Genomic DNA, 54,896 nt, shown 5'->3' on the forward strand with positions numbered 1-54,896 from the left:
ACCCCAGCGACCTCGCCAGCTACGTCATGCACGCGACATCCCAGGCCGCCGAGCACGACACGCCCCACTAATTCATCGACAGGCCCGCGCGTGTTACCAGGAGGTCAACGGGTCGGACGCGACAACAGCTTGGGAAGTTTCTGTTATCGGTTGCCCGCCCGGCTCGTCTCCGGTGGTGTGCGCAGCCTCACCCATACAACAGCAGCGGCCGCCGGCGCCCTCGCGGCGGTGGCCGCCCTCACCGTCACCGCTCCTCCGGCGGCAGCCGCCGGCCCCCGGGACGTCACGGCCGACGTGCTCGCGGACCGGGACGTGACGCTCAGGGGCGACACCGTGGTCACCGTGCCGTCGGGGACGACGACGTACGACGGCACCTTCCGCGGCGAGGGCACGCTCACCGTGCGCGGCACCGGGACGCTGGTCCTGACCAGGGACAGCGACTTCACGCTGCCGAAGTCCCGGCAGCGGCAGGTGGTGCGGACGCAGGGCGGTAACCATCCGTACGTCACCACGGCCGCCCCCGACCCGCCCGCGGTCACGGTCGAGCGCGGGGCGACCCTCCAGTACGGCAACGGAGGCACGACCGGGCTGATCGGCCACTTCCCGTACAACACCCCGGCGTTCCGGCTCAACCAGGACAACATCCGGGTGGACGGCACCCTGCGGCTGTCCCTGAAGAGCGCCTACAACCTGGGGACGGTCAGCGGTTCCGGGCTCATCACCCAGCCGAGGTTCCTGTGGGGCACCTGGGACCTGTCGGGCACGCACTCCTTCTCCGGGGTGATCGACAACGGGACGCAGGTCAACGCCGGACGGCCGGAGTACGCCACGTCCCTGCCCCGCGTGCGCAAGGTCCTCAACCAGGGCACCTGGACCGTGGACACCCCGCTGGGCAGGACCGTCCACATGGGCATGGACTTCTACCAGCGCGAGTACGGCAGCGACATCAACGTCCAGTCCCGGCCCGGCGGCAAGGTGATCCTCACCGGCCAGTACAGCTGGTCCAACCAGGGTGGCGACACCGACCCGTCGCTCAGCGACCCCGCCCTCAACTGGACGCCCGCGCGCAAGAACATCAACAAGCGCGGCACCAACATCAAGGGCGCCGACGTGCAGTGGGGCGACGGGACGACCGACAAGATCTTCATGCCCGGCACTGCGGAAACCGTATACATCAATCTGCTGGCGGCCCGCTCCCGTTCCCGGCTCACCTTCGACTACTACGGCCCCGTGACGCTCGGCGCCCCCATCGGCGGCGGCAGGTTCCACGACACGCTGGCCGCGCCAGGCGCCGGGGACGTCGTCATCGCGGGCACGCGCGGAAACGACGTCACCTTCGCGGCCGTCCAGTACTACAACGGCTCGACGACCGTGGAGAAGGGCGCTGTGCTGCGGCTGGGCAGCGGACGGCCGGGCGGCGACGGCGGGCTGTACACCAAGGGCGACCTCTGTCGGATCGTCAACGACGGCTCGCTCGTCCTGCGCAACCCGAGCAAGCCCCTCACCCTGTCCCGGATCAGCGGCGGCGGCTCGCTCACCCAGTCCGGTGCCGCCACCACGACCCTGACGGGCCGCGCGGTGACGTACACCGGGGCGACCACCGTCAGCAAGGGCACCCTCAGGCTGCGGGACGGGGCGAGTCTCGCCCGCAGCAGGGCGATCCGGCTCACCTCGCCGGGAGCCCGGCTGGACGCGGGCCCGGCAGGGCTGCGGGTCACGACCACCCTCACCGGCAAGGGCACGGTCTCGGGCGCGGTGACGAACGCGGGCGTCGTCGCGGGCGGCCTCACCGTGCGCGGCGACTACACGCAGGGCCGCGACGGGAACCTGATCCTGCGGGACAGGCCGCTGACGGTGACGGGTGCGGTGCGGCTGGCCGGGGACCTCGACATCACGGCCGCCGCCGGCCGGACCGGGCCCGCACGCGAGATCACCGTGCTCGACCACGTGGGCCGCGCACGGACCACCGGCGCGTTCACCGGCCTGAAGGAGGGTGCGCGGCTGAAGCTCGGCGACGCCACGTACCGGATCAGCTACCGCGGCGGCGACGGCAACGACGTCGTTCTGACCGCTGCCACCGCCTCCGCCCGCCCCTCCTCCGCCGCCGCCCGCGACGCGTCCCCGTCCCCCGACGCCGTCACGACCCGCAGCGCGGGCGCCTCGGGCCCCGGCTTCGGCTGGTGGCCGTACGCCCTCGGCGCCGGGCTGCTCGGCGGGATGCTGGTGCCGATGACCCGCCGCCGGCGCGGCGGCCGACGGCGCGGGCGGCACGCCGCGCACGGGTAGGCACACACAGCTGCCGGGGTGCCGGTGGCCGCCGGCCGCGGGGGTACGGGCGGCCGCCGGCGTCCGGGCGCCAACGCCCGGCGGCGCGACGGGCCTGCGGACGCCGCCCGTCGGCGCGGCGGGCCTACGGACGCAGGCGCACCGCCAGTGAGTACAGCCGGGTGATCTGTTCGCCGCTGCCGTTGTCGTCGGAGATCAGGTACAGCGGGTGCCATCCCCGGTTGGGGCCGGAGGTCCACGGCTTGCCGAGGGCCATGCCCTCCACGTTGTCGAGCAGCGGGTTGATCTGCGCCGACCCGGGAGTGGCGACCGCACCGGGGCCGCCCGCCGGGCAGTCGGCCAGGGTGAGGACCTGCTCCTCACGGGCGAAGACGTCCGCGGACCGGCCGTAGAGGGAGTCGTCGTCGGTCACATCCCGTGCCTTGTCGAGGGAGAGCTGCACGACGCGTACGGAAGTCCCGAGACCGGCCGTGTAGTTGCGTTCCAGGGCGAGGAGTCCGCCCTTGTCGTCGAGGGCGACCAGCTCCACCAGGTTCATTCCGTCACCGGACAGGTAGGCGTACTGCCCGTCGGGGGTGTAGGAGCCGCCCGGCGTGCCCGTGTAGCGCTGGATGCGGATGATGCCCCGGCCGCGTTTGTCGCCGTCCTTGGCCAGGGGTGCCTCCCAGCCCGCGTAGAGGTGGCGGCCGCCCGGGGAGACGGCGAGGGACTCGATGCTGCGCCCTATCTGGGCGCCGCCCCGCGGCCAGTACCGCAGGTCCTCGGGGATCGGGAAGTCCTGGCCGACCTGCCGGCCGGTCGAGATGTCGAAGCGGCGGATGGCCGGGCCGGTCTCGGAGCCGATCAGCATCGTCCGGCCGCCCTTCTCGACGACCAGGGCCTCCCCGTCGTACCACTCGGGGTACTCGCCGCCGTTCGCCCGGCGCAAGGTGTCCGCCGTGTCGGCCTTCGGCCGCAGGTCCGTCGGAGTGCCGAGGGTGAGCGGGAAGACTCGTCCCGGGGAGTTGTCGGCGAGGGCGAGGGCTTTGACGACCGGTCCCTCGGAGACCAGGGCGAGGGAGGAAATGCCCTCGACGGGCTCGTAGTCGACCTGTTTCTTGTCCAGGTCGTCGGAGTGGTCGAGCAGGATCGCCCGGGGCTGCGCGTCGTCGTCGGACGCCCCGCAGCTGCCGGTCGCGGGAGCGGGGTGCCGGTCGTGCCACCAGTCGACGGCCGGCGGCACGCCCAGCCCGAGGGCGAGGCCGGCCGTCCCGGCCGCCAGCGACCACACGAGGGTGCGGATCCGGCGCGGTGGGGCGGCGGACGGCGCGTCCGGCGGGGCCAGCGGCGGGAGGACGGCCACGTTGCGGACGAACTCCAGCAGGCCGACCCCGTTGCGGTCCTCGTCCTGGGGCTCCTGCGGCACCTCGGGCTGCATGCCCGCCATGCGCTCCTTGACCGCAAGGAACAGGGTGTGCAGGCCCAGCATCGGCGGCCCGTCCGGCAGCCCCTCGCGCATGACGTCCACGAGGGCGCCGGTGAAGACGCTGCACCGCCGCGGATCCCGGGTCATGGACTTCCGGTCCCGCGGAGCGGAGGTCATGACGTACGAGCCGTTGACGTCGCGCAGCGTCTCCACGGCGGCCTCGCTGCCCCGCCTGCCGGCGTCGGCGCCGGCCATGTCGGTCAGCGCTCCGCCGCTGTAGCAGCAGTCGAGGATCAGGACCCGGCGGAGCGCGGCGCCCGTGTCCCGGATGGCGCGGCGTACGTCGTGGGCGCGGACGCAGGTGTCCGGCTGGTCGTCGACCGAGCCGGGCAGGGTGAGCATGAGCTGTTCGTCGGGGCCGTCGAGGATTCCGTGACCCGCGTAGTAGACGATCAGGGTGTCCTCGGCGCGCTCGCCGGCCTCCCGGATCGGTCCGACCAGGGCGGCCGGGGCCGTCGGGTTGGCGACGACGGTGATCCGGTCCTCGGGGATCCCCCAGATCTCCTCGTCCGTCAGCACGGCCCGCAGTGCGGTGAGATTGCGGCGGACGCTGGGCAGCGAGTCGCGGTACGCGTAGTCGTCCACGCCGATCAGGACGCAGGCGGAACGCCGGGGATCCATGCGGGACGCGCCGCCGTCGGGTTGCGTGCCCGTGGTGCCGGTGGTGGCGGTCACCGCCCGCCCTCCCCCGGGGCGTCCTCGCCGGAGCCGTCGCCCGGGGCGTTCTCGCCGGAGTCGTCGCCCGGGGCGTTCTCGCCGGAGTCGTCGCCCGTGTCCGCCCGGAGCCTGCGCAGGAGGTCCTCCGCCTCGGCCGGGTCCGCGCCGATGACCTGGATCGTGAGCGGGCCCCTGGACCGGCGGCTCTCGCGCCAGGCCAGGTACGACAGCGGGAGCTGGGCCAGGGCGGCGGCGGTGGACAGCACCGTCAGCACCGCCTGGAGGTCGGTCCCCATGCTTCCCGGAGAGTCGGCGGCGACCCGCTCCACGCGGACGTGGCCGCGCAACGCCCGGTCGCCCGACAACCACCTGTACAGAGAACCGAGTTGAGCCTCACGGTCTTGCCCGGTCGCCTCGAACCTGATCTCCATTCACCCGCTCCTCAGTGGCCCGGTCCGACGCTGCGCTCGCTCCCGTACGTTTGGTACCCACACCCTCGGATCGCACACAACTGTCGTGCGCTGCCCATGAGTTCGAAAAGGATCCGGAACACGGCGGGCCGGACGCCCCGTGCGGCCGGAATCGTGTGCGACCGCCCCGCGGTGCACCGCGGTCAGCGTGCGCTCGGTGCCTGCGGGAAGCCCAGGAGGGGGGCCAGGGTGCGGGCCTCGGCGGCCCAGTCGGCCAGGAAGGCGAGGGTCAGGCCGCGTTCGTGGTAGCGGCGTTCGGCGGAGACCGTGCGCCCGCCGCCGTAGTCGAGCTGCTCCTCACCCGCGCGGGCCAGCATGAGCGGGGTGAGCCAGTCGTACTTCACCGCCGAGGCGCACACCGCGAGCCGTACCAGCCGCTCCTCGCCCCGCCAGCCGCCCGCGCGCAGGCCCTGCACATAGGCGTCGTAGGCGGCCTTGGCCAGTTCGGGCAGGCGGGCGGCCGGGACGAACAGGTCGAAGACGGAGTCGGGCAGGTAGTTGCCCAGGTCCTCGCCGAGCGCGCCGTCCCCGGCGAACGCCCAGTCGAACAGGACGCTGCCCGAGACGCCGTCGGAGCGGAGGTTGGCCGGCCAGTGGTCGAGGTGGCACATCGCGCGCGGCAGACTCTCCATCACGGTGAGGAACCACGCGCGGTCGTGCTGGAGGCGGACCATGTCCTCGCGCAGCCCGGGCGGGAAGTGGTCGCGGACCAGGGGCTGTTCCCAGGCCCCGTCCTCGTCCAGGAGGTCCCGGCCGGTGGTGTTGCCGCCGGTGTAGTCGCGCAGGAACCGCCGCGACAGCCACGGCCGTCCCTCCCCCGCGCCCACGGCGCCCTGGGCCACGCCGAGTCGGCGGGCGTGCTCGATGTGCCGGGCGAGCGGCCAGGACGTCGCCGGTTCGCCCCGCACGTCCTCCAGCCACAACGCCACGTCACCGTCGGCGCGTTCGACGCGGGTGAGCAGCCGGGGCGCGCGGATGCCGTACGGCTCCCAGGCCTGGGCGAGCCCGGAGTCGTACACGTAGGCCTCGCGGCGCCAGAAGTTCCAGTGCGCCGGGTCGTTGGAGGCGGACCACTTGACGCTGGTCTCCTTCGTCCGCGTCAGCACCTTCACCACGGCCGAGCGGCCGCCGTCCCGCACGCGCCACACCCCGGCGGTGACGCCGTTGAGCGGGTTGTGCGTGAGCGGCTCGCAGACCGCCTGTCCGGGCGGCACGCCCAGGACGTCGCGGATCTCGTGGTGCGGAACGTGCGGCTCGTACGGGACGTGCGGGACGTGCGGGACGTGCGGGACGTGCGGGACGTGCGGGACGTGCGGGACGTGCGGGACGTGCGGGACGTGCGGGACGTGCGGGAGAACGGTGTCGGGCATCCCCCGATGCTATGCGGGCGCCCCTTGCTCTGCGGGCGCCCCTTCGGTGTCCTTGCGTCCGCGCAGCCACACGTACACCGGGATCCCCGCGAACAGGAACAGCACGCCCTGGTAGACGGCCGCATACCCGGCGCCCGCGATCAGCCAGAACGAGAAGGCGAACGCGAGGACGGCGACGGTCAGGTCGCGTACCAGGCCCGCGGGGCGCACACGCGCGCGGGTGCCCCTGGCCAGCCAGTACAGCTGCGCCGCGGCGGACAGCAGGTACGGCACGCAGCCGGTGAAGGTGGTGATCAGCACGAGGACGCGGAAGGTGGTGTCCGGGCCCGCCGTGTAGTTGAGAGCGATGAGGACCGTGCCGAGGACCACACAGGCCAGCACGCCGAAGCCGGGGACGCCGCCCTTGCCGGTCCGGGCGAACGGCGCCGGGAAGAGGCCGTCGCGTGCGGCGGCGTACGGCATCTGCGCGGCCAGCAGGATCCAGCCGTTGAGGCAGCCGGTGATCGAGACGACGGCGACCAGCGCGATCGCGGTGCCGCCCCAGGAGCCGCCGGTGATCGCGTTCACGGCGGCGGCGAACGGGGCGCCGGAGTCGACGAGTTGCCCGTGCGGGACGAGCCCGAACACGGCGATGGTGCCGAGGACGTAGACGAGGGCCGAGCCGAGGGTGCCGAGGACGCTGGCGCGGCCGACCGTGCGCTCGGGGTCGCGGACCTCGCCCGCGCTGACCGCGGCCGACTCCACGCCGAGGAAGCTGTACAGCAGCAGCGCGGCGGAGGCGGCCAGCGCCCCGGGCACGCTGTCGCCGGAGGCGTTGAACGGGCCGAAGTTGTCCGTGTCGACGAAGAACAGGCCGACGGTGGCGAGCAGGAGGAGCGGGACGAACTTCAGTACGGTGCTGACGATCTGCACCGTCCCGACCCACCGGGTACCGGCGAAGTTCGCGGCGGCCGGCAGCCAGAGGGCGGCCAGCGCGACGACCGCCTCCAGGGTGTGGTTGCCGTGCAGAGGTATCAGGACATCGACGTACCCGACGACCGCGACGGCCAGCGCGGCGATGCTGACCCAGCACATCGTCCAGTACGACCACGCCGACAGGAATCCCGCGAACTCGCCGAACGCGTCGCGCGGGTAGACGTACAGCCCGCCGGTGACGGGGCTGCGCCGGGCCAGCCTGCCGAAGAGCAGCGCGAGGACGACGGCGCCCACCGACAGCACGAGGAAGGCGAGCAGGCTCACCGTGCCGTACGGGGCGACGGTGGCGGGCAGCGCGAAGATGCCGCCGCCGATGATGTTGCCCATGACGAGGGCGGTGGCGGTGGTGAGGCCGAAGGTGCGGCGGGGCGTCCTGGCCGGGGGCGCGGCCGGCTCGGGCTCGGTGGCGTCGGTGGTGCTGGGGGCAGTCATGGCACTTCCGGGTTCTGGATGTCCGCGAGGGTGTTTGGCTTTCCGCTGGGAGCGGCGGAAGGGGTGGGGACGGGGAGGAGCGTGATCGTAACCCGGAGTCCCACATGCTGGGCACCCCGTTCATGTAATGGACACATACGTGGGTCGCGGCCGGTCTCGACTAGCGTCGGGGGCATGACCAGCGACACCCCCGAGACCCGTCCCGCCCTCGCCGACGCCCTCGCCGCGCGCACCGTCGTCCTCGACGGCGGCATGTCCAACCAGCTGGAGTCGGCCGGGCACGACCTGAGTGACGAGCTGTGGTCGGCGCGGCTGCTCGCCGAGCGGCCCGAGGCAGTCACCGAGGCGCACCTCGCCTACTACGAGGCGGGCGCGGACGTGGCGATCACCGCCAGCTACCAGGCCACCTTCGAGGGCTTCGCCCGGCGCGGGATCGACCGCGAGAAGGCGGCCGAACTCCTCACCCTGAGCGTGCGGTCGGCCCGGGATGCGGCCCGCCGGGCGGAGCGGGTGCGTCCGCTGTGGGTGGCGGCCTCGGTCGGGCCGTACGGGGCGATGCTCGCGGACGGCTCCGAGTACCGCGGCCGGTACGGGCTCACGGTCGGCGAGCTGGAGCGGTTCCACCGGCCGCGCATGGAGGTGCTGGCCGCGGCCGGGCCGGACGTGCTCGCGCTGGAGACGGTGCCCGACGCGGACGAGGGCGCGGCGCTGCTGCGGGCGGTGCGCGGGCTCGGGGTGCCGGCCTGGCTGTCGTACACCGTCGACGGCGAACACACCCGGGCCGGGCAGCCGCTGGAGGAGGCCTTCGCGCCGGCCGCCGAGGTGGACGAGGTGATCGCGGTCGGCGTCAACTGCTGTGCCCCGCACGACGTGGAGGCCGCGATCGAGACCGCGGCGCGTGTCACGGGCAAGCCGGTCGTCGTGTATCCCAACAGCGGTGAGTCCTGGGACGCCGGGGCCCGGACCTGGAGCGGCCGGTCCACCTTCACCGCCGAGCAGGTCAAGGCGTGGCGGGACGCGGGGGCGCGGCTGATCGGTGGCTGCTGCCGGGTGGGGCCGGACGCGATCGCGGGCATCGCGCGGACCCTGGCGACGGTGTAGCCCGCCCGCCGTCCGGGACTCGGGTACGCTCTGCGCGGCCAAGCCACTCGTGCCGCCCCTCCCCTGCTGCTAGCCTCCGCATCGGGAACCGGTTGTCACTGGCGTTGCCACCGGTCCCCGCGGGGGTGGGCAAGTGTGCCCGGGAGAGGGGCGAGGCAGGAATGACCAGGAAGAGCGAGGAAGCGAGCCGCAGCACTATCCGGGACGTGGCGGCCCGCGCGGGGGTGTCGGCGTCAACGGTGTCGCGGGTGCTCGGGGGCGTGTATCCGGTGAGCGCGGCGACACGCGCGCGCGTGATGCGGGCGGTGCGCGACCTCGACTACGTGGCTGACGCGCGCGCGAAGGCGGTCGCCGGAGTCGGCACGCCGACGCTGGCGTTCGTGCTGGAGGACATCACGGGACCGTCGTTCGCGCACATGGCGTACGGCGTGGAACGGGAGGCGACGCGGCTCGGGCACCTGTGCCTGGTGTGCGGCACCGAGGGGGACATCCAGCACGAACTGGACTTCGTGGAGATGATGCGCGCCCAGCGCGCCGCCGCCGTGATCCTGGTCGGCGGCACCGCCGACACGCCCGAGTACCGCGAGCGGACCCGCCGCATCGCCGACTCGCTCGCCTCGGCAGGTTCCCGGCTCGTGCTGTGCGGGCGCCCGCCGCTGGGCCCCGGGGCGCCGGTGACGGTCATCGAGTACGACAACGAGGGCGGCGCCTACACCCTCGTCGCCCACGTCCTCGCCCAGGGCCACCGGCGGGTGCTGTTCCTCGGCGGCAAGCCGGACCACACCACGGCGCAGGACCGCGAGCGCGGCTATCTCGCCGCCCACCGCGCGCGGGGCCTGGACCCCGACCCGGCCCTGCTGCTGCACGGCGACTTCACCCGCGACTCCGGCCACCGCCTGATGCGCCGGGCGCTCAAGGAGGGCCTGGAGTTCACGGCCGTGGTCGCCGCCACCGACATGGTCGCCGCGGGCGCGCTCACCGCGCTGCACGAGGCGGGCCTGGACGTGCCGGGCGACGTGTCGCTGGCCGGTTACGACGACATCCCGTTCGCCCGCGACCTGCACCCCGCGCTGACCACGGTCCACGTCCCCTATGAGGAGCTGGGCCGCCTCGCCGTGCGCACCGCCCTCGAACGCACCCCCGGCGCGCAGGACGAGCACCTGCTGCTGGGCACGCACGTGGTGGTTCGGGACTCGGTCGCCGCCGTGAAACAGGCGGCCGGCGTGTAGCCGGCCTCTTGTCGCGTAACCGGTTGCTTTTCTGTGCGTGCTTTTCTGTGCCCACGACGTCGGCAACCGGTTTCTACCGTTTCTGCCGCCCGCCTGGAATCAGTGCCGGCGGAGGGCGCCGGAGCGACGGAGCAGCCGTACGGCCGACCGCGGTTCCGTACCGCGTGCGGGGGAACCGTCGTCGGCAGGAGCCGATACGGGTGTGGATTCCGCGGTGGTGATGCCGGCGGTCCACAGGGCGAATTCGGGGTCCCGTGGGCCGTACGCGGTGTACGGGGCTGCCACGGCGTCCGGATCGTCCGCGCCGTCCGGCCGGCCGTCGGCCTCCGGCTGGTCGTGGTCGCGGTCGCCGAAGATCCGCACCGGGTGCCTGGCGTCCCATGCCTCCCACCCGGGGTCCCCCGCCACGGCGAACCGCACCCACGACCCGTGCATCGCGTCGGCCAGTTCCTGCGGCGCGCCCTCGCCCGCCAGCCTGGCCGACTCGGGCACGTCGCCGGTGTCGAAGACGAAGCCGAGCTCCAGGGCGTGGCAGGAGCCGAGGCCGGGCAGGTTCGACGGCCAGGCGAACTCGTACACGTGCGACGATCCCGGGCGGGCGTCGGCCAGCCGCTGCAGGGGCATGCGCAGCAGGTGGTCGGTGACGAGCTGGCCGACGGTCTCGGCGGTGCCGGCCTCGGGGTGCAGGGCGCGGTAGCCGCGCGGGACCTCGCTGCCGCAGTGGCAGCGGGCCATGGCGCCGGCCACGGCGACCGGGCCGAGCCGGTCGATGCGTTCCAGGAGCCCGCCGGGGACCAGCCACAGCCGGTACTCGTCGCGGGTCCAGCCCATCATCAGGTCGACGCCGGCAGCCGCGTCCCCTTCGGTGAGCGCTTCCAGCGGATCGCGCGGGACGAGGTCGCCGTCGACGACGATGCCGAAGGCGGGGCCGCCGAGGACGGGGCTGCTGAGCCGGCCGACGTCGGCCTGGGTGCGCAGCAGCAGGTCACGGTCGACGGCGGCGAAGGCCTCGGCGGTGGCGGGGATCCTCAGCCGGGTCGCCATGCGGCGCACCATCCGCCGTACCTTGTCCCGGTCAGCGGCCTCGGGCGGTCCGCTCTGCAGGATCGCGCGCCGGACGAGACCCTGGGCCTGCGGGGCGGCGAGCAGGGCGCCGATGCTGATGGCTCCGGCGGACTGGCCGAAGAGGGTGATCCGGGACGGGTCTCCGCCGAAGGCCCCGATCGCCTCGTGCACCCAGGCGAGGGCGGCGAGCTGGTCGCGCAGGCCCGGGTTGGGGGGCGAGTCCGGGAACAGGCCGTAGCCCTCCACGCCCAGCCGGTAGTTGACGGAGACGCACACGACACCGTCGCGGGCGAAGGTGCGTCCGTCGTACACGGGCACGGCGGAGGAGCCCCGGGTCAGGGCGCCGCCGTGCAGCCACACCATGACCGGCAGCCGGGCCCCGCGGCCCGGCTCCGGCGTCCACACGTTCAGGTTGAGGCAGTCGTCGCCGGGCACGACCGGGTCGGACAGGTACTGCGCGAAGGCCTCGGAGTAGGGCGGTTTCGGCGGTGTCGGCCCGAAGGCGTACGTGTCGCGGCCCCCGTCCCAGGGTTGGGGCGGCACGGGCGGCCGGAACCGCCGGGGGCCGAAGGGGGGTGCGGCGTACGGGATGCCCCGGAACACGGCGACACCGTGTTCGTACCTGCCGCGTACGACCCCGTGTGGCGTGGTGACCACGGGGTTCGTCTGGTCTGCCGTCATGCGCCCACCAGCCCTTCGCCGCGCTCCTGCACCGTTCACGACTGCTCACATCAGAGCAGCACATCGCGCGGATGTATTCCGGTACAGGGCGCGGCAGGACGGTTACACTAAGTTACGTGCGCGGTTACTTCGCGTACATCAACGTGCCGAAGCCGAGCTGGTCGAAGCCGCTGCTGCCGGAGCCGTAGTCACCTCCTCCGCCCTCGGGCGCTATCGAGAAGCACATGTCGGCGATGTACTTGTCGTCGAGGTGCAGGCGCCGGTTGTAGTGGTAGTGGAGCATCGCCCAGACGGGGCGGACCTCGCCGCGGCTGCTGGGGCTGATCACCGTATGTGACCGCTGCGCACAGTTCTGGCCGGTGCCCCACGTGTAAGTGGTGAAGGGCACATTCATGTTCAGGTTGTACTTGGCGACGTACTGGGCGGCCTTCATGAAGCGGCGGCCGTCGTAGGAGTACAGGTCGTCGCCCTGGTTCCAGGCCATCTCGCACAAGGCGCCCATCTGACCCATCCCCATGACGGAGTGAGCCTGGTCGCGGCCGGACTCCTGCCACTGGCCGAGGTCGTGGCCCTCCACGTTGCTGTAGAGGAAGGGCACGGCGCGCCGGATGGCGCCGTTGCCCCCGCCGTTCTTGAAGTAGTCGACGGCCTGGTCGTACTTGGCGCCGTCGTCGCACAGGATCCCGATGGCCATGATCGAGGCCATGTCGCACAGGTCCCAGTTGGCCCAGTAGTTGGTGATGCAGGCGTCGTTGTGCTTGCGGAGGAAGCCGTCGTTGAGCGGGTAGAAGACGTTGAGCATCATCGTCTTGAACCGGTTCAGGTCGAATCCGGCGTAGCCGCGCATGAGCTCGGCGGCGTTCGCGAACTGCCAGCCGGACAGGCCGGCGGCCAGGTACCGCTCGGCGTTTCCGGTGACCTCGGTGAGGGTGGACGACCAGGCGTTGAGGATGCGCACGGCGCAGTCGCCGTTCGCGGCGGAGCCGCCCACGTGCCAGCGCAGGGCGTTCTGGTAGGCGGCGGCGATGTCGCTGTAGAGGATCCCGTAGTTGTCCCCCGTGCCGCCGCGGAGGACCGTGGCCTGGGGGCGGGGCGTCCAGGTGGAGTGGGAGCGGCCGTTGGCGGTCAGCCGCCGCCAGCCGGACGCCCAGGGGTCGTTGCCCGCGGCGACCCTGGCCTTGGCGCGGTTGATGTCGCCCCAGTTGTGCAGCATGCCGGGGTGAGTGAAGGTGGCCGGCGCCGCCTCGGCCGCGCCCGTGAGGGCGGTCGCCGAGGCGCCGACGGCGAGTGCGGCGGTGAGCCCGCCGGCGGTCTTCAGCAGACCGCGGCGGCTCACGTCGGGTGTCTGGAGGTGCGTGTGGGGGGAAGTGCGGCTCATACGGTGCATCTCCGATCCGTGAAGGATTACATGGGGTTGATGCTCACCTCGTCGAACTCGGTGGTGCTGCGGACCAGGGGGCTGCGGGAGCAGACCACGAGGCCCACGTAGTAGGGGGCGTCGCCGAAGCCGGGGATCTCTCCCTCGGCGAGGGGGGTCCAGCTGACGCCGTCATCGGTGGAGGCGTACGCGGTGAAGCGCGTCCCGGTGCGCTTCAGCCGCAGCAGGCAGGGCGCGGTGACCGGCGCGTTGCCCGTGAAGGTGGAGCGTCCGGCCACGGCGGTGCGCAGCATGAGCTGTGCGCTGGTGCCGCCGCTGACGATCGCGCCGGCCGCCTGGTCGAACGGCGACAGGGACTTGGCCATGAGCAGGCCCACCCGGTCGCCGCTCGCGCCGGTACGGGAGACCAGCCGGGCGGTGACCTGGCAGTCCCCGGTGACGGACCGCCGTACGAACTGGCCGGTCATTCCCTGGTTGTTGACGGTGAGGTCGGTCCCGGCGCCCCGTACCACGAAGGTCCCGTCCTCGTGGGAGGTGCTGCCGGGGGTGCGGACGACGGCCACGCCGAAGGTGGCGAAGGCGCGGTCGTCGAGGACCACGTCACCGAGGTCGCCGTACGTCCAGGGCTCGGGCGGCGGAGTGCCGACCGTGAGGGCGAGGGTGCCGGTGGCGGCCCCGGCGGAGTTGCCCGCGGTGGTCGTGACGGTGAACTCGCCGGTCTCGGTGGGCGTTCCGGAGATCAGGCCGGTGCGCGGGTCGACGCGCAGGCCGTCGGGCAGTCCCTTGGCGGTGAACCGGACGGGCTCGTGCACGGCCCGCAGCAGGTGCCGGAACTCGGCGCCCTTGTTCGCGAACGCCGTGGTCACGGAGGTGAGTTCGGGTACGGAGGGCTTCGGCATGGCGGCCGAGGCGGGTGCCGAGCGCGGGCCCTTGCCGCCCGCGTTCGTCTTGACGACGGCGTAGTGGTACGTCGTGCCGGGCGTGCCGGTGGCGTCGGTGTACCGGATGCGGGTGCCGAAGCCGACCGGGCCGACGTCCATGGCGAGGGGGCGGAATGGCCCGTCCGCGCTCTCCGCGCGCAGCACCGTGTAGCGGGCGGCCGGGTCCGGGTCGGTCCAGGCCAGTTCGACCGCGTCCGCGCCGGTGGCCGCGCTCAGCCCGGCCGCGGTGTGGGCGGGGCGGGGCACGGACCAGACCTCGCCGGTCGTGGAGGTCACGGTGACGTTGTCGAAGGCGCCGGTGCCGGTCTCGGCGTACACCTCGTCCACACCGAGGCAGGAGGTGAGGACGAGACCCGCGTATGCGGTGTTCGGCAGACCGCCGACCTCGGTGCGACCGACCTCTGTCCACCGTGTGCCGTCCGGCGAGATCTCCCCGGTACACCACCGACCCTTGCGGGTCACTCGCACCCAGTACGGCTCGCGCAGCCGGTAGCCGTCGCCCGCGCCCTCGACGTACGGCGCCTGAAGCGGGGTGGCCGACTCGGGCAGGGTGCCGAGGTCGGAGATCGGGAAGGACGCCCTGGCGGTGATCATCTCCTGCTGGGACGGCGGCACCGGGGTGCTGCCGGTGGCCGAGACCTGCGCCCCGGCCTTCGGGCGTACGGTCCACACGCCGCTCCAGGTGTGCAGCGGCAGTCCCTGGATCAGCATGGCGGCCTGGGCCGCGTCCGCCTCCAGACCCGCCCGCACGGTGACACCGATCTTGGAGTACTGCGAGCTGAGCGGGAACACGATCCGCGCGGTGATCGTGCCGTTGCCGGACAGCGGCAGATACGCCATGCGGTAGGTGTCGGCGGTGCCGGACGCCTCCAGCACGAACCGCTCGCCGTCGAACACGGCCGAGCCGGGGATCTTCACGTCCCCGATGTCCCGGGTCGACCAGGGTCCGGGGAGCCCGGCGGTCGCCGACGCCCAAGCCGAATCACGGCTCTTACCACGGGAGTTGGCGGCGCTGACGGTGTAGTAGTAGGTGCGGCCCGTGCGGACGCCGCGGTCGCTGTACGTCGGCTTTGAGACGCCGGTGGCGACGGTCTCGTACGGCCCGTCGGGGCTGGTGGCCCGGCGTACGGTGTAGCCGCTCGCCCAGGCGGACGGCAGCCAGGACACGGTGACCGCCCGGTCCGCGCCCGTCGCCGTGACGCCCGCGGGAGCCGTCGGCGCGCTCGGCGGGGCGGCCTTCGTGCCGGCGTAGGTGAGGGTGCCCCAGCCGGGGTGGTCCTCGTGGTAGCGCTCGGTCACGCGGGTGCCGTCCGGGCCGCGGAAGACGGCCTTCTGGGTGTACGGCGCGGACATGCCGAGGCGGCCCGCGTAGTGCGCGTACCCCATCTCCCACACCGGCCGGAACACCCCGCGCTGCCGGTCGGAGACGGCCGTCTTGATGTACTTGCCGGTGCGGTCGAGGTCGGGCGTGAACGGAACCGAGTCGTCGCCGAGGTTGTAGCGGGCGAAGTACTCGAAGTTGGCGAGGATCCGGTCGTCGGCGAAGCCGTACAGGTCCACGCCCTGCCGCCAGGCGACCTCGGCCGCGTCCGCGAGCAGGCCGATGGCGAGCTGCTCGTGCGCCTGGTCGCGGCCCGATTCCTGCCCCTGTCCGGTGGCGCTGACGACGCGGTGCAGCACGGAGCCGTTGCCGGCGCCGGCGGCGGCGAACCGCAGGGCGTCCTCGAACATCACGGGGTGGTCGCCGAAGACGGCGATGGCGAGGATGGTGCGCAGCGCGGCGAGGTCCCAGTTGCCGTTGGCGTACAGGCAGTAGCCGGACAGGGCCGGGTACCAGACGTCGGTGAAGGAGCGCTCGCAGCGGCTGACGGAGTCCTCGGGCCAGCCGTCGTAGCCGGAGTGCCGCAGGATCTCGGCGGCGTTGACGAACTTGAAGCCCTGGATCCCGGCACCGAGTTGGCCGTCGGCGCCGGTGATGCCGGTGAGGGAGGCGGCCCAGACGTCGAGGATGTCGCGGGCCTTGTCGGCGTGCCGGACGTCGCCGGTGATCGCCCACATCAGGGCGTTCTGGTAGGCGGCGGCCGCGTCGGTGACGGCCTGGCTGGTGTTGTCGGTGGGGCCGCGGCCCCAGGTGCGGATCTGTCCGGTGTTGCGGATGCCGTAGGTGTGCTGGGAGCGGAAGTCGGCGGCCAGGGCCGCGAATCCGGTGGCGATCGGGTTGCTCCCGGCGGCGACCGCGGACCGCATCCGGTCCAGGTCGGCGCGGGAGTGCAGCAGCCCGGGGTGAGCGAAGGCGTACGCCTGCTCGGCGGCCTGGGCCCAGGCGGGCGCGGCGACGGCGGACAGCAGTCCGCCCGCGGCCACGCCCGCGAGCCCCGCGGCGCCGAGGAACGTCCGTCGGCTGAGGGATTGCACGGATGACTCCTGGCTTAGGCGTTCTGCACGCTGAGCGTGACGGACTGGGTCGCCGTACCGGCGGTGTTGGTGGCCTTGACGTTGACCGGGTAGGTGCCGGGGACCTGCGGGACGCCGGAGATGAGGCCGGTCTTCTCGTCGATCGTCAGGCCCTTGGGCAGTGCCTCGGCGCCGAACGAGGTCTCGCCCGAGCCGCTGGCCCCGGACGACACCTGCAGGGCGCAGCCGCTCAGGGCGGCAGCACTGGTTGTGGCACCGGCTGCTGACAGGGCGAGGAACCTGCGGCGGCTCATGGAAGCACCGGTGCGTGGGTGCATGAACGCACCACCTCCCACTTTCGTTTCGTTCGATATTTCGGCCGTGGATCGATTCATCGATCCGGGCTTGTGGACAACCGGTTGTTGTGCAGTGGGGCTGAGCTTCCTTCTGCCCGGAAACCGCGTCAAGGCTCTTGACGAACTTTCGAAAAGAATGGGTAACCTCGGCGACACGGGCCGCCCGGCCCAAGGGCCGCCACAGAACCCGCGACAGCCGAAGAAACAGCAGTTCACATCACTCTTTTTTGCCCAGCACCACCGTCCCCGGCTGAGTCGGCACGGATGGACGCGAGCATCCCGCACCGGCGCCTTCGGTGATCGCCGGAGACCTCGTGGAGCTCGGCTTGAGCATCACCACTCACCCGGCCGACAGCAGGCACACCTGACGATATGACCGGAAACCGGTTGCTATCAGAGCGGAGGGCGGTGCGGCCGTCGTCGCGGGCCCTCGACCACACGACCGTGAACGGAGCCCCGCATGCCCCGGCCTCCCCGCCCCACCCGCCGTACGACGATCCTCGTCGACGTGAGCGCCGACGCCGGCCGGCCCATCGGCCCGGACCTCTTCGGCGCCTTCTTCGAGGACGTACGCCGAGGCCGCGCTCGACGGGGTAACGGGTTCCTGGACGCGGCACGAAGCGGTGCTGGTCTCCGCCGCGACCGACCCCGACGCCCGGCTGCTCGTCCTCGCCACCGTCCCGGTAGGAAAATCGGGTAACCGATTTCAACCCTCGCTCGGGTCGCGGAGTTCGCAGGCTGCGCAGCAGAAGCGGAAGAGTCCTCCGTCCCGCCCTCTACCCTACCGATTGACCAGCCGATCCGGCAGATCTACGGTAGAAGGCGCTTTCTGAAAATGTTTCTATGCTGTCCCTTCTGACTGTTCCCACCTCACTGTCCCAGGAGAGTCATGCCCAGCCCTCAGCCGCCACGGGCCGTGTTCGCGATGGATCCGGTGCATCTGCCGTTGCTGTTTCCCCCGCCCGTGATGGCGCGGCTGAGGGAGACGGCCGACATCGATCCCGCCCTCGTCGTACGGGACTTCGCCGATCCGGCGACGGCCGAAGCCCTGTCCCGGGCCGAAGTGCTGATCACCGGTTGGGGCTGCCCGCACCTCGACGCCGCCGTCCTCGACGCGGCCCCCAAGCTCCGCGCGGTCCTGCACGCCGCGGGTTCGGTCCGCTCCCTGGTCGGCGGGGCCTTGTGGGAGCGCGGGCTGACCGTCTCCAGCGCGGTCACCGGCAACGCCCTGCCGGTCGCCGAGTACACGCTGGCGATGATCCTGCTGGCGGGCAAGGGCGCCTTCGCCCACCGCGAACGCTTCCGCCGCACCCACGCCTACCCGACGTCCGCCGAGACCGCCGCCACGGGCAACCTCGGCCGCCGCGTCGGCGTCGTCGGCGCCTCGCGGGTGGGCCGCCGGCTGCTGGAGCTGCTGCGCCCGTTCGACCTCACGGTGCTCTTGCACGACCCCTACGTCAGCCCCGCCGAGGCCGCCGCCCTGGGCGCGGAGCTGCTGCCGCTGGACGACCTGCTCAGACGCAGCGACATCGTGAGCGTGCACGCCCCCGACATCCCCGAGACCCAGCACATGCTCGACCGCGGCCGGCTCGCCCTCATCCGGGACGGCGGCGTACTCATCAACACCGCCCGGGGCGCCCTGGTCGACCACGAGGCGCTCACCGAGGAGCTGGTCTCCGGCCGGCTCGGCGCGATCCTGGACGTCACCGAGCCGGAGCCGCTGCCCGCCGACTCCCCCCTCTACCACCTCCCCAACGTCTTCCTCACCCCGCACATCGCGGGCTCGCTCGGCAACGAGCTGGAGCGCCTCGGCCGGATCGTCGTCGACGAGCTGGAGCGCCTGGCCGACGGGGTGCCGCAGTTGCACGAGGTCCGGCGCGCGGATCTGGCCCGGTCGGCCTGATGGGCGCGCCGAGCAGGCCGTCCGCACGTTGTCCACAGGCGGGTGGGCACCGGGTGACCATGGGCTACGGTTTCCAGAACCGGCGCCGGGCAGGCCCCGGCCACCCCCGTGATCGGGCCGCTACGACGAAGGAGCCGCAACGGTGAGTCAGCGCAAGGCGACCGGTGACGCCGGACGGGCGACCATCCGCGACGTCGCGGAGCGTGCGGGCGTGTCCGTGGCCAGCGTCTCGCGGGTGCTGTCCGGCAACTACCCGGTGTCGGAGGAGCTGCGCCGCCGGGTGATGAAGGTCGTCCGCGACCTGGACTACGTCACCAACGCCCACGCCCGTTCCCTGGCCGGCGGCGGCACACCGACGGTCGCGATCCTGATCAACAACATCACGGGCGCCGCGTTCGCACACGTCGCCAAGGGAGTCGAGGGCGCCGCCACGCTGCGCGGCTGGCTGTCCCTGGTCGGCACCACCGGCGACGACCCGGAGCGCGAGCTCGCGCTGGTCAACCTCATGCGCCAGCAGGGCGTGGCCGCGGTGGTGCTGCTGGGCGGCGCGTACGACTACGACGAGTACCAGCTGCGCATGGCCCGCTTCGCCCGTTCCCTGGACGCGGCCGGATCGCACCTGGTGCTGGTGGGCCGGCCCCCGCTGGAGGGCGACGTGCCGGCCACGACGGTCGACTACGACAACGAGGGCGGCGCCTACGCCATGGCCAGCCACCTGCTGTCAGCCGGCCACCGGCGCGTCCTGGTGCTGCCCGGGCACGCCGAACTCACCACTGCGCAGGGCAGGTTGAAGGGTGCGCAGCGGGCCTTCGAGGCGTACGGGGTGCCGTTCGACGCGGGCCTGGTGCGGCACGGGCCGTACGACTACGAGCACGGGTACGAGGCGGTCGAGGCGGCGCTGCACGACACGCCCGACTTCACGGCTGTCCTCGCCGGTACGGACGTGGTCGCCGCGGGTGCCATGCAGGCGCTGCGTGCGGCGGGGCTGCGGGTGCCGGAGGACGTGTCGATCGTCGGTTACGACGACATCCCGCTCGCCTCGCAGCTCACTCCCCAACTCACCACGGTGCACGTTCCGTACGAGGAGATGGGCCGGGTGGCGCTGCGCGCGGTGGCGGACCGGCGGGAGGGCGGTGGGGGCCGCCGGAAGGGCGGCGACGGGGAGCATCTGGTGCTGGGCACCCATGTCGTCGTGCGCAACTCCGTGCAGCCACCCGTCCGGAGCCGCTAACGCCCTGCGAGTGTTACGTAAACGGTTTCCCGAGCTTTTTCGCCGTTCACGGCGGGCCACGGGCTCACCCGCCACGCCCTAGGATCCAAGCTTCACCACAGGCTCTTGACCTGCACGGATACTCCGCGCATCGAGGACACTCCGCGCCCGTCCGGAGATGACCCGCCGGACAATCCGGCGTAACAAATTGCCGCGCACCTCTTGCTATGGGCCACGACCGCGGCCTACCGTCCCAGCAACCGCTTACTACATCTTCCGCTTGGTCAATCCCCCGCAACCGCGAGCCGACGGGTTTCCCGGCCGCCGTTTCTGGCCAGCACCCCGAGCCGCCGTCCTCTCGTTCTGAGAACACCCGAATTCCGAAGGATCACGGTCAGATGAACTTCACCAGCCCCCGGAGAAGGTTCGCCTCCGCCGCCGTAGCGGGAATCGCCCTGACAGGTCTGCTCTCCGCCTGCGGCGGGTCGGACTCCGGAAACGACGCCTCGGGATCGTCCGGTCCGGTCACCCTCGACTTCTGGGGCTGGGCCAACGGCCAGGAGGCGGTCGTCAAGGCGTTCAACGCCTCCCACAAGGACGTCAAGCTCAAGTACACCAAGGTCACCGACCAGCTGACCATGCAGAAGCAGCTGACCAACGCGGTCAAGGCGGGAAACGCGCCGTGCCTGGTGCAGAACACCGCCGAGTACGTCACCAGCTGGGTGTCGCAGGGCGCGCTCGCCGACATCACCCAGTACGTCGAGGGCGACAAGGGCAAGTTCAACCCGGGCTCCTGGGCGAGCGCGCAGGTGCAGGGCAAGCTGTACGGCGTGCCGACCAGCTCGGCGCCCCAGTTCACGATCTACCGCACCGACATCTTCCAGAAGTACGGCCTGAAGCCCCCGGCGACCTGGGACGACTTCATCGCGGCGGGCAAGGAGCTGAAGAAGCACGGCGTCAAGGTCACCAACTTCGCCGGTGAGGACCCGAGCACCCTGGAGGTGCTGGCCATGCAGGCGGGTGCGCACTGGTACTCCATCGACGGCGATGCCTGGAAGGTGAACTTCCAGGACCCGGGCACCCTGAAGGCCGCGAAGGTGATCCAGGAGATCATCGACAACGACCTGAACTCCAAGCTGTCCTTCGCCGACTACGCGGCCGTCCAGCGCAACTACGACAACGGCGGCACCGCCACCCGGCAGATCTCCACCTGGCAGATGGCCGGCATGGTGCAGAACTTCACCAAGTCCTTCGGCGACTGGGCGCTCGCCCCCTGGCCGACGTACGCGGGTGAGGCGGCCAAGACACCGGCCGGCACCAACCTGACCGGCAGCCTGAACCTGGTGACCAAGCAGTGCAAGAACCAGGAGCAGGCCGCCGACGCGGCCATGTGGATGTCCACCGACCAGACCGCCGTCAAGACGATGGCGAGCCCGGAGACCGGAAACGGTGTCATGCCGGCGCTGAAGGACTCGGGCGCCTACGTCGGCGAGACCGTGTCCGAGAAGCTGCTCGGCAAGAACTACGCACCGGCCCAGCAGGTCGTCAAGGACAGTCTGAACACCGTCACCACCGACTGGACCTTCGGCCCGAACTGGACCGCGATGTTCACGGAGATGCAGGCCGGCTGGGCCAAGGTGGTCAACAAGGAGCAGAAGGTGACCGACCTGCTCGCGCACATGCAGCAGTGGACGGTCAAGGACCTGAAGTCCCGCGGCATCAGCGTCAAGGGCTGAGGCAGGCCCGATGATTCGCTCCATGCGCTGGAAGGGTGCCGCGTTCACGGTGCCCTTCCAGCTCGGCTTCGTTTTCCTCTATCTCCTCCCGATCGGTTACGCCGTCTACCAGTCGCTCTTCACGGAGCAGCAGTCCGGGCTGGGGCTCGGCGGGGCGACCACCGAGTTCGCCGGGCTCGACAACTACACCCAGGGGCTGACCGACTCGGCGTTCATGAACTCCATCCTGCGGGTGGTGGTCTTCGCCTGTGTCCAGATCCCGGCGATGCTGTTCATCAGCCTGGTGCTGGCGCTGTTCCTGGACGCACTCACCTCCAGGGTGGCGAGCCGGTTCCGGCTCCTGCTGCTGGTGCCGTACATGATCCCCGGTGTGGTCGCGGCGATCATGTGGGTCAACCTCTACAGCCCGGACGTCGGCCCGCTCACCCCGATCGGCAAGCTCTTCGGCTTCGACTGGAACTTCTTCGCGCCGTCGATGGTGTGGCCGTCCATCGGCAACCTGCTGACCTGGCACGGCATCGGCTACAACATGGTGATCATCTACTCGGCGCTGCAGGGCGTGCCCCGCGAGCTGTTCGAGGCGGCCCGGCTCGACGGCGCCTCCGAGATCCGGATCGCGCGCAGCGTCAAGATCCCGTATGTGCGCGGGGCGCTGGTCCTGACCGGTCTGCTGTCGATCATCCAGATGCTGCAGATCTTCAACGAGCCCGCGCTGTTCCGGAACGTCACTCCGCAGACGGTCAGCGACAGCTTCACCCCCATCATGATCATCTACAACCAGGCGTTCAACTCGGGCAACTATCACTACGCGGCTGCCCTGTCGGTGCTGCTCGCCCTGATCCTGGGCGTGGCCTCCTTCCTCTTCTACCGGTCCACCTCGAAGGAGGCCGACTGATGGTGCTGACCGACCAGCACGGAAAGAGCGGCAACGGCACCGCCGAGCGGCCCCCCGCCCGCAGCGTCCGGCGCCTGTCCCGCCCGGACGCGGCCTCCCGCGGGCGGGGTGGTCAGCGCTTCCTGCTCATCGGGCTGATCCTGGCCAGCGTTTACAGCCTGTTCCCGGTGTGGTGGCTGATCGTCGCCGCGACGAAGAGCCGTACGGCGCTGTACCAGAGCAACGGCCTGTGGTTCTCGGGCTGGAACCTGTGGGACAACCTGCAGGAGGTGTTCACCTACCAGGACCACATCTTCCTGCGGTGGACGGCCAACTCGCTGCTGTACGCGGGTGTCGGTTCCCTCGGCGGTACGCTGATCGCTCTCGCAACCGGTTACGGTCTGGCCCGCTTCGAGTTCCCCGGCCGGAACCTCGTCTTCGCCTGCGTCGTGGGCTCGTTCCTCATCCCGATCGCCCTGCTCACGCTCCCCCTCTACCTGCTGTTCTCGGCGCTCGGCATGGTGGACACCCCGTGGGCGATGCTGATCCCCTGCCTGATCAACCCGTTCAGCGTGTACCTGGCCAAGGTGTACACCGAGGCCACCGTCCCGTACGAACTGCTGGAGGCGGCCCGCATCGACGGTGCCGGCGAGCTGCGCATCTTCTTCAGCATCGTGCTGCGGATGATGACGACGGGGGGCGCGACGGTGTTCCTGCTGGCCTTCGTCAACACCTGGAACGCCTTCTTCCTCCCGCTGACCGTGCTGCGCGGCAAGGAGAACTGGACCCTGAACCTGGGCCTGTACAACTGGTCCGGCACCCGTCTGGAGTCCGGCGTCGACCTGACCGGCCTGGTGCTGACCGGCGCGCTGCTGTCCATCGTCCCGATGGCGATCATGATGGTCGCGATGCGCCGCTACTGGCGCAGCGGGGTCACGCTGGGCGCGCTGAAGTGACGACGGCTCCTTGATCCACCGCACGACCGCGCGTCGGATCCACCGCATATGACCGCGCGTCGGATCACCGCACGACCGCTCCTCGGATCCGCCCCTGACTCCTGGGGGCCGCAGGTGACCCTGACTCCCTGCGGCCCCCAGGTGCCCACCCCTTCGGGAGTCCCCGCATGACCATGCTGCACAATCCCGTCATCCGCGGCTTCGCCCCGGACCCCTCGCTCGTCCGGGTCGGCGACTGGTACTACGTGGCGACGAGTTCCTTCGAGTGGTTCCCGACGATCCCGGTCCACCGGTCCCGGGACCTGGCCCGCTGGGAGTACGCCGGCCACGTCCGGGGCGCGGTGCCCGGTGACTCGCTGGCCGGGGTGCCCGACTCGGGCGGGGTGTGGGCGCCGTCCCTGAGCTGGGACAGGGAGCGGTTCTGGGTGACGTACTCCGTCGTGCGCTCGGTGGGGACGCCGTATTTCGACGTGGACACGTACGTCTGCACGGCCACCGGGGTGGACGGCGGGTGGAGTGCGCCGCTCCGGGTCGCGAGTCACGGTTTCGATCCCGCGCTGTACCACGAGGACGGCCGCCTGTGGCTGCTCAACCTGCAGAACGACCACCGGCCCGGCGGAAAGCGTTTCGCCGGCATCATCCTCACGGAGCTGGACCGTGACACGCTCGCTCCCGCCGGCGACACGCATCTGCTGCTCCAGCACCACCGGCTCCTCGAGGGGCCCAAGCTGCTGCGGCGGGGCGGCTGGTACTACCTGGTGCTCGCGGAGGGGGGCACGGGATGGGAGCACGGGGTGCGGGTGGCCCGCAGCCGTGCCCTGACCGGCCCGTACGAGCTCGACGACTGTCCCCTGCTGACGACGCGGGACGATCCCGGGGTGCCGCTGCAGAAGGCCGGGCACGGGGAGCTGGTGGAGATGCCGGACGGGCAGTGGGTGCTGAGCCATTTGACGGCCCGTCCGCTGCACACCCCGCACGGCCGGCGCTGCACGCTCGGCCGGGAGACCGCGATCCAGGCGGTGACCTGGGACGCGGACGGCTGGCCCCGGCTGCGGCAAGGGGGGTGGCACCCGGACGTCGAGGTCGACGTCGCGACACGGCCCGATCCGCGGCCACCGGGCGCCGCGCCGGAAGGTCTGTGCTGGCCGTGGAGCACGTTGCGCGAACCGGCGGACGCGTCCTGGGCGGACCTCGCGTCCCGCCCCGGCTGGGTCCGGTTGCGCGGGCGGCACGGTCCCGAGTCGCGGTGGGCGCGCAGTCTGCTGGCGCAGCGGGTCACCGAGCACCGTGCGCAGGCGGAGGTGACGGTCGAGGCGCGGCCGTCCACCTTCACGCAGGCGGCGGGGCTGTTGCTCTGGTACAGCGCCGAGGCGTACTTCAGCCTGGACCTGACCTGGGCGGAGGCCGAGGGCGAGGAGCAGCGGGGGCAGCAGTGGCGGGGTGAGGGCCGTACGGTGCTCAGTCTGGTGGAGCGGGACGAGGACGGCGCGCGGCAGGTGGCCGTCGTAGAGGTGGACGGCGACGGGCCGTTGACGCTCGGGGTGAGGGTCGACGCTGCTCAGGCGCAGTTCTGGTATGCCGTCGGCGGCGCCCAGCCGACGGTGCACGGTGCACGCCGGTCGACGGTGCACGGTGTACGAACGGCGGTCGGCCCCGTCCTGGATGCCGGCCGCCTCTCCGACGACCACGGCTCCCGCCTGCGTTTCACCGGCACCTTCGCCGGCATCCACGCCATGGACCTGGTCGACGCGACCTGGACGGCGGACTTCACCGGTTTCCGGCTCGCCTGCACGCCCGAATAACCCGCAGACCGGCAGCCCGCCCCGCCCGTTCGGCGTTTCGAAAGTTTTACTCCGGCAGAACCCATGATTCCCGCTGTCTTCCCGCCGTCTTGGGGCACACCTACAGTAGGAAGCGCTTTCTGTCGGTCGAGCCTGCCAGGCCGCCGGAGGCTGTGCTGGTCGAAACTTTCCCAGGCCCTCGGGCGGGCCGGAGAGGTGGTTTCCGATGGTCCGTACGGGGAGTGCGAGCGTGGCGGCCGGGCCGACGCTGGCGGTCGTGGCCCGCGAGGCGGGGGTGTCGGTGCCGACCGCGTCCAAGGTGGTCAACGGCCGGGAGGACGTGGCGCCGGAGACGCGCCGTCGGGTCACCGAGGCGTTGGACCGGCTCGGTTATGTGCGCAGACCCCGTTTCGACGCGGCGCGTACGCCCCGCCTGGTGGACCTCGTGGTGCATTCGCTGGAGAGTTCCTGGTCGGGTGCGGTGCTGCACGGTGTGGAGGAGGCGGCGCACGACGCGGGCCTGGAGGTCGTGGTGTCGGCGGGGCTGACCCGGACGCGGGACGGGCGGCCGGAGCGGGGGTGGCTGGACAAGCTGGTGGCCCGTGGCTCGTCCGGGGTGCTGTTCAATCTGGCCGAGTTGAGCGAGTCGCAGTACGCGTGGCTGGAGCAGCACCGCATTCCGTTCGTGATGATCGATCCGTTTCTGGAGCCGCCGGCCGGTGTGGTGTCGGTGGGTGCGGCGAACTGGCAGGGCGGGGTGACGGCGACCGAGCACCTGCTGGCGCTCGGGCATGAGCGGATCGCCGTCATCGCCGGGCACCGGCGGAAGATGTGCAGCAGCGCGCGGGTCGCCGGGTATCGTTCGGCGCTCGCCTCCGCGGGCGTGAGGCACCGCGCCGAGTACGTCCGGCACGCCGACTTCGACGAGACCGTGGCCCGGCGCCGCATGCTGGAACTTCTGGAACTGCCCGAGCCGCCGACGGCCGTCTTCGTCTGTTCGGACCGGATGGCGCTGGGTGTCTACGAGGCGCTGGCCGAGCGGGGGTTGAGGATACCCGACGACTTCAGTGTGATCGGTTTCGACGATTTGCCCGAGGCCCGCTGGATCACTCCGGCCCTGACCACCGTCCGCCAGCCCCTGTCGGAGATGGCGGCCACGGCCCTGCGTCTGCTGGTGCGCATGATGGACGGCAGCCGTCCGGAGAGCACGCGGACGGAGTTGTCGACGCGGCTGGTGGAGCGGGCGAGCACGGCGGTGCCGCGCGGCACCGGCGCCGGCGCGTGACGGGCACTTTTCGGTGGTCTTCGAGATCGCAGGCGTACGAGGTCGGCAACGACCAGATCCGGAGCGCGGACTCCACGCCCCCGGCGGAGTTTCCGGTGGTCACGGTGAACGACCTGCCGCTGCCCACCGAGGTGTGACCCGGGAACTCACCGTGGACCGGACCGGGCCCTCGTCTGCGGACGGTCAGTCCGTAAGGGCGGCTGCCCAGGTGAGGCCGCCGAGGAGGTGGGTACGGAAGTCGGGGTCGGCGTAGGCCTCGCAGGCGTGGCCGAGGGCCGTGTAGAAAACGCGGCCCTCGCCGTGCTCTCGGCTCCACACCAGGGGGTGGTCGGCGCCCATGCCGCCTCCGTCGTACGACGACTCGTCCGCGCAGGCGAGGACGTGGACCGCACCCCGGGGGTTGGTGCGGAAGTCGTACCACTCGTCGGTGAAGTCCCATACCGGCGGCAGGTGGCGGGTCGCCGGGTGGGTGCGGTCCTCGATCACCGCCTTGCCGGGCTGGTGGTCGGGGTGCCGGTCGAACCACGCGCCCAGCATCTCGCCGTAGTACGGCCAGTCGTACTCGGTGCAGGCCGCCGCGTGGATGCCGGCGAAGCCGCCGCCCGCCTCGACGTACGCGGCGAGGCGGGCGCGGCCGGGCGGGGTGAGGACCTCGCCGCTGGTGGAGAGGAACACGACGGCGGCGTAGGCGTCGAGGGGCCCCTCCAGGGCCGCCGGATCCTCCGTCGCGTCCACCTCGAAGTCGCCCAGGGTGCGCAGCGCCGCGACGCCCGCCGGGATGGAGTCGTGCCGGTAGGCGGTGGTACGGGTGTAGACGAGCAGTCGTGGTGCCGGTGCCATGAATTCGACCCTATGGGCACCTCCACCCGCACGTCGCCGTACGGCAACGGCAGCAGCCGGAGCAGGAAACCGCGGCCGGGCGGTACGCCGTGCACCAGGGCGTTGGTGGCCAGCTCGCTGACGCACAGCACGATGTCGTACGACCGCCGCCATCCGCCCCCTGCTGTCCGTCCTCGGTACCGAACTCGCCCTCACCACCGGCCCGGTGGGGATGTGCTTCACCGTGGAGACACGGCGCGGGCCGGTCACCTTCGAGTAGGCACGGCGGCCGGTGTCCGATTCCTTCAAGACCTGGCGGCCGGACGCTGCCTACGATGGGCACATGACTGCTCGATTCGACGCCATCGGTCTTGTTGTTTCCGAAATGGCGGTTTCCGTGGGGTTCTATCGGCGCCTCGGGTTCGCGTTCCCGGAGGGTGCAGAGCAGGAGGGGCATGCCGAGGCCGAACTGCCCGGTGGGCTGCGGCTGATGCTCGACACCGAGGAGATGGTGCGATCCTTCCTGCCCGAGTGGCAGCCGCCGGTCGGCGGGGGCCGGGCCTCGCTGGCCCTGCGGTGTGACAGTCCCGGTGAGGTGGACGCGCTGTACGAGGAACTGGTCGGTGCCGGGTGTCACGGTGAGCTGAAGCCGTGGGACGCGGTGTGGGGGCAGCGGTACGCCGTCGTGCGGGACCCGGACGGCAACGGGGTCGACCTGTTCGCGTCGCTACCGGCCGCCCAGTAGCCTGCCCGGCGGCAGGCCCGTCAGGTCCTTCACTTCCCGGGCCAGGTGGGCCTGGTCCGCGTAGCCGGCGCGGGCGGCCGTCTCCGCGAGGGGTACGTCCGCCCGGGCCAGGGCGAGGGCGCGCTGGAGGCGCAGGACGCGGGCGAGGGTCTTGGGTCCGTAGCCGAACGCGGTGAGCGCGCGCCGGTGCAACTGGCGTACGCCCAGGCCCAGTTCGTCGGCGGTCTGGGCGACGGGGCGGCCTGCGTGGAGGGCGGCGACGATCTGGCCGAGCAGTGGGTCCGGTGGATCGGTGTCGGCGGCGCGGTGCAGTGCCAGTGTCTCCAGTCCGGTGGCCGGGTCGGGGGCCGCGTTCACGTGGGCGGTCGCGCGGCGTACGTCTGCCGTTGGCCACAGGTCGGTGAGGGGGACGCGTCGGTCGCGCAGTTCGTGTGCGGGTACGCCGAGGAAGGCGCAGGGGTTCGACTGGGAGGACCGGTCGACGTGGGCGGCGGTGCTGCGGGGCGCGGATGCCGTGTACCTGGTGCATCCCGTGGACGTCGGCTCGCCTGCTGCCGCCGGGGCGCTCGGGGGGCTCGCGCGGGAGGCGGTCGGGCTCGGGGTGCGGCGGCTGGTGCTGCTGTCCGCGCGGGGCGAGGAGCGGGCGCGGCCCACGGAGGAGGCGGTGCGGGCGGCGTGCGGGGATCTGACCGTCGTACGGGCGGCGTGGTTCGACCAGAACTTCAGTGAGGGGCCGCTGGTGAAGGAGTTGCGGGAGAGCGGGGAGCTGGCGTTTCCGGGCGGGGAGGTGCGCGAGCCGTTCATCGACGTGCGGGACATCGCGGACGTGGTGGTGGCCGCGCTGGCGGAAGGCGACCGGTATGCGGGGCGGGAGCTGACGGTGTCGGGGCCGCGGCTGCTGACGTGGGGCGAGGCCGTGGCGGAGATCGCGAAGGCGGCGGGGCGGGAGCTGACGTAACGGTATGTGCTGGCGCGCGAGTACGGGGACCGGCTGGTCGGGTTCGGGGTGCTGCCCGAGGAGGCGGGCCGGGTGGTCGAGCTGTTCGAGGAACTCCTCGACGGGCGCAACGCCCACCTGTCGGACGGCGTGCGGGAGGTCCTGGGGCGCGAGCCGCGCGATTTCGCCGACTATGCGAGGGAGGCGGCCGCGGCCGGGGCGTGGCAGGTGTGAGGGGTGTTGCGGCCGGTGTGTACGGAGAGCGGGCCGCGCTCACTTCTCTGGTGGCGGTGGCGTGTCCTTCTCCCTCGGTGTGTGTTTCCAATGTGTGCTCTTGACGTGGGTGCGCAGGCGGGACGTGACGTCCTCCGGGGGGAGGAAGCGGGACCAGCGTTCGGGGAACTCCGAGGGCATGTCGGGGTCGGTCTCGCCGCCCGCGGTGGTGCGGGCGACGTATTCGGCGACCTGGGCCTGGCGCAGGCGCTCGTTGGCCTCGCGGGCGGCGGCCGTGGCGGCGGCCGGCCAGACGCGGTCGATCGCGGCGTTGACCGCGGCGCCGACGAGGACGGCGAACGCGGACACGCCGATCCAGAGGAGGACAGCCACGGGGGCGGCCAGGGAGCCGTAGATGGTGGGGCCCTCCACCGTGTTGGTGAGGTAGATGCGGAGGAGGAAACTGCCCAGTACCCACATGCCGAGGGCGACCAGGGCACCCGGCACGTCCTCGATCCACGGGGAGCGCACGGGGACGGAGACGTGGTAGAGGGTCGTGAGGAAGGCGATCCCCAGGAGGATCACGACCGGCCAGTACAGGACCTGCACCACCGTCGTCGACCAGGGGACGATGCGGACCACCGCGTCGGGGCCGGCCACCATCAAGGGCAGCGCGACCGAGCCGATCAGCAGGGCCACTATGAACAGGAGAAACGCGAGCAGGCGGGTTTTCACGATGCCGCGGACGCCGTCGAGGCCGTACATGACGGTGATGGTGTCGATGAAGACGTTTACCGCGCGCGAGCCGGACCACAGGGCGAACAGGAAGCCGATGGAGATGACGTCGGGCCGGCCGCCCTTCATCACGTCGTGCAGGATCGGCTCCGCGATCTGACGGACGCCCTTGTCGGACAGGACCGTGCGCGAGGCCTCCAGGAGGTTGCTCTGCAGGCTCTGGATGGTGTCGGCGCCGGTCCAGGCGTCGACGTAACCGAGCAACCCGATCATGCTGAGCAGCAGCGGCGGCACCGACAGCAGCGTGAAGAACGCCGCCTCGGCGGCCAGGCCCAGGATGCGGTACTCGATGCAGGAGTTGACGGTGTCCTTGAGCAACAGCCAGGCGGTCCTGCGCTTGGAGACGTTCCGGTACAGGGCGCGAGCCCGGTGGAGTCGGCCGGAGGGCGTATGGAGGGATTCACTTGCTGGCTGCACCCCCTAACGGTATCCGTCGTGCCTGGCCACGCTCACCCTCGGCCCGGTCTCCCGGGCTCCCGGTGACCTGCGTGGTACCGCGGGGTAGGTTCACAGGCATGGCAGGCAGCACCCACACCGTGACCAATCAGGCGCCGCCGCTCGTCGGCCACGACGTCTTCAGCTCCGACCGGGCCCTGGCGGAGGCGGTGCGGCGGCATGTGCCGGCGGAGCTGCTCGACGAGGTGCTGGACGAGCTGTCGGCACTCGGGCGGACCTCCGGCGCGGCGCAGGTGCAGGAGTGGGGGGCGCAGGCCAACGAGAACCCGCCGCGGCTGCGCACCCACGACCGGTACGGACACCGGATCGACGAGGTCGACTTCCATCCGGCCTGGCACCGGCTGCTCAGCAAGGGTGTGTCGGCGGGGCTGACCGCGGCCTGGGGGCGGCCGGGCGGGCATGTGCGGCGCGCGGCCGGATTCCTGGTGTGGACGCAGGTCGAGGCCGGCAACGGCTGCCCGCTGTCGATGACGCACGCGGCCGTGCCCGCCCTGCGCGCGGATCCGGCGCTCGCCGCCGAGTGGGAGCCGCGGCTGGCGTCCACGGTGTACGACCGTGGGCTGCGGCCGGCCCGGGACAAGGCCGGGGTGCTGTTCGGGATGGGCATGACGGAGAAGCAGGGCGGCAGTGACGTACGGGCGAACACGACGTCCGCGCGGCCGCTCGCCGAGGACGGAACGTACGAGCTGACCGGGCACAAGTGGTTCTGCTCGGCGCCCATGTCCGACGGTTTTCTGGTGCTTGCCCAGGCGCCGGGCGGATTGACGTGTTTTCTGGTGCCGCGGGTGCTGGCGGACGGCACGCGCAACGTGTTTCTCCTCCAGCGGCTCAAGGACAAGCTGGGGAACCGGTCGAACGCCTCCGCCGAGGTCGAGTTCGACGGCACGTGGGCGCGCCGGGTCGGCGAGGAGGGGCACGGGGTGCGCACCATCATCGGGATGGTGGCGGCGACCCGGCTGGACTGTGTGTTCGGCTCGGCCGGGCTGATGCGGCAGGCCGTCGCGCAGGCCGTCCACCACTGCACGCACCGGGAGGCTTTCGGCGGGAAACTCGTCGACAAGCCGCTCATGCGCAACGTGCTGGCCGACCTCGCGATCGAGTCGGAGGCGGCGACCGCGCTGGCGCTGCGGCTGGCGGCGGCGTACGACGACGGCGGCGAGCAGGAGCGGGCGCTGCTGCGGCTGGCGGTGCCCGCGGCCAAGTACTGGGTGACCAAGCGGTGCGCGCCGGTGGCGGTCGAGGCCGCCGAGTGCCTGGGCGGAAACGGTTACGTCGAGGAGTCCGGGATGCCGCGGCTGGTGCGCGAGTCGCCGCTGAACTCGATCTGGGAGGGCGCGGGCAACGTCCAGGCGCTGGACGTGCTGCGGGCGCTCCAGCGGGAGCCGGGCGCCTTCGACGCCGTACTGCTGGAGCTCGGCCGGGCGCGCGGCGCCGACCACCGGCTGGACGGCGCGGTCAAGCGGCTGCTGACCGAACTCGGTGATCTGGAGGGCGTCGAGGGGCGGGCGCGGCGGCTGGTGGAGCGGCTGGCGCTGGTGCTCCAGGGGTCGCTGCTCGTGCGGTACGCGCCGCCGGAGGTGGCCGACGCGTTCTGCGCGTCCCGGCTGGGCGGTGACGGCGGGGCGGCGTTCGGGACGCTGCCGCCCACGCTGGATCTGGCGGCGGTCGTGGAGCGGGCGCGGCCAGTGGCCTGAAGACCGGCGGGCACGAAGCACACGCGTGCCGCACGGAGGTGGTGCTGCGCCGACACGGCACCACCCCCGCGCCTCTGGCCCGTTCGAGGCCACGGACGCCGCTCGGGACGGCATCGCTCAAGTTTCAGCCAGCGAGGGGCTGTCCACCAGGGTTGCAAGGGGTTGCAACTTGCTGGTGGCTGTGAGCGGACTGGACCCCTCCGCCCGGCGCGGGCGGCACCATGAGACGCACGATTCAGGACGGGCACCCCGTGCCGGCAGGCAATCGCTGACAGGCACAGGCACAGGCACAGGATTCGGCACCAGGAGGACCCGTGGCACTGTCGCCGATGGACCTGACGCAGCTCGCCGCCGCCGACGCCACGCGTGCGGCCCGGGTACTCAGCGAGGTCCGCTCCGCCACCCTGTCCGGTCAGCGCGCGCCGGTCGCGCCGCGCCCGGTGATCGAACAGTCCTGGGAGCGCATGCTGTGCAGCGGCGTCGACCCCGACAGCGACGTCCGCGCCGGGCTGCTGCCCCGGGAGGAGATACAGCGGCGGCGCGAGTCCTCGGCGCTGCGGCAGGTGCTGCCGGTGCTGCGGGAAGGGCTGCTGTCGGTCGCGGACGCCGCCCGCCACATCATGGTGGTGGCCGACGAGGACGGCCGGGTGCTGTGGCGGGAGGGCAGCGTGCCGGTACTGCGCAGGGCCGACAGGCTCGGCCTCGAACTCGGTGCGGACTGGCGGGAGGACGTCGTCGGCACGAACGGCGTCGGCACTCCGGTGGTCACCCGGCGCCCCGTGCAGGTGTTCGCCTCCGAGCACTTCGTGCGCTCGCAGGCCACCTGGACCTGCGCCGGCGCGCCGATCACCGACCCGCGCGACGGCCGGCTGCTCGGCGTGGTCGACGTCAGCGGGCCGCTGGAGACCATGCACCCGGCCACGCTGGCCTGGGTCGACTCGGTGGCCAAGCTCGCCGAGGCCCGGCTGCGCGAACAGCACCTGGTGGCGCTGGAGCGGCTGCGCGCCGTTGCGGCACCGGTGCTGGCCCGGCTCACCGGGCGCGCCCTGGTGGTGGACAACGGCGGCTGGACCGCCGCGGTGACCGGGATGCCGTACACGCCGCGGATCGGGCTGCCCAAGTCGCCGGCGGCCGGCCCGAGATGGCTGCCCGTGCTCGGGCTGTGCACGCTGGAGCCGCTGGCCGGGGGCTGGCTGGTGCGGGCCGCGGACGAGCCGGAGCCGCGCGGCGCCACCCGGATCGTGCTGGACCTCGGACAGCCGCGCCGCTGGTCGGTGCAGGTGTCCGGCTCCGCGGGTTCCTGGAGCCACGAACTGAGTCCCCGGCACGCCGAGTTGCTCTACCTGCTGGCCGTGCACCGCTCCGGGCGCAGCGCGGCGGGCCTGGCGGAGGACCTGTTCGGCGACCCGGGCCGCACGGTCACGGTGCGCGCCGAGATGTCCCGGATACGGCGTTACCTCGGGGGATTTCTGGACCACCGGCCGTACCGCTTCCGTGAGGACACGGACGTCGAGGTGCTGCTCCCGGACGACCCGCGCGACCTGCTGCCGCACTCGTCCGCCCCGGCGGTGACCGGCCGCCGCACCCCCTGAGGGCGCCCCTCTTGTTCGAACCCGGTTCGGGTCATCTTTCGCATATTTGCAAGGTCTTCGTTCCCCACCGTCCCCGCCTGCCGTAGCATCGCTCTACGGGTCACCCCACCTGCTTTTCGGTCAACGTACGGATCATCAGGCGCAGTTGGCCCGGTGGCTCGGGAGGATCTATGAAGCATCGCGGCAGACACCGCCGGCGCAGGCGGGGCAAGGCGCTGCGCGCGGCCCTGGCCGGGACCGCGCTCGCCCTCACCGCCGCCGCCACCCTGATCAGCGCCTCGCAGGCCACGGTCGCCGAGGACCCCGGGGCGCTCAAACCGCTCGCGTCCGGCGAGACGGCACCGCTGCGGCTGGCCGAGCACCGGGTGCCGCAGCGCTGGCTGGACCGGCTCTCCTCGGCGATGGGCCGGCCCGTCGGTGTCGGCACGGTCCTCGACGACACCGACGGCACCGACGGCACGCTGCGTGAGGCCTCCGGCTGCACCGCCGAGGATCGCGAGGGGCTGCCCGTCGCGCCGGCCGCCACCCGCGCCTACTGCTGGGACGCCGCCGACACCCGGTCCTGGCAGCCCGGCGCGGTCACCACCTCCGGTGACGCCGACGACGACGGCCATTGGGGCGAACACCGCGTGATCCTGTCCGCCTGGTCCCGCAGCGGCGGCGCCCACGAGGACGCCGGCGACCGCGGCCTGGCCCGGATCGCCGTCGTCGACGCGGACAACCCGGCCCGCCTCGGCTACACGTGGGCCCTGCTCGCCGTACCGGTCGACGGCGGCCGCGACTACCGGGGGCTCGTCTCGCCGGTGTCCGGCATGGTCTGGTACCAGGACAAGCTGCTGGTCACCGCCGGCGAGGGCGACCGCACCGCGCTGTACGTGTACGACATGAACCGTGTCCAGCACGCCACCGTCGACGCCGGCGCCGTGGGCCGGGTGCGCGGCGGCTGGTCGGCGCACGGCGCGAAGTACGTTCTGCCCGCCGTCGCTTCCTACCGCCTGGCCGGCGACCGGGACGCCCCGCGGCCGGGGGCCCTCTCCCTGGACCGCAGCACCGCACCCGACAGCCTGGTCGCGAGCGAGTGGGTGCCCGCGGGCAGCGACCGGCACACCCGGCTGTGGCGGTACGCGTTCAGCGCGGACCCGGACCGCTCCGGGCTGCTGGCCACCGACTCCGCCGGGGACGCGGACGCGGTGGCGGCGTACGAGACGAAGGCCACGGGCGTGCGGGGTGTGCTGTCGCACGACTCGGCCTGGTACGTCGGCCGCGCCGCCGCCACCAAGGACTGGCGCGGCACACTGTGGCGGCAGGACACCGACGGCGCGAAGGCCACACGGTGCGGCTCGCAGGACAGCCACCAGTGCTGGAGCGGGGGCGCGGAGTCCCTCTCCTACTGGGAGGAGACGGGCGAGGTGTGGTCCCAGTCGGACCGGGTGCTGTTCGCGCTGCCGCTGGCCTCGATCGACAGAGCGCTGGGATGACGGGGACGACTGGGGCGGCGACGGCAGGGCGGGGGGCCGTCGACAGATCGTGCCGCCTGATGATTCCCTGGCGCGCATGAGCAACATCGCCGTGACCACCTGGTCCCTGGAGCAGACCGCGCCCGCCGACCTCCTGCCGGCCGCCGCGCCGGACGGGGACGTGCGGATCATCCGCTCCGAGGTGCCCTCGCCCGAGTTCAGCCGTTTCCTGTACGCCTCGGTCGGCGGCGACATCCGCTGGACCGACCGGCTGAGCTGGACGTACGCGCAGTGGCGGGAGTACCTGGACCGGCCCGGCGTGGAGACCTGGGTGGCCTACGACCGCGGGACGCCCGCCGGGTACGTGGAGCTGGAGCCGCAGGACGACGGAGTCGTGGAGATCGCCTACTTCGGGCTGATCCCCGCCTTCCGCGGCCGGCGCATCGGCGGACACCTGCTGTCGTACGGCGCCGCCCGCGCCTGGGACCTCGCCGACCGGTGGCCGGGGCTGGCGCCGACCAAGCGGGTGTGGCTGCACACGTGCAGCAAGGACGGCGAGCACGCGATGGGCAACTACCTGCGCCGTGGGTTCGCCCTGTTCGACACCAAGGTCGAGGAGGAGCCGGAGGTGCCCGCGCCGGGCCCCTGGCCGGGCGCCTACCCCGCCTGACCTGCGCCGACAAGACATCGCGCAAACGCTGTGACCAACGACACCCTCGTCTCGCATTTCGGGACAAGGGTGTCCGCATCTTGGATGAAGCTGGACTGTGTCCAGATCGCCGTGCCACGCTTCCGTCATGCCTGGAACTGGAATTGCCTTGGTGAGTCGGCGGCACGTCGACCTCGGCCGCATGTCCAGCGCCATCTGTCCGGCCCGCTGAGAGTTCTCCAGCAGCGCCCGACATCTCCCTTTTCGCTTGATTTCCTGCGCAATGAAGCGCGATGCCGCACCCGTATGCCCATGCGCAATGCGCAGGTCAGAGCCTCCCGCCCGTCACCCGACCGCCACGCCTCATCGACGGCGCTGCGCGCCGACCCTATCCATTGCTGTCCCGAAGGACGTATCCACCATGGCCGCCACCCCGCAGAAGCCTGCCGCCGCGACTCCCCGCCGCAAGGTGAGCCGTCACCGCGGCGAGGGCCAGTGGGCCGCGGGGCACTTCACCCCGCTCAACGGCAACGAGCAGTTCAAGAAGGACGACGACGGTCTCAATGTGCGGACACGCATTGAGACGATCTACTCCAAGCGGGGCTTCGACTCCATCGACCCCAACGACCTGCGTGGCCGGATGCGCTGGTGGGGCCTGTACACCCAGCGCCGCCCCGGGATCGACGGCGGCAAGACCGCGATCCTGGAGCCGGAGGAGCTGGACGACGAGTACTTCATGCTGCGCGTCCGCATTGACGGCGGGGCGCTCACCACCCGGCAGCTGCGGGTCGTCGGTGAGATCTCGCAGGAGTTCGCGCGCGGCACGGCCGACATCACCGACCGGCAGAACGTGCAGTACCACTGGATCCGGATCGAGGACGTGCCCGAGATCTGGGAGCGGCTGGAGGCCGTCGGGCTGTCCACGGTCACGGCCTGCGGTGACACCCCCCGCGTGATGATCGGCTCCCCGGTCGCCGGCATCGCCGAGGACGAGATCATCGACGGCACCCCGGCGCTGCAGGAGATGAAGCGCCGCGTCCTGAACAACAAGGCGTACTCGAACCTCCCCCGGAAGTTCAAGACGGCGATCTCCGGCTCGCCGGTGCTGGACGTGGTGCACGAGATCAACGACGTCGCGTTCGTCGGCGTCCGGCACCCCGAGCACGGCCCGGGCTTCGACGTTTGGGTGGGTGGCGGCCTGTCCACCAACCCCAAGCTGGGCGTACGGCTGGGCACCTGGGTGCCGCTGGACGAGGTTCCGGACGTCTACGAAGGCGTGCTGTCGATCTTCCGTGACTACGGTTACCGGCGCCTGCGTACGCGCGCCCGCCTGAAGTTCCTCGTCGCCGACTGGGGCGCGGAGAAGTTCCGGCAGGTGCTGGAGGACGAGTACCTCAAGCGCAAGCTGGTCGACGGTCCCGCGCCCGAGCAGCCGGTCCAGCAGTGGCGTGACCACGTCGGCGTGCACCGTCAGAAGGACGGCCGTTACTACGTCGGTTTCGCCCCGCGCGTCGGCCGGGTCGACGGCACCCAGCTCACGAAGATCGCCGACCTCGCCGAGGCGCACGGCTCGGGTCGGGTGCGCACCACCGTCGAGCAGAAGATGATCATCCTCGATGTCGAGGAGGGGCAGGTCGGCTCCCTGGTCGACGGCCTGGAGGCGCTGGACCTCACCGCCAAGCCGTCGCCGTTCCGGCGCGGCACCATGGCCTGCACCGGCATCGAGTTCTGCAAGCTCGCCATCGTCGAGACCAAGCAGCGCGGCTCCGCCCTCATCGACGAACTGGAGCGCCGTATCCCGGACTTCGACGAGCCGATCACCATCAACCTCAACGGCTGCCCGAACGCCTGCGCCCGTATCCAGGTCGCGGACATCGGTCTCAAGGGCCAGCTGGTCCTCAACGACAAGGGCGAGCAGGTCGAGGGCTTCCAGGTGCACCTGGGCGGCGCGCTCGGCCTGGAGGCCGGTTTCGGCCGCAAGGTGCGCGGTCTGAAGGTCACCTCCGAGGAGTTGCCCGACTACGTCGAGCGCGTGCTGAAGCGGTTCCAGGCCGAGCGCGAGGAAGGCGAGCGTTTCGCGACGTGGGCCGCCCGGGCCAGCGAGGAGTCGCTGTCATGAGCGAGCGTGCGGCGCCGTTCTACTGCCCCTACTGCGGCGACGAGGACCTGCGGCCGAGTGAAGCCATGGAAGGCAGCCACGGCGCCTGGGAATGCGCGGCGTGCAACCGCGCATTCCAGTTGAAGTTCCTCGGGCTGCTGGCCCGGGGGCTTCGAGCCGACCACGGAGGGGATCCGATATGACGACGGCTCAGGAAGAGCGTACGGCCGAGGACTTGAAGGCGCTCGCCGAGCAGGCGGGCCGCGACCTGGAGGACGCCTCCGCGCTGGAGATCCTCCAGTGGGCGGTGCAGACCTTCGGCAAGCGCTTCTGTGTGACGTCCTCGATGGAGGACGCGGTGGTCGCCCACCTCGCCTCCCGCGCGATGCCCGGCGGCACCAAAGTCGATGTGGTGTTCCTCGACACCGGTTACCACTTCCCGGAGACGATCGGCACGCGGGACGCGGTGGAGGCGGTGATGGACGTCAACGTCATCACGCTCACCCCGCGCCAGACGGTCGCCGAGCAGGACGCCGAGCACGGCCCCAAGCTGCACGACCGCAACCCCGACCTGTGCTGCAAGATGCGCAAGGTGGAACCGCTGGAGCGGGGCCTGAAGGACTACCTGGCCTGGGCGACCGGCCTGCGCCGCGACGAGTCCCCGACCCGGGCGGGCACCCCGGTCGTCGGCTGGGACGAGAAGCGGCAGAAGGTGAAGATCTCCCCGATCGCCCGCTGGACCCAGGACGACGTGGACGCCTACGTCGCCGAGCACGGCGTGCTGACCAACCCGCTGCTGATGGACGGCTACGCCTCCATAGGCTGCGCCCCCTGCACCCGCCGCGTCCTGGAGGGCGAGGACGCGCGTGCCGGGCGCTGGGCGGGCCGGGCCAAGACCGAGTGCGGGCTGCACGGATGACCGCGCACGCCTTTCGGGCGGAAACCGAAACGCACACCGCGTCCACTGCTCCGGCTGCTACAGCTGTTACCGATGCCTCTGTTACCGATGCGACCACTGCGACCCAGGAGAATCACGTGACGACCGGAGCCACCGTATGGCTCACGGGTCTGCCGAGTGCCGGCAAGACCACCATCGCGCGCGAGCTGGCCGGCCGGCTCCGCGAGGAGGGCCACCGCGTCGAGGTGCTCGACGGCGACGAGATCCGCGAGTTCATCTCGGCGGGCCTCGGTTTCTCCCGCGAGGACCGGCACACCAACGTGCAGCGCATCGGCTTCGTCGCCGAACTGCTCGCCCGCAACGGCGTGCTGGCCCTCGTCCCGGTCATCGCGCCGTACACCGACAGCCGCGAGGCGGTGCGCAAGCGGCACCAGCAGAACGGGACGGCGTACCTGGAGGTGCACGTCGCCACTCCGGTCGACGTGTGCTCGGTGCGCGATGTGAAGGGCCTGTACGCCAAGCAGGCCGCGGGCGAGCTGTCCGGGCTGACCGGGGTCGACGACCCGTACGAGGAGCCCGAGACGCCCGATCTGCGGATCGATTCGCAGAACCAGACCGTGCAGGAGTCCGCGGCGTCGGTGTACGCCCTGCTCAGCGAAAGGGGACTGGCATGACGGCCGTTGCGACCGTGAAGGGGGGCGAAGACGGCACGGACAGCCCGTACGCCCTCTCGCACCTGGACGCGCTGGAGTCCGAGGCGGTGCACATCTTCCGTGAGGTCGCGGGCGAGTTCGAGAAGCCGGTGATCCTGTTCTCCGGCGGCAAGGACTCCATCGTCATGCTGCACCTGGCGCTGAAGGCGTTCACGCCGGCGCCGGTGCCGTTCGCACTGCTGCACGTGGACACCGGGCACAACTTCCCCGAGGTCATCGACTACCGGGACCGTACGGTCGCGAAGCACGGGTTGCGGCTGCACGTGGCGTCCGTGCAGGACTACATCGACCGCGGAGTGCTCAAGGAGCGCCCCGACGGCACACGCAACCCGCTGCAGACGCTGCCGCTGACGGAGAAGATCCAGGAAGAGAAGTTCGACGCCGTGTTCGGCGGCGGGCGCCGGGACGAGGAGAAGGCGCGGGCGAAGGAGCGGGTGTTCTCGCTGCGCGACGAGTTCTCCCAGTGGGACCCGCGCCGGCAGCGGCCCGAGCTGTGGAACCTGTACAACGGCCGGCACGCACCCGGTGAGCACGTGCGCGTGTTCCCGCTGTCCAACTGGACCGAGCTGGACGTGTGGCAGTACATCGCCCGCGAGGGCATCGAACTGCCGGAGATCTACTTCGCGCACGAGCGCGAGGTGTTCAGGCGCAGCGGTATGTGGCTGACGGCCGGCGAGTGGAGCGGGCCGAAGGACAGTGAGGCCGTGGAGAAGCGGCAGGTCCGCTACCGCACCGTCGGCGACATGTCCTGCACCGGCGCGGTCGACTCCGACGCCGACACCATCGAGAAGGTGATCACGGAGATCGCCGCCTCCCGGCTGACCGAGCGGGGCGCGACCCGGGCCGACGACAAGCTGTCCGAGGCCGCGATGGAAGACCGCAAGCGCGAGGGGTACTTCTAAGCATGAGCACGATCACGACCGAGGAGCTCTCGGCCACCACCCTGCTGCGGTTCGCCACCGCCGGTTCCGTCGACGACGGCAAGTCCACCCTCGTCGGGCGGCTGCTGCACGACTCCAAGTCGATCCTCACCGACCAGCTGGAGGCCGTGGAGCGGGCCTCGGCCGGCCGTGGCCAGGACGCGCCGGATCTCGCGCTGCTCACCGACGGCCTGCGCGCCGAGCGGGAGCAGGGCATCACCATCGACGTGGCCTACCGGTACTTCGCCACCCCGCGCCGCCGGTTCATCCTGGCGGACACGCCGGGGCACGTGCAGTACACGCGGAACATGGTCACCGGCGCCTCCACCGCCGAGCTGACGGTGATCCTGGTCGACGCCCGCAACGGCGTCGTCGAGCAGACCCGCCGGCACGCCGCCATCGCCGCCCTGCTGCGGGTGCCGCACGTCGTCCTCGCCGTCAACAAGATGGACCTGGCCGGGTACGCGGAGCAGGTCTTCGCGCAGATCGCCGAGGAGTTCACGGCGTACGCGACCGAGCTGGGTGTCCCGGAGGTCACCGCGATCCCGATCTCGGCGCTGGTCGGCGACAACGTGGTGGAGCCGTCCGCGAACATGGACTGGTACGGCGGCCCGACCGTCCTGGAGCACCTGGAGACGGTCCCGGTCAGCCACGACCTGAGCCACTGCCACGCCCGGCTGCCGGTGCAGTACGTGATCCGGCCGCAGACCGCCGAGCACCCGGACTACCGGGGTTATGCCGGCCAGATCGCGGCGGGCAGCTTCCGGGTCGGCGAGAGCGTGACCGTACTGCCGTCCGGCCGGGCCACGAAGATCTCCGGCATCGAGCTGCTCGGCAAGCCGGTCGACGTCGCCTGGACCACGCAGTCGGTGACCGTCCTGCTGGAGGACGACATCGACATCTCGCGCGGCGATCTGATCGTGCCCAGCAAGGACGCGCCGCCCACCACGCAGGACATCGAGGCGACCGTCTGCCACGTCGCCGACGCCCCGCTGACCGTCGGCCACCGGGTGCTGCTCAAGCACGGCACGCGCACGGTCAAGGCGATCGTCAAGGACATCCCGTCCCGGCTCACCCTCGCCGACCTGTCCCTGCACCCGCACCCGGGACAGCTCGTCGCCAACGACATCGGCCGGGTCAAGGTCCGCACCGCCGAGCCGCTGCCGGTCGACTCCTACGCCGACTCGCGGCGCACCGGCTCGTTCATCCTGATCGACCCGGGCGACGGGACCACGCTCACCGCGGGCATGGTCGGCGAGTCGTTCGCCTCTCCGGAGCCGGTCAGGGACGAGTCCGAGGACGACGGGTGGGATTTCTGAGATGACGCCCACCGACTACTTCTCCACGTTCGCGAAGGAGGGCGGCCGCGTCGGCAGCGGCCCCCTCGGCAGCGGGCAGGGCGGAGTGACGCGATGTCTGCGCTGACGTACGCGCACCGCATGCGCGCCGCCCCGGACCCACCCGCCGACCTCCCGGCCACGACCTGGTAAGGGCGTGAGAGCCGGGCCACCGAGAGGAACCCTCCGTGCCTGCACCACCCGCCCTCCGCCGCACCCTCGCGGTCCTGGCCGCGTTGCCGCTGCTCGCCCTCGCCTCCTGCGGCTACGGCTCCCAGGCCGTGGAGAACACCGAGCACGCCGTTGCCGGGGCGGCCAAGACCGACGGCCTGGACTCCGTGCGGATCGGCTACTTCGGGAACCTCACCCACGCCACCGCGCTGGTCGGCCGGCAGAAGGGCTTCTTCCAGAAGGAGCTGGGCGGCACGAAGGCGGACTACTCGACGTTCAACGCCGGTCCCTCGGAGATCGAGGCGCTGAACTCGGGTTCCATCGACATCGGCTGGATCGGCCCCTCGCCCGCGATCAACGGCTACACCAAGGCGGACGGCAAGAACCTGCGCATCATCTCCGGTTCGGCGTCCGGCGGCGTGAAGCTGGTCGTCAACCCGGAGAAGATCAAGTCCCTGAAGGACGTCAAGGGCAAGAAGATCGCCACCCCCCAGCTCGGCAACACCCAGGACGTGGCGTTCCTGAACTGGATCTCCGAGCAGGGCTGGAAGGTCGACGCGCAGAGCGGCCAGGGCGACGTCTCCGTGATCCGCTCCGACAACAAGGTCACCCCGGACCTGTACAGGTCGGGCTCCATCGACGGCGCGTGGGTGCCGGAGCCGACCGCGTCCAAGCTGGTCGCCGAGGGCGCGAAGGTGCTGCTGGACGAGGCCGACCTGTGGCCGGACAAGAAGTTCGTGACCACGAACGTCATCGTGTCGCAGAGTTTCCTGAAGCAGCACCCGGAGGCCGTCGAAGCGGTGCTGAAGGCCTCCGTCGAGACCAACCGGTGGATCAACGCCCACCCGGAGCAGGCGAAGGCCGCGGCCAACGCCCGCCTGAAGCAGGACACCGGCATGGCGCTCCCGGCCGACGTCATCGACCCGGCGTGGAAGTCCATCCAGGTCACGGACGATCCGCTGGCCGCCACCCTCAAGACCCAGGCCGAGCACGCGGTCAAGGCGGGCCTGCTGCAGAAGCCGGACCTGACCGGCATCTACGACCTGACGCCGCTGAACAAGGTCCTCAAGGCGGAGGGCGAACCCGAGGTCGGCGACGCCGGCCTCGGCGTGCATTAAGGCACGGATCCCGATGAGTTCCCAGGAGGTGACGACCATGGCAACCGCCCTCGCCAAGGCCGCGGACACGGATGCGTCCGTGGAGCACGCCGCGCGCATCGACCACGTCTCGAAGTCCTTCGCCGGCCCCGCCGGACAGCAGCTCGTCCTCGACGACATCACGCTCGATGTCGCGCCGGGCGAGTTCGTCACCCTCCTCGGGGCGTCCGGCTGCGGCAAGTCGACCCTGCTCAACCTGGTGGCCGGGCTGGACAGGCCCAGCGCGGGCGGCATCACGACCGACGGGCGCCCAGCGCTGATGTTCCAGGAGCACGCCCTGTTCCCGTGGCTGACCGCGGGCAAGAACATCGAACTCGCGCTGAAGCTCCGGGGGGTAGCGAAGGCCGAGCGGCGGGGCCGGGCCGAGGAACTGCTCGAACTGGTCCGGCTGAAGGGCGCGTACGGCAAGCGGGTGCACGAACTGTCCGGCGGCATGCGTCAGCGCGTCGCCATGGCCCGCGCCCTCGCGCAGGACAGCAAGCTGCTGCTGATGGACGAGCCGTTCGCCGCGCTGGACGCGATCACGCGGGACGTGCTGCACGACGAGCTGACCCGCATCTGGCGCGAGACACGGCTGTCCGTCCTGTTCGTCACGCACAACGTGCGCGAGGCGGTCCGGCTCGCCGAGCGCGTGGTCCTGCTGTCCTCCCGCCCGGGCCGCGTCGCGCGCGAGTGGACGGTGGACATCCCGCAGCCGCGCCGTATCGAGGACGCCGCCGTGGCGGAGCTGTCCCGGGAGATCACCGAACAACTGCGTGGGGAGATCCGCCGCCATGGCCAGCACTGAGACGACCGCCAAGGACGGCAACGATCTCGCCGGACTCGAAGCCGGCCTGGACGCCCTGGAGACGGTCCAGACGGGCCGTACGCCGTTCCGGAAGACCCTGATACAGAAGATCCTGCCGCCGATCGTCGCCGTCCTCCTGGTACTGGCGCTGTGGCAGCTGCTGGTGTCGTCCGGGGCCGTCAGCGATCCCAGCAAGCTGCCCGCGCCGGCCGACGTGTGGGGCGAGCTGCGCGAGTCCTGGCTGCAGGGCACGCTCCACGAGTACATCTGGACCAGCGTCTCGCGCGGACTGCTCGGCTTCCTGATCGCGCTGGCCATCGGGACGCCGCTGGGGCTGCTGGTGGCGCGCGTGCGGTTCGTGCGGGCGGCGATCGGCCCGATCCTGTCCGGCCTGCAGTCCCTGCCGTCCGTGGCCTGGGTGCCGCCGGCCGTGATCTGGCTGGGCCTGAACGACGAGATGATGTACGCGGTGATCCTGCTCGGCGCGGTCCCGTCGATCGCCAACGGCCTGGTGTCGGGCGTCGACCAGGTGCCGCCGCTGTTCCTGCGCGCCGGCCGCACGCTGGGCGCGACGGGTCTGAAGGGGACCTGGCACATCGTCATGCCGGCCGCGCTGCCCGGTTACCTGGCGGGCCTGAAGCAGGGCTGGGCCTTCTCCTGGCGCTCCCTTATGGCGGCGGAGATCATCGCGTCCTCCCCCGACCTGGGGGTGGGCCTGGGCCAGCTGCTGGAGAACGGCCGCAACAACAGCTCCATGGCCATGGTCTTCTTCGCGATCCTGCTCATCCTGATCGTCGGCATCGCCATAGACCTGCTGATCTTCAGCCCGCTGGAGCGGTGGGTGCTGCGCAACCGCGGTCTGCTGCCGAGGAGCTGAGTTTCCGTGCGACGCCCGGTCCTTCTCGTCATCGCCCACGGCAGCCGCGACCCGCGGCACGCCGCGACCGTGCACGCCCTCGTACGGCGGGTCCGCGCGCTGCGCCCGGACGTACGGGTGGAGACCGGTTTCCTGGACTTCAACATTCCGTCCGTACAGGGGGTGCTGGAGTCGCTGGCGGCCAAGGGCGTCCGGGACGTCGTAGCGCTGCCGCTGCTGCTGACCCGTGCGTTCCATGCGAAGGCGGACATCCCGGCGGTGCTGGCGGACGCACCGCCGCAGCTGCGCATCCGTCAGGCGGACGTGCTCGGCCCGTCGCCGCTGCTGCTGTCGGCGTTGGAACGGCGCCTGTACGAGGCGGGTCTGACCCCCGCCGACAAGTCCTCGACCGGGGTCGTGCTGGCCTCGGCGGGGTCCACCGACCCGGAGGCGATCGCAGTGATCGCTGAAATCGCGCGGGAGTGGCGGCACACCGGTTGGTGCGCCGTGCGGCCTGCGTTCGCCTCCGCTGCATTTCCCGCGGGGTTCCCCCGCACCGAGGACGCGGTGCGGGGGCTGCGGGAGCTGGGCTGCTCTCGCGTCGCGGTCGCCCCCTACGTCCTGGCCCCCGGCTTCCTGCCCGACCGCATCGCGCGGGGTGCGGCGGAGGCGGACGTGCTCGCCGACGTACTGGGGGCGGCGCCGGAGGTGGCGCGCGTGGTGCTGGAGCGGTACGACGCAGCACGGGTGCCGTTGCCGGCGGCGGTCGGGGCCTGAGGGCAGGGCACAGGTACCGCTGTCGACGGCGGTCGGGGGCGACCGGCTGGCTCCGCCGGATCTGCGGGCAGGCCGCGCAGCGCAGCGGGCAGCGGCCGGCCGTGGTGGGAAGGACCGTACGGCTGTTCTTCCTCAACATCGCCGATGCCGGGGACTTCGTGGCCGTCCCCAAGGGGGCACTGGCCCGGGCGTTCCCCGGCGCGGAGGAACCAGCGGAGATCAGCATCGCGCCCTTGTGGCCGCACAGTGTCCCCGACTACCGGAAGCACCGGGCGGCGGCCGGGGCCATCCCTGCGCGGGCCAAGTGGCCCGGGGCGGACGTCAGTCGGCCTGCGGCAAAAGGGTGCCGAGGGGGCCCAGGTCCAGGTTGAGGTCTTCCATGCGCAGGTCGTAGCGGGCGCAGAGGTCTGCCATGCGGTCATGGAGGAGCATCAGCGTCAGGCCGACGCGTTCCTCCTGGTCCTCCGTGAGGTCGCCGGTGTCGACGCGGTGGAGGGCCTGGCGTTCCATGAGCTGGCGGAGGAGTTCGACGACGGTCAGCACGAGTTTGACAGGTCGCGTTCGACGGTGTCCGGGTCGGTCGACAGGCGGTGGGCGGCGGCGGGTTGGGTGTCCGGGCGTGGGGGCGGCATGGGACCTCATTGCTGGGGGACGGGGTGGGCCGGCAGGAGCCCCTCCACCAGCTCGGGCGAGCGGCGGACGCGGGGGTCGAGGAGCCGCAGCTCGCCCTCGATGGCAGCCGCGACGGCGGGGGTCGGTTCAGGCACCGGTCAGCTCCACGAGTTTCACGACGGTGTTCCAGTTGCGGGTGGTGGCGATCAGGCCCTTGGTCAGGCGGGGTCGGGACAGGGCCTCGGCGAGCTTGGAGCGGCCCAGGCCGCCCGGTGTGTAGAGGTACAGGGCACGGTCGCCGAGGCGGAACTCCTCGGGGAGAAAGACCGGTTGGTCGATCTCCGCGAAACGGGACGCGTCGACCGGGGCGGAGAAGTACGTGACGTGCAGCTGCCTGCCCTCGAGTTCGGCGGGCGGGAACGGGCAGGCCTCGGCGACCGCCTCCAGATAGGCGTGGTCGCGCACGATCACGTCGACGGGGAAGCCGAAGTGTTTCTCGACGGCCTGCATGATCTCGGCGGCCAGGCACTCCTCGTCGCCGTGATCCGCCGCGAACACGGCCTGACCGCTCTGCAGATACGTGCGTACGGCGTCGTGGCCGAGGCCTTCCAGGAGGGTGCGCAGGTCGGCCATCGCGACCTTCTTGCCGCCCACGTTGATCCCCCGCAGCAGCGCCGCATACGTCGTCGTCATGCGCACACGATAGGGCGGCCGTCGTGCCCCGTGGGGGTGGGCACGACGGCCGTGTCCGCCGCGAGCGGACTGCGCGAAACTCTGGCCGAACGGCGGGCTCCGGTTCAACTCGTCCACGCACTTGTGACTCATTCAACAAACCTTGACCGGGACATTACAGACACCGGCACCCTGATCGCCGCCGCTCACCAGGGGCAAGCCCGGGTCGACGAGGCGTTCCCGGGCGGCTCCGAGCCGACCGAGGTGGTCGTCAGGGCGGACGACATCGACGCGCCCGAGGTGAAGACCGCGCTGCCCGCCATCGCCACGCACACCGTGACGCCGGAGACTCCATGCAGTCCATGAGCAGATGGGCGTCGGCCTCGCGGCGGCGGTGCTCATCGACGCGACGATCATCCGGGGCGTGCTGCTGCCGGCGGTGATGGCGCTGCTCGGGGAGCGCAACTGGTACCTGCCGAAGTGGCTGGACCGGATGCCCGGCCTCACGCACGACGAGACGCCGGACGCGATCGCGGTACCCTCCGTGCCGGACGAGGGGCGGCCGGTGAGGGTCTGACGCTTCCCGCCGTTCACAGGGCCCGTTGGGAGGGCTGCGGGCCCGCTCATGAAGGCGCCCCGTGAGGGGCCTCTGCGGAGGCTCTCCGAGGGCGTTTTATGAGGGCAGTTCGCCCTCGATGAGGTCGGCTGCCCGCCGGGTGCCGCCCTCGCCGGCCATCCCGGCCTGGATCTCCTTCAGGTGGCGGGCGACCTCCGGGTCGTCAACGAGGGCGAGGGCGGTGGCGCGCAGGGTCTCGGCGGTCGCCTCCTCCCGGGGGACGTGTCGGGCGACGCCGAGCCCCTGGAGCACGTCGGCGTTGCCGAACTGGTCCGCGGCCTGCGGTACGGCGATCATCGGGGTGGCCGTGGCCAGGCCCTCCTGGCTGCCGCCCGCGCCGGCGTGGGTGACGAACAGGTCGGCCTGCTTCAGGATCGCCGGCTGCGGCACCCAGGAGCGCACCTCGACGCCGTCCGGTACGTCGCCCAGCTCGGCGGGGTCGACGTGGCGGCCGATCTGGAGCACGACGTGCCAGCCCGGCAGGTCGCCGAACGCCCTGACGCACTCCTGGTAGAAGCCGGGCTGTTTGGTGAAGGCCGACCCGAGCGAGACGAGCACGACCTTCTCGGCACCCTCGGGCCGCCGCCAGTCGCCCTCGGTGGTGCGGTCGCACTGGCAGGCGCCGACGAAGGTGTACACGCTCTCGTCGACCCGGTCGGCGTTCGGCTGCAGCGCGCGGGGGACCAGGACGAGGGAGCGGGCCGGGTGCCCCGCGAACACGTCGGGGTGCTCGGTGATCCCGTTCTCCTCCAGCCAGGCCTGGAAGCGGGCGTAGTAGGCCCGGCCGCGCTCGGTCTTCTTCGGCTCCTCCCACATCGGCTTGGCGGCCTCCTCCTCGTAGCCCTCCCAGGCGACGAGGTGCGGCGCCAGGGAGATCGCGGGCACGCCCCAGCGGCGGGCGAGGACGCGGGCCGGGTACGAGGCGGTGTCGTGCAGGACGAGGTCCGGCACGTCCGTCCCGTCCGCCCCGTTCGTCTCGTACGCCTCGATCAGCTGGGGCAGCGCCTGGATCGCGTCGTCGAGGAACGGCTCCACGTTGTCCAGCAGCGTGGTCCCCCAGGCCGACGGGTCGGCGTCAGGCCCGGGCAGTGTGGACTTCCAGAGCTTCACCTCCGCACCGGTCCCGGCGACCTTGTCCGCGAGCGCGGGCGGGATCGCGTACGTGACCCGGTGCCCGCGCGCGACGAGTTCGCGGATCACTTCGAGGCTCGGGTTCACGTGGCCGTGGGCGGCGATGGAGAACATGGCGATGTGAGCGGGACTGGTCATGCACCGACCATAAACGAGACGATACGTCTCGTGCAACTCAATTTGGTTTTACGAGGTCAGCGCCTCGTGCAGCCGCAGCCAGCGCCCCGGCGCCACCTCCCCGACCAGCACACCGGGATCCAGGCGCGCGGCGCGGAACGCGGCGTCCAGGCGCCGCCTCGGGTGCACCAGGCGCAGGGAGGCGTGCAGCGAGCCGCCGGCCCCGGAGAAGCCCAGCTCGACCAGGTGCCGCCAGCTGCCGTACGCGGCTGGGTCGATCAGCGGGGTGCCGCGGCGCTCGATGCGGAGGATCCCGGCGTCGACGCGGGGCGCGGACCGGAAGCTGTGCCGGCCGACCCGCCCGGCCAGCCGCCACGCGAAACACGGCCAGCTGCGGACCGTCAGCAGGGTCCAGCTGCCGTAGTCCCCGGTGCGTTTACGGGCGTATTCGAGCTGGGTGAGGAGCGTGGCGTCGGTGAGGTCGGGGGCTCGCAGACACCAGTCGACGATCGCCGCCGTACGGGAGAAGGGCACGTTGCCGGCGACGGCGAAGGGGGTGTGCGGGGGCCGCGCGGCGAGGAAGTCACCGCCGATGACGCGGACTTGGGGTTTGCCGGAGAAGCGCTCGCGCAGTACGGCCACGAGCCGGGGGTCGATCTCGTAGGCGCGCAGCTCGGCGCAGCGGGGGGCGAGCACGGTGGTCAACGCGCCCTTTCCCGCGCCGACTTCGAGCAGCAGCCGGGCCGGGCGGTCGTGCGGGACGGCGAGCCGTGCGAAGCGGATGGCGGCGGTGCGGTCGGCGAGGAAGTTCTGCGAGAGCGCGCGCGTGCGCTGGGTGGGGCGGGCCATGGCCTGCGGTCCTTGTCTTCCGTGAGGGGCCTGAAGGGCAGACGAAGGCCCCGACCGGAAGACGGGAGGACGGCACACCGGATCGAGCCGTCACGCGTCGGACGCGTGCGTGCTCTATCTACGGCGTACGTCGGCGAAGAGGGCGCCCCTGCGGCAGTGCCGTCAGCGGGCGTGGCTCCCCGGGCCGGTCAGGGCTCCGGGGCCGCGGCGCATGCGGATGGGATACGTGCAGCCCCGGCCGTAACCGGAGCTGTAGGTTGGGCTTCCTGCCATGCGCGGAACGGTAGGCGGGCGCGGTCGGCACGGGCAACGGGTTTTTGGCGGGCGCGGGTACTTCGTACGGCGTCAGCACTGGTAGCGGGCAAGGATCAGGTTTCCGTCCTTCTCCAGGCGGAGGAGGGCGAGGCCGAGAGCGAGCAGGAACTGCGGGACCGTCACCCCGACGGCCCACACCAGCCCGATCCGGAACGACTCCCAGAACAGCGTGTCGTGCAGCAGGTCCCGGAAGTTGAGGGCGCCGATCCACTGGGCGGGTGCGGTGCGGCCCGACTGGGTGTCGGTGAACACCAGCAGGATCCCGTAGACGAGCGGGCCGACGCTCAGGACGAGGATGGGGATCAGGGCGGGCAGTACCAGGAACCAGGCGCTGTGGTCGAGCGCGCGCCGCGGTGCGCCGTTGCCGGGCACGCGGCGCGTCGGCCGCTTCACCTCGGTCACCAATGCCATGGAATCAGCCCCTTTGTGCGGCCCGGGTGGCCACGTCATGGTCGTGAAGGCGCTGTGGCGCGTCAAGGCACCGCACGTGGTCCCACCTGTGCGAATGCGACACTGGCCGGCGGATGGCCGGAACCCGGAAGCAGGTACGGCGAGGGTGGACGGACCAGGACGCCGAGGACGCCTTCGACGCCGAGGACCCCAAGCAAGACCTGGGCGACACGGGCGACGCGGGCGACGCGGGCGACGCGGGCGACGCGGGCGACGCGGGCGACACCGACCATAAGGACGACAAGGACGACAAGGACGACAAGGACACGGAGGCGGACGATGGACGAGGCTCAGGCGCGGAGTGCGCTGGCCGCGGCGGGGGTGCTGCCCGGGGCGGCCGAGGTCGCGCGGCTGCTCGCGCTGGGCGAGAACGCGGTGTTCGCCGCCGGCAGCCTGGTCGTCAAGGTGGGGCGCGACGCCGAGCTGTTCGACCGGGCGCGCCGCGAGCTGGACATCGCGCTGTGGCTGGCCGAGGCGGGGGTGCCGGCGGTGCGGGCGGCGGAGCCGGAGGCGCTGCTGGTCGACGGTCATCCGGTGACCGTGTGGCATAGGCTGCCCGAATCGGTACGGCCTGCGGAGCCGCGGGATTTGGCCGAACTGCTGCGGGTCGTGCACGCACTGCCCTCTCCTCCTTTCGAACTGCCGCCGCGCGATCTGCTGGGCGGGGTGGAGCGGTGGCTGCGGCTGGCGGGTGAGGCGATCGATTCGGCGGACGCGGCGTATCTGCGGGAGCGGCGGGACGGGTTCCTGGCGGCCGTGGGGGCGGTGACGCCTCAGCTGCCGCGGGGGCCGATTCATGGCGATGCGTTGCCGCGCAATGTGCACGTGGGGCCGGGCGGGCCGGTGCTGGTCGATCTGGAGACCTTCTCGGCGGACCTGCGGGAGCACGATCTCGTGGTCATGGCTCTCTCTCGCGACCGGTACGGGTTGCCTGCGGCGGCTTATGAGTCGTTCGTCGAGGCGTATGGGTGGGATGTACGTGAGTGGGAGGGGTGTTCGGTTCTGCGGGGGGCCCGGGAGACGGCGAGCTGTGCGTGGGTGGCGCAGCATGCGCCGAGCAACCCCAAGGCGCTGGCCGAGTTCGAGCGGCGGGTGGCGTCGTTGCGGGACGGGGATGCGACGGTGCGGTGGTATTCGTTCTGAACGGCGGTTGCTGAGCCGCGCCGGCAAAGGCACCCGGCGTTGGTGCGGGCGTTCCTGCGGGCTGCGCACCCCAGACCCCCGCTTCGGCCTGAACGGCCTCGCTCTCAAACGCCGGACAGGCTTGTGGCGACCAGCTTGTCCTGCGTTGAAAAGTGACCGCCCGCTCAGACCGGTTCGTCCGCCGGCTCCCGCAGCGGCCACGTGCCGTCGACCAGGGCCGTTGGGTTGCCCTTGCGGCGTAGGAAGTTCTGGAAGTCCGCTGCCCAGTCGGCGTACCACTCGATCTGGCGGCGGTGCAGGTCGGCCGGGCCGAGGGACGCGATCTTGGGATGGCGGTCGGCTATCGCGCAGGCGAGGTGGGCCGCGGCGAGGGCGTCGGCCGAGGCGTTGTGCGCGGCGTCGAGCGGGACGCCGTACTCGGCGCAGACTGCCTGGAGTGTGCGCTTGCCGCGGCGGTAGCGGTCGACGGAGCGGTCGATCGTGTACGGGTCGATGACCGGGGCGGGGGATAGGCCGCCCAGGCGGTCGCGCAGGGACGGCAGGCCGTACCGGCGCAGTTCGGCGGTGAGCAGGGTCAGGTCGAACGCGGCGTTGTAAGCGACGACCGGCACGCCCGTCTTCCAGTACGTCACGAGCACGTCGGCGATCGCGTCCGCCACCTCGTCGGCCGGCCGGCCCTCCGCCGCCGCCCGCTCGTTGCTGACGCCGTGCACCGCCACCGCGTCCGCCGGGATCTCCACGCCGGGGTCGGCCAGCCACTCCCGGTGCCCCATCCGCATCCCACCCCTGACCTCGATCACGGCCCCCGTGACGATGCGCGCCTCACGCGGATCGGTACCCGTCGTCTCCAGGTCGAAGCCGATCAGCAGCTCCCGGTGCCAGCCCATGGGCGGCCCCCCTTCTTGTGGTGCGTTCCCCCAGTGGCCTCCACCTTCCCATGAGCCACTGACAATCAGAGGACCGCGTTCCGCTTGTGCCGTCGAGGCGTTCGCGACAGGGGCGCATCACAGGGCAGTTCATGACACCGGACGCGAATCCACCCACATCAGCTCGAACTCCTCGCGGTAGGTGGGGAAGAGCCCGCCGTCCTCGATCTCGCCGGACTTGACCATTTTGTTCCCGTTCCGCAGGACGAGCACCGGCGCCTCCATCCCCCGCGTCCGGCGCAGGTACGACTGCACGACCGCGACGCCGTCCGCCCCGTCGCCGTCGACGAGGTAGGCGGTGAAGCGGGGCGTCTCGTCGTAGACCTGGATCTCGAAGGCGCCGGGGTCGCGCAGCCGGGCGCGGACCCGGCGCATGTGCAGGATGTTCATCTCGACGGCGCGGCTCAGCTCGCCGCGCTTGATGCCGAGTTCGCGCTCGCGTCGCTTGACCGCGCTGGAGGCCGGGTTGAGGAAGAGCAGGCGCACCCGGCAGCCGGACTCGGCGAGGCGCACCAGGCGGCGGCCGGAGAAGTTCTGCACGAGCAGGTTGAGACCGATGCCGACGGCGTCGACGCGGCGGGCGCCGCCGAAGATGTCCTCGGCCGGGAACCGGCGCAGCAGCCGCACCCGGTCCGGGTGCACGGCAACCACGTCGGCGTACCGGTCGCCGACCAGGTCCTCGACGGCGTCGATGGGCAGCCGGCGCGCGGAGGGCACGTCGCCGCCCGCGCCGAGCATCTCCAGCAGCCGCGCCGAGGCCCGCTCGGCCTGGTTCAGGACCGCCTCGGACAGCGCGCGGTTGCGGGAGACGACGTTACGGGTCACCTCCAGCTCGTCCAGGGCGAGTTCGACGTCCCGGCGGTCGTCGGAGTAGGGCTCGAAGCACGGCCAGTGCTGCACCATCAGCTCGCGCAGCTGCGGCAGGGTGAGGAAACTGAGCACGTTGTCGTCGGCCGGGTCGAGCAGATAGCCCTTGCGGCGGCTGACCTCGCGCACGGCGACCGCGCGCTGCGCCCACTCCTGCCCGGCGGGCCCGGCCGCGGCGACCACCCAGTCGTCGCCGTGGTGGGGTGCGTACACGGGCCGCAGAACGGCGGCCACGACGGCGCGCAGCCGCTGTTCGACGAGATTCAGCCAGATGTAGGCGCGGCCGGCCCGCTGGGCGCGGGTGCGCACCTCGCGCCAGGCGTCGGCGTCCCAGTCCAGCTCAGGCCCGATCGCGCCCGCGTCCATCGGCCGCGCCAGGGACACGGCACCGGGCGGGACGTCTGCGGAGTTCCCCTCGTGCCCCTCGTCACCAGGGGGCAGCTCCAGCCCTCCCGAGCCCACCCGCGCACCGCCTTCCGCTCCCCCGAGCACTCCCCTTGCCAACGATCAAGGAAGGGTACTCCGGGAGCGGTCGGCGGTGCAGCCTGATGGACAGGCTGGTTCTCAACTGTCGTCGTCCGCGTGCCCGTTCTGATCGGCGAGCGACCGGGGTGTGAGCGGATTCATGGCGGTGACGTCCCGCGGGGCCAGGGAGAGTCCCTGCCAGTGGACCGGCATGGGCTGCTGGTCCTCGTCCCGGGCGGCGCCGGGGACGATCTGCGGTAGGCCGGGGCGCAGTCGGCGGCGGGCGCCGGGGGCCTTCGGGCCGGTCTTCGACTGGGCGGCGGCCGTCCGCGTGCGGGTACGGCTCAGTCTGTTGACGCGTATGGAGAAGTGACTCCCTCGCAGGAGGTACAGGTTGGAAAAGTGGACGTGATGGGCCGGCCGGGCCCGGCGGCAGCTCAGCGGCCGAGTTCGACGACCTTGCGGCTGCTCAGGTCGATCACCAGGTGACGGGCGTCGATCCACGACCTGTTCCTCACCTTCGGGAACAGCCGCGCACAGCGGTGCTCGCCGCACGGGTCGAGCGCGGCGGGCTGGGCGCCCGGGACGGACTTGTAGATCATGCTGTCCCGGTGCAGCTGGTCCGGCGAGGTCAGCTCCTTGCCGGTGCGTCCCGGTAGTCCGCCTTCAGGCCCGCGCCCAGCGGGTCGGCGATCAGCAGCGGGGCGGCCTCGGTCCGCTCGGCGCGGCTCAGCGGCGGCTGGACGCCGCGCCGGGTGTCGGTCCGCTCGACCTTTCCGGTGTCGAGGTTGACGGTCCTGGTGGCGAGCGTGTCGTCCTTGTATTCGTAGAAGGCCACGTCGGCGCGGCGCGGCGCGTCCGGGGCGTCGAGTTCGCCGGCCTCCGGTTCGGCCAGTCCGACGTCGAGCCTCTGGGGGCCGCGGTCCCCCTCGACGCGCTTCATCTCGTCGTCGGTGAGCGGGTGGCCGCCCGTGCCCCGCGCAACCTCGGCGGGCGGCTGCTCCACGACGCCGGTCGCGACGGCCGCGCCCGGCCCGTGCCCTCCGCCCCGGCCGCGCCCGGCCGTGCCCGGCAGGGTGGCGGGGGCGGGCATCGCGGCGGTCCCCGCCACCGCGAT

At 71.8% G+C, this 54,896-nt stretch carries 47 protein-coding genes and 7 pseudogenes; 32 read left to right on the plus strand and 22 right to left on the minus strand.

Going from position 1 to position 54,896, the window contains the following annotated elements:
- Positions 1-177: 177 nt before the first annotated feature.
- The gene (locus tag H8R17_RS21960; RefSeq protein WP_187824980.1) at positions 178-2,286 is read left to right on the plus strand and encodes an autotransporter-associated beta strand repeat-containing protein; all 2,109 of its coding nucleotides are present in this window, start codon (positions 178-180) and stop codon (positions 2,284-2,286) included.
- A 124-nt stretch (positions 2,287-2,410) separates the two neighbouring features.
- On the opposite strand, the gene H8R17_RS21965 is transcribed toward H8R17_RS21960, so the two are convergent.
- The 4 genes from H8R17_RS21965 to H8R17_RS21980 all read right to left on the minus strand — a co-directional run bounded on the left by H8R17_RS21965 (position 2,411) and on the right by H8R17_RS21980 (position 7,655).
- A complete protein-coding gene (locus tag H8R17_RS21965) occupies positions 2,411-4,426 on the minus strand; it encodes a caspase, EACC1-associated type (protein WP_316959488.1) in 2,016 nt (671 codons plus the stop codon).
- A complete protein-coding gene (locus tag H8R17_RS21970; RefSeq protein WP_187824927.1) occupies positions 4,423-4,839 on the minus strand; it encodes an effector-associated constant component EACC1 in 417 nt (138 codons plus the stop codon). The genes H8R17_RS21965 and H8R17_RS21970 overlap by 4 nt, the downstream gene beginning before the upstream one ends.
- A 182-nt stretch (positions 4,840-5,021) precedes the next feature.
- The gene (locus H8R17_RS21975; RefSeq protein WP_262505410.1) at positions 5,022-6,248 is read right to left on the minus strand and encodes an aminoglycoside phosphotransferase; all 1,227 of its coding nucleotides are present in this window, start codon (positions 6,246-6,248) and stop codon (positions 5,022-5,024) included.
- 9 nt (positions 6,249-6,257) lie between these two features.
- Entirely contained in the window at positions 6,258-7,655 is a 1,398-nt protein-coding gene (locus H8R17_RS21980) for an amino acid permease (protein WP_187824928.1), read from the minus strand.
- A 174-nt stretch (positions 7,656-7,829) separates the two neighbouring features.
- On the opposite strand from H8R17_RS21980, the gene mmuM reads away from it, so the two are divergent.
- Together mmuM and H8R17_RS21990 are read left to right on the plus strand one after the other, a co-directional pair.
- Positions 7,830-8,756 (plus strand): homocysteine S-methyltransferase, encoded by a 927-nt coding sequence (gene mmuM / locus H8R17_RS21985; protein ID WP_187824929.1) that lies wholly within the window; start codon positions 7,830-7,832, stop codon positions 8,754-8,756.
- Positions 8,757-8,917: 161 nt separating this feature from the next.
- Positions 8,918-9,985 (plus strand): LacI family DNA-binding transcriptional regulator, encoded by a 1,068-nt coding sequence (locus H8R17_RS21990; protein WP_187824930.1) that lies wholly within the window; start codon positions 8,918-8,920, stop codon positions 9,983-9,985.
- Between the two features lie 99 nt (positions 9,986-10,084).
- Here the strand turns inward: H8R17_RS21990 and H8R17_RS21995 are convergent, their stop codons facing one another.
- The 4 genes from H8R17_RS21995 to H8R17_RS22010 form a co-directional block, all read right to left on the minus strand.
- Entirely contained in the window at positions 10,085-11,731 is a 1,647-nt protein-coding gene (locus tag H8R17_RS21995) for a carboxylesterase/lipase family protein (protein ID WP_187824931.1), read from the minus strand.
- A gap of 124 nt (positions 11,732-11,855) precedes the next feature.
- Entirely contained in the window at positions 11,856-13,109 is a 1,254-nt protein-coding gene (locus H8R17_RS22000) for an alginate lyase family protein (RefSeq protein ID WP_187824932.1), read from the minus strand.
- Between the two features lie 26 nt (positions 13,110-13,135).
- Positions 13,136-16,465, minus strand: coding sequence for an alginate lyase family protein (locus tag H8R17_RS22005; RefSeq protein ID WP_187824933.1), 3,330 nt, complete (start codon positions 16,463-16,465; stop codon positions 13,136-13,138).
- 14 nt (positions 16,466-16,479) lie between these two features.
- On the minus strand, positions 16,480-16,758 hold the full coding sequence (locus tag H8R17_RS22010) for an Ig domain-containing protein (RefSeq protein ID WP_262505411.1): 279 nt from the start codon (positions 16,756-16,758) through the stop codon (positions 16,480-16,482).
- Between the two features lie 931 nt (positions 16,759-17,689).
- Here H8R17_RS22010 and H8R17_RS22015 point away from each other — a divergent pair.
- The 8 genes from H8R17_RS22015 to H8R17_RS22050 all read left to right on the plus strand — a co-directional run bounded on the left by H8R17_RS22015 (position 17,690) and on the right by H8R17_RS22050 (position 26,682).
- Entirely contained in the window at positions 17,690-18,703 is a 1,014-nt protein-coding gene (locus tag H8R17_RS22015) for a hydroxyacid dehydrogenase (protein ID WP_187824935.1), read from the plus strand.
- Between the two features lie 142 nt (positions 18,704-18,845).
- Positions 18,846-19,934, plus strand: a complete 1,089-nt coding sequence (locus H8R17_RS22020) for a LacI family DNA-binding transcriptional regulator (RefSeq protein WP_187824936.1) — start codon at positions 18,846-18,848, stop codon at positions 19,932-19,934.
- 377 nt (positions 19,935-20,311) lie between these two features.
- The gene (locus H8R17_RS22025; RefSeq protein ID WP_187824937.1) at positions 20,312-21,649 is read left to right on the plus strand and encodes an ABC transporter substrate-binding protein; all 1,338 of its coding nucleotides are present in this window, start codon (positions 20,312-20,314) and stop codon (positions 21,647-21,649) included.
- 10 nt (positions 21,650-21,659) lie between these two features.
- Positions 21,660-22,544: a carbohydrate ABC transporter permease gene (locus H8R17_RS22030; protein ID WP_187824938.1), complete on the plus strand. Its 885-nt coding sequence runs from the start codon at positions 21,660-21,662 to the stop codon at positions 22,542-22,544.
- Complete coding sequence (locus H8R17_RS22035) at positions 22,544-23,479, plus strand: carbohydrate ABC transporter permease (protein WP_262505412.1); 936 nt, start codon at positions 22,544-22,546, stop codon at positions 23,477-23,479. The genes H8R17_RS22030 and H8R17_RS22035 overlap by 1 nt, the downstream gene beginning before the upstream one ends.
- A 167-nt stretch (positions 23,480-23,646) precedes the next feature.
- Entirely contained in the window at positions 23,647-25,281 is a 1,635-nt protein-coding gene (locus H8R17_RS22040) for a family 43 glycosylhydrolase (protein ID WP_187824939.1), read from the plus strand.
- Between the two features lie 205 nt (positions 25,282-25,486).
- Entirely contained in the window at positions 25,487-26,545 is a 1,059-nt protein-coding gene (locus H8R17_RS22045) for a LacI family DNA-binding transcriptional regulator (protein ID WP_187824940.1), read from the plus strand.
- A complete protein-coding gene (locus tag H8R17_RS22050; protein ID WP_187824941.1) occupies positions 26,542-26,682 on the plus strand; it encodes a hypothetical protein in 141 nt (46 codons plus the stop codon). The genes H8R17_RS22045 and H8R17_RS22050 overlap by 4 nt, the downstream gene beginning before the upstream one ends.
- 46 nt (positions 26,683-26,728) lie before the next feature.
- Here the strand turns inward: H8R17_RS22050 and H8R17_RS22055 are convergent, their stop codons facing one another.
- Both H8R17_RS22055 and H8R17_RS47155 read right to left on the minus strand, forming a co-directional pair.
- The gene (locus H8R17_RS22055; protein WP_187824942.1) at positions 26,729-27,385 is read right to left on the minus strand and encodes a ThuA domain-containing protein; all 657 of its coding nucleotides are present in this window, start codon (positions 27,383-27,385) and stop codon (positions 26,729-26,731) included.
- A 17-nt stretch (positions 27,386-27,402) separates the two neighbouring features.
- Positions 27,403-27,519: pseudogene (locus H8R17_RS47155) on the minus strand (ATP-binding protein); the annotation flags it as partial.
- A 188-nt stretch (positions 27,520-27,707) separates the two neighbouring features.
- On the opposite strand from H8R17_RS47155, the gene H8R17_RS22060 reads away from it, so the two are divergent.
- Positions 27,708-28,109 carry a VOC family protein gene (locus H8R17_RS22060; protein ID WP_187824943.1) on the plus strand — a complete coding sequence of 134 codons (402 nt, stop codon included), beginning with the start codon at positions 27,708-27,710 and terminating at the stop codon, positions 28,107-28,109.
- Here the strand turns inward: H8R17_RS22060 and H8R17_RS22065 are convergent.
- Positions 28,092-28,763, minus strand: coding sequence for a helix-turn-helix transcriptional regulator (locus H8R17_RS22065; RefSeq protein ID WP_399477084.1), 672 nt, complete (start codon positions 28,761-28,763; stop codon positions 28,092-28,094). The two genes, H8R17_RS22060 and H8R17_RS22065, sit on opposite strands and share 18 nt — an antisense overlap.
- Here H8R17_RS22065 and H8R17_RS49340 point away from each other — a divergent pair.
- Entirely contained in the window at positions 28,723-29,067 is a 345-nt protein-coding gene (locus H8R17_RS49340; protein WP_399477085.1) for an SDR family oxidoreductase, read from the plus strand. The genes H8R17_RS22065 and H8R17_RS49340 overlap by 41 nt on opposite strands.
- 6 nt (positions 29,068-29,073) lie before the next feature.
- Complete coding sequence (locus H8R17_RS49345) at positions 29,074-29,280, plus strand: hypothetical protein (RefSeq protein ID WP_399477086.1); 207 nt, start codon at positions 29,074-29,076, stop codon at positions 29,278-29,280.
- Positions 29,281-29,319: 39 nt separating this feature from the next.
- On the opposite strand, the gene H8R17_RS22075 is transcribed toward H8R17_RS49345, so the two are convergent.
- On the minus strand, positions 29,320-30,471 hold the full coding sequence (locus tag H8R17_RS22075) for a YihY/virulence factor BrkB family protein (protein ID WP_187824944.1): 1,152 nt from the start codon (positions 30,469-30,471) through the stop codon (positions 29,320-29,322).
- Positions 30,472-30,569: 98 nt separating this feature from the next.
- Here H8R17_RS22075 and H8R17_RS22080 point away from each other — a divergent pair, with 98 nt between their 5' ends.
- From H8R17_RS22080 to H8R17_RS22150, 15 genes are all read left to right on the plus strand, one after another.
- Positions 30,570-32,204, plus strand: coding sequence for an acyl-CoA dehydrogenase family protein (locus H8R17_RS22080; RefSeq protein ID WP_187824945.1), 1,635 nt, complete (start codon positions 30,570-30,572; stop codon positions 32,202-32,204).
- A 329-nt stretch (positions 32,205-32,533) separates the two neighbouring features.
- Positions 32,534-33,796, plus strand: coding sequence for a GAF domain-containing protein (locus H8R17_RS22085; protein ID WP_187824985.1), 1,263 nt, complete (start codon positions 32,534-32,536; stop codon positions 33,794-33,796).
- A gap of 170 nt (positions 33,797-33,966) precedes the next feature.
- A complete protein-coding gene (locus H8R17_RS22090) occupies positions 33,967-35,274 on the plus strand; it encodes a hypothetical protein (protein WP_187824946.1) in 1,308 nt (435 codons plus the stop codon).
- A gap of 76 nt (positions 35,275-35,350) precedes the next feature.
- Positions 35,351-35,923 carry a GNAT family N-acetyltransferase gene (locus H8R17_RS22095; protein WP_187824947.1) on the plus strand — a complete coding sequence of 191 codons (573 nt, stop codon included), beginning with the start codon at positions 35,351-35,353 and terminating at the stop codon, positions 35,921-35,923.
- A 127-nt stretch (positions 35,924-36,050) separates the two neighbouring features.
- The gene (locus tag H8R17_RS48760; protein WP_310887545.1) at positions 36,051-36,134 is read left to right on the plus strand and encodes a putative leader peptide; all 84 of its coding nucleotides are present in this window, start codon (positions 36,051-36,053) and stop codon (positions 36,132-36,134) included.
- A gap of 189 nt (positions 36,135-36,323) precedes the next feature.
- Complete coding sequence (locus tag H8R17_RS22100) at positions 36,324-38,021, plus strand: nitrite/sulfite reductase (RefSeq protein ID WP_187824948.1); 1,698 nt, start codon at positions 36,324-36,326, stop codon at positions 38,019-38,021.
- The gene (locus H8R17_RS22105) at positions 38,018-38,203 is read left to right on the plus strand and encodes a hypothetical protein (RefSeq protein ID WP_187824949.1); all 186 of its coding nucleotides are present in this window, start codon (positions 38,018-38,020) and stop codon (positions 38,201-38,203) included. The genes H8R17_RS22100 and H8R17_RS22105 overlap by 4 nt, the downstream gene beginning before the upstream one ends.
- A complete protein-coding gene (locus H8R17_RS22110; RefSeq protein WP_187824950.1) occupies positions 38,200-38,919 on the plus strand; it encodes a phosphoadenylyl-sulfate reductase in 720 nt (239 codons plus the stop codon). Before H8R17_RS22105 ends, H8R17_RS22110 begins: the two co-directional genes overlap by 4 nt.
- A gap of 116 nt (positions 38,920-39,035) precedes the next feature.
- Positions 39,036-39,572, plus strand: coding sequence for an adenylyl-sulfate kinase (cysC, locus tag H8R17_RS22115; RefSeq protein WP_399477087.1), 537 nt, complete (start codon positions 39,036-39,038; stop codon positions 39,570-39,572).
- Positions 39,569-40,513, plus strand: coding sequence for a sulfate adenylyltransferase subunit CysD (gene cysD, locus H8R17_RS22120; protein WP_187824952.1), 945 nt, complete (start codon positions 39,569-39,571; stop codon positions 40,511-40,513). Before cysC ends, cysD begins: the two co-directional genes overlap by 4 nt.
- 2 nt (positions 40,514-40,515) lie before the next feature.
- Positions 40,516-41,850, plus strand: coding sequence for a sulfate adenylyltransferase subunit 1 (locus H8R17_RS22125; protein WP_187824953.1), 1,335 nt, complete (start codon positions 40,516-40,518; stop codon positions 41,848-41,850).
- Positions 41,851-42,056: 206 nt separating this feature from the next.
- Positions 42,057-43,157, plus strand: a complete 1,101-nt coding sequence (locus H8R17_RS22135; protein WP_187824955.1) for an aliphatic sulfonate ABC transporter substrate-binding protein — start codon at positions 42,057-42,059, stop codon at positions 43,155-43,157.
- A gap of 37 nt (positions 43,158-43,194) precedes the next feature.
- The gene (locus tag H8R17_RS22140) at positions 43,195-43,983 is read left to right on the plus strand and encodes an ABC transporter ATP-binding protein (RefSeq protein WP_187824956.1); all 789 of its coding nucleotides are present in this window, start codon (positions 43,195-43,197) and stop codon (positions 43,981-43,983) included.
- Positions 43,970-44,860: an ABC transporter permease gene (locus H8R17_RS22145; protein WP_187824957.1), complete on the plus strand. Its 891-nt coding sequence runs from the start codon at positions 43,970-43,972 to the stop codon at positions 44,858-44,860. The genes H8R17_RS22140 and H8R17_RS22145 overlap by 14 nt, the downstream gene beginning before the upstream one ends.
- 6 nt (positions 44,861-44,866) lie before the next feature.
- The gene (locus H8R17_RS22150) at positions 44,867-45,616 is read left to right on the plus strand and encodes a sirohydrochlorin chelatase (protein WP_187824958.1); all 750 of its coding nucleotides are present in this window, start codon (positions 44,867-44,869) and stop codon (positions 45,614-45,616) included.
- Between the two features lie 321 nt (positions 45,617-45,937).
- Here H8R17_RS22150 and H8R17_RS22155 read toward each other — a convergent pair.
- The 3 genes and pseudogenes from H8R17_RS22155 to H8R17_RS22165 form a co-directional block, all read right to left on the minus strand.
- Positions 45,938-46,218: pseudogene (locus H8R17_RS22155) on the minus strand (gas vesicle protein K); the annotation flags it as partial.
- Positions 46,219-46,269: 51 nt separating this feature from the next.
- A pseudogene (locus H8R17_RS47165) lies at positions 46,270-46,383 on the minus strand (DUF4440 domain-containing protein); the annotation flags it as partial.
- Positions 46,376-46,921 (minus strand): DUF1697 domain-containing protein, encoded by a 546-nt coding sequence (locus tag H8R17_RS22165; protein ID WP_187824959.1) that lies wholly within the window; start codon positions 46,919-46,921, stop codon positions 46,376-46,378. The pseudogene H8R17_RS47165 and the gene H8R17_RS22165, both read right to left, overlap by 8 nt.
- Positions 46,922-47,044: 123 nt before the next feature.
- Between H8R17_RS22165 and H8R17_RS49350 the strand changes: the two genes are divergently transcribed.
- Positions 47,045-47,266, plus strand: a complete 222-nt coding sequence (locus H8R17_RS49350; RefSeq protein ID WP_399477089.1) for a hypothetical protein — start codon at positions 47,045-47,047, stop codon at positions 47,264-47,266.
- Positions 47,265-47,477, plus strand: a pseudogene (locus H8R17_RS22170) (MMPL family transporter); the annotation flags it as partial. The gene H8R17_RS49350 and the pseudogene H8R17_RS22170, both read left to right, overlap by 2 nt.
- Positions 47,478-47,573: 96 nt before the next feature.
- Here H8R17_RS22170 and mgt read toward each other — a convergent pair.
- The 3 genes and pseudogenes from mgt to H8R17_RS22185 all read right to left on the minus strand — a co-directional run.
- Complete coding sequence (gene mgt / locus H8R17_RS22175) at positions 47,574-48,785, minus strand: macrolide-inactivating glycosyltransferase (protein WP_187824960.1); 1,212 nt, start codon at positions 48,783-48,785, stop codon at positions 47,574-47,576.
- A gap of 48 nt (positions 48,786-48,833) precedes the next feature.
- Positions 48,834-49,613: an ErmE/ErmH/ErmO/ErmR family 23S rRNA (adenine(2058)-N(6))-methyltransferase gene (erm, locus tag H8R17_RS22180; protein WP_187824961.1), complete on the minus strand. Its 780-nt coding sequence runs from the start codon at positions 49,611-49,613 to the stop codon at positions 48,834-48,836.
- A gap of 393 nt (positions 49,614-50,006) precedes the next feature.
- Positions 50,007-50,339 (minus strand): annotated as a pseudogene (locus H8R17_RS22185) (sugar ABC transporter permease); the annotation flags it as partial.
- A gap of 318 nt (positions 50,340-50,657) precedes the next feature.
- Here H8R17_RS22185 and H8R17_RS22190 point away from each other — a divergent pair.
- Positions 50,658-51,521 carry a phosphotransferase enzyme family protein gene (locus tag H8R17_RS22190; RefSeq protein WP_187824962.1) on the plus strand — a complete coding sequence of 288 codons (864 nt, stop codon included), beginning with the start codon at positions 50,658-50,660 and terminating at the stop codon, positions 51,519-51,521.
- A gap of 164 nt (positions 51,522-51,685) precedes the next feature.
- Here the strand turns inward: H8R17_RS22190 and H8R17_RS22195 are convergent, their stop codons facing one another.
- The 4 genes and pseudogenes from H8R17_RS22195 to H8R17_RS22210 form a co-directional block, all read right to left on the minus strand.
- Positions 51,686-52,408 (minus strand): 3'-5' exonuclease, encoded by a 723-nt coding sequence (locus H8R17_RS22195; RefSeq protein WP_187824963.1) that lies wholly within the window; start codon positions 52,406-52,408, stop codon positions 51,686-51,688.
- Between the two features lie 129 nt (positions 52,409-52,537).
- Complete coding sequence (locus tag H8R17_RS22200) at positions 52,538-53,776, minus strand: SAV2148 family HEPN domain-containing protein (protein ID WP_316959489.1); 1,239 nt, start codon at positions 53,774-53,776, stop codon at positions 52,538-52,540.
- Positions 53,777-53,878: 102 nt separating this feature from the next.
- A pseudogene (locus H8R17_RS22205) lies at positions 53,879-54,016 on the minus strand (copper amine oxidase); the annotation flags it as partial.
- Positions 54,017-54,216: 200 nt separating this feature from the next.
- A pseudogene (locus H8R17_RS22210) lies at positions 54,217-54,896 on the minus strand (Tat pathway signal sequence domain protein); the annotation flags it as partial.

Source organism: Streptomyces sp. TRM68367, assembly GCF_014495685.1.
GTDB lineage: Bacteria > Actinomycetota > Actinomycetes > Streptomycetales > Streptomycetaceae > Streptomyces.

Coding starts and splice junctions, on each gene's coding strand:
- H8R17_RS22125 (WP_187824953.1), top strand. CDS start 40,516: ATGAGCACGATCACGACCGAGGAGCTCTCGGCCACCACCCTGCTGCGG.
- H8R17_RS22165 (WP_187824959.1), bottom strand. CDS start 46,921: ATGACGACGACGTATGCGGCGCTGCTGCGGGGGATCAACGTGGGCGGC.
- H8R17_RS22140 (WP_187824956.1), top strand. CDS start 43,195: ATGGCAACCGCCCTCGCCAAGGCCGCGGACACGGATGCGTCCGTGGAG.
- cysD (WP_187824952.1), top strand. CDS start 39,569: ATGACGGCCGTTGCGACCGTGAAGGGGGGCGAAGACGGCACGGACAGC.
- H8R17_RS22095 (WP_187824947.1), top strand. CDS start 35,351: ATGAGCAACATCGCCGTGACCACCTGGTCCCTGGAGCAGACCGCGCCC.
- H8R17_RS22040 (WP_187824939.1), top strand. CDS start 23,647: ATGACCATGCTGCACAATCCCGTCATCCGCGGCTTCGCCCCGGACCCC.
- H8R17_RS22100 (WP_187824948.1), top strand. CDS start 36,324: ATGGCCGCCACCCCGCAGAAGCCTGCCGCCGCGACTCCCCGCCGCAAG.
- H8R17_RS21975 (WP_262505410.1), bottom strand. CDS start 6,248: ATGCCCGACACCGTTCTCCCGCACGTCCCGCACGTCCCGCACGTCCCG.
- H8R17_RS22195 (WP_187824963.1), bottom strand. CDS start 52,408: ATGGGCTGGCACCGGGAGCTGCTGATCGGCTTCGACCTGGAGACGACG.
- H8R17_RS22015 (WP_187824935.1), top strand. CDS start 17,690: ATGCCCAGCCCTCAGCCGCCACGGGCCGTGTTCGCGATGGATCCGGTG.
- erm (WP_187824961.1), bottom strand. CDS start 49,613: ATGGCCCGCCCCACCCAGCGCACGCGCGCGCTCTCGCAGAACTTCCTC.
- H8R17_RS22110 (WP_187824950.1), top strand. CDS start 38,200: ATGACGACGGCTCAGGAAGAGCGTACGGCCGAGGACTTGAAGGCGCTC.
- H8R17_RS22055 (WP_187824942.1), bottom strand. CDS start 27,385: ATGGCACCGGCACCACGACTGCTCGTCTACACCCGTACCACCGCCTAC.
- H8R17_RS22025 (WP_187824937.1), top strand. CDS start 20,312: ATGAACTTCACCAGCCCCCGGAGAAGGTTCGCCTCCGCCGCCGTAGCG.
- H8R17_RS21980 (WP_187824928.1), bottom strand. CDS start 7,655: ATGACTGCCCCCAGCACCACCGACGCCACCGAGCCCGAGCCGGCCGCG.
- H8R17_RS48760 (WP_310887545.1), top strand. CDS start 36,051: ATGCCTGGAACTGGAATTGCCTTGGTGAGTCGGCGGCACGTCGACCTC.
- mgt (WP_187824960.1), bottom strand. CDS start 48,785: ATGACCAGTCCCGCTCACATCGCCATGTTCTCCATCGCCGCCCACGGC.
- H8R17_RS22090 (WP_187824946.1), top strand. CDS start 33,967: ATGAAGCATCGCGGCAGACACCGCCGGCGCAGGCGGGGCAAGGCGCTG.
- H8R17_RS21970 (WP_187824927.1), bottom strand. CDS start 4,839: ATGGAGATCAGGTTCGAGGCGACCGGGCAAGACCGTGAGGCTCAACTC.
- H8R17_RS22035 (WP_262505412.1), top strand. CDS start 22,544: ATGGTGCTGACCGACCAGCACGGAAAGAGCGGCAACGGCACCGCCGAG.
- H8R17_RS22045 (WP_187824940.1), top strand. CDS start 25,487: ATGGTCCGTACGGGGAGTGCGAGCGTGGCGGCCGGGCCGACGCTGGCG.
- H8R17_RS22060 (WP_187824943.1), top strand. CDS start 27,708: ATGACTGCTCGATTCGACGCCATCGGTCTTGTTGTTTCCGAAATGGCG.
- H8R17_RS21990 (WP_187824930.1), top strand. CDS start 8,918: ATGACCAGGAAGAGCGAGGAAGCGAGCCGCAGCACTATCCGGGACGTG.
- H8R17_RS22190 (WP_187824962.1), top strand. CDS start 50,658: ATGGACGAGGCTCAGGCGCGGAGTGCGCTGGCCGCGGCGGGGGTGCTG.
- H8R17_RS21995 (WP_187824931.1), bottom strand. CDS start 11,731: ATGACGGCAGACCAGACGAACCCCGTGGTCACCACGCCACACGGGGTC.
- H8R17_RS22145 (WP_187824957.1), top strand. CDS start 43,970: ATGGCCAGCACTGAGACGACCGCCAAGGACGGCAACGATCTCGCCGGA.
- H8R17_RS22105 (WP_187824949.1), top strand. CDS start 38,018: ATGAGCGAGCGTGCGGCGCCGTTCTACTGCCCCTACTGCGGCGACGAG.
- mmuM (WP_187824929.1), top strand. CDS start 7,830: ATGACCAGCGACACCCCCGAGACCCGTCCCGCCCTCGCCGACGCCCTC.
- H8R17_RS22085 (WP_187824985.1), top strand. CDS start 32,534: ATGGACCTGACGCAGCTCGCCGCCGCCGACGCCACGCGTGCGGCCCGG.
- H8R17_RS22080 (WP_187824945.1), top strand. CDS start 30,570: ATGGCAGGCAGCACCCACACCGTGACCAATCAGGCGCCGCCGCTCGTC.
- H8R17_RS22030 (WP_187824938.1), top strand. CDS start 21,660: ATGATTCGCTCCATGCGCTGGAAGGGTGCCGCGTTCACGGTGCCCTTC.
- H8R17_RS22000 (WP_187824932.1), bottom strand. CDS start 13,109: ATGAGCCGCACTTCCCCCCACACGCACCTCCAGACACCCGACGTGAGC.
- H8R17_RS22010 (WP_262505411.1), bottom strand. CDS start 16,758: ATGAGCCGCCGCAGGTTCCTCGCCCTGTCAGCAGCCGGTGCCACAACC.